Source organism: Aquaticitalea lipolytica (assembly GCF_014641635.1).
GTDB classification, from domain to species: domain Bacteria; phylum Bacteroidota; class Bacteroidia; order Flavobacteriales; family Flavobacteriaceae; genus Aquaticitalea; species Aquaticitalea lipolytica.
Genome location: NZ_BMIC01000001.1, coordinates 1429265 through 1485960, shown reverse-complemented (window position 1 = coordinate 1485960; position 56696 = coordinate 1429265). Strand labels below are relative to the sequence as shown.

The following is a 56696-nucleotide window of genomic DNA, read 5'->3' as shown; positions in this document are numbered from 1 at the left end:
AACATCTTTTTTAGCTTTATGTTTAGTATTTTAAATACTCTTATCTTTAAAAAAAGGTTAAATGTAAGGGGTAGAAAATTATGTTAAATATTAAAACCGTAGATTTGTAAAAACTTAATAATCAAACTTCTCCTTATATTAAGTTTATGATAATTCAATTTTCTCCCATTTCTCTGGGATTAGAAAATCAATATGATTAAAAATTTTAAATGACAAGAAAGAAAAAAAAGAAATCCAATAAAGGAATTTCTAACCTTACAAATACAATTCTAAGTATTTTAAAAAAAGATAGAAACCAATCATTCAACTATAAACAAATTGCTGCTAAACTCGGAGTAAATGATGCTAGTAGTAGAAATCAAATTATAAAAAAGCTACATCAACTACTTGCTAATAAAGAAATAGAAGAAGTTGAACGTGGTAAGTTTAAAGCTGTAATTAATACTGAATATCATTCAGGTATTTTAGACTTATCTTCTAAAGGAACAGGATATATTATTTGTGAAGATTTTAATGAAGATGTATTTATTGCTTCAAATAATATTAATAAAGCATTAGATGGTGATGAAGTAGAATTTTACGTTTATAAACGTCGTAAAAAAGGAAAATTTGAAGGTGAAATAACCAATATAATTAAACGTGCTAAAAGTGATTATGTAGGTACAATTCAAATACATAAAAACTATGCTTTTGTAGTTACTGATAGTACAAAGATGTATAAGGATATTTTTGTACCAATTAACAAAATTAATAAAGCAGAAGATGGTGATAAAGTATTAGTATTACTTGAAGATTGGCCAGATAATGCAGACTCACCTTATGGTAAAGTATTAAAAGTTTTAGGTAAACCTGGAGAACATAATACTGAAATACATTCTATACTTGCTGAGTATGGTTTACCTTATGAGTTTCCACACGAAGTTGAAGAGTTTGCTAATAAATTAGATACATCTATTACTAAAGCTGAAATAGCAAAACGACGTGATATGCGAGATGTTTTAACCTTTACCATCGATCCTAAAGATGCTAAAGATTTTGATGATGCATTATCATTTGAAGTGTTAAATAATGGATTATATGAAATAGGAATTCATATAGCAGATGTTTCTCATTATCTTCAAGAAGGAACTATTTTAGATGATGAAGCTTATGAAAGAGCAACATCAGTATATCTTGTAGATAGAGTAGTACCAATGTTACCAGAAGTATTATCAAATAATGCATGTTCATTACGTCCACATGAAGAGAAATATACCTTCTCTGCTGTATTTCAAATAAACGATAAAGCTGAAGTAAAAAATCAATGGTTTGGGCGCACAGTAACTTATAGTGATGCTCGATTTGCTTACGAAGAAGCTCAAGCGATAATTGAATCTAAAACTAATTCAATTCCAGAAGATGTTTCGCTTACAGGAAAAGCATATCAAACAGACCAAAAAATTGCAGATGCTGTTTTAAAAATGGATGATTTAGCTAAAATTATGCGTCGTAAACGTATGAAAGAAGGTGCTATTTCTTTTGATAAAGTAGAAGTAAAATTCGATTTAGACGAAAAAGCAAATCCAGTTGGAGTATATTTTAAAACCAGTAAAGATGCTAATAAACTTATTGAAGAGTTTATGTTACTTGCTAACAGAAAAGTAGCAGAGTTTATAGGTAAACAGTCTCCTAAAAAAACATTTGTGTATCGTGTTCATGATGAACCAGACTCAAGTAAACTAGCCGCTTTACAAGGTATTGTTTCAAAATTTGGATATAAATTAAACTTTAAAGACAGAAACAGTATTTCTTCATCATTAAATGGTTTATTAAGAGATGTACAAGGAAAAAAAGAACAAAATTTAGTTGATACTTTAGCAATACGAAGCATGAGTAAAGCTGAATACACCACACATAATATTGGTCATTACGGACTTGCTTTCGATTACTATAGTCATTTTACATCACCTATTCGTCGCTATCCAGATGTTATGGCTCATCGTTTATTACAACATTATTTAGATGGAGGTAAATCTGCTAATGAAGATGTTTATGAAGATAAATGTGCTCATTCAAGTAATATGGAAAATTTAGCCACTAAAGCAGAAAGAGACTCTATCAAATACATGCAAATTCGTTTTATGGAAGATCATAAAGATGAAGAATTTGTTGGAGTAATTTCTGGTGTTACCGATTGGGGAATTTACGTAGAGATTATTTCTAATAAGTGCGAAGGTATGGTAAGTGTAAGAGATATGAATGATGACCATTATCAGTTTGATGAATCACAATACGCAATGATTGGTAAAAAAACAGGAATGACTTATCAATTAGGTGATGAAGTTGTGGTAAAAGTTAAAAACACCGATTTAGTTAAAAAACATTTAGATTTTAACTTAATAGGTAAACCAGAATAACAATTCGTTTTGTAACAAACAAATCTTTAAAAGGACTTATTTATAAACTAAATAATTATGATTCTTACAACAACAAATACAATAGAAGGTTTTAAAGTAATTGAATATAAAGGCATAGTTTCTGGAACGTCTTCAGAATTAAAAACTAAGTTTTCTTTTAAAACTGAGAAAAATATGGAGATGATTGCAAATGTTATGACTGAGGCAAAAGAGCAGGCGTTTCAAAAGTTAAAAGACAATGCTACTAAATTAAATGCTAATGCTGTTTTAGGAATTAGTGTAGATGTAGAAACTGTAAATGGTTCATATTTTTTTGTATCAGTAACAGGAACAGCAGTAAATGTTGCTTAAACTGTAACAAAACATTAATAGTGTTATCTATACTAATGGAACATTTTTTGTGTTACATTATCTATAAAACAATTTACATATGAAATTTTTAGTATCAGTTATTATCGTATTAGTATCGTTGAATCTGTCAGCACAAAACCCCTTAGAAAAAGAAGTTGGTGAGTTTAATGAAGTAAAAGTGTATGATTTAATAGAGGTTAATCTAATAAAATCTAATGAAAACAAAGTTATTGTAAAAGGTGAAGATGTAAGTGACGTTGAAGTTATCAATAAAGACGGAAAGCTTAAAATAAGAATGAAGTTTGATAAAATCTTTAACGGAACTAAAACGTTTGTTGCTGTCCACTACACAAAATTAACTATAATAGATGGTAATGAAGGTTCATTTATATCTTCTAATGAACTTATTGAGCAAGATTATATAGAGCTTAAGGCACAAGAAGGAGCGCGTTTAAAAATAGGTTTAGATGTCAATAAAGTTGATATTAAAGCAGTCAGTGGAGGTGTTGTTGAAACTAGAGGTAAAGCAAGCTCTCAAGATATTTCCTTATCAACAGGAGGTGTTTATGAAGGTAAAGCTTTCGAGACAAAAACCACAAGCGTAAGTATAAAAGCAGCAGGTGAAGCCGATGTAAATGCTTCAGAAACTGTTAATGCTAAAATTAGAGCTGGAGGCGATGTAAATATCTATGGTAATCCACAAACAATAAATGAAGATACTGCATTAGGAGGAAGAGTAAGACGAATGTAAGAATAGTCAGTTCTTTTTTCTAAATTTGTTGAAATCACAAATTGCATGTTCAACGATATTTTATCAGCCATCCCTTTTGGTTTTATACTAGCTTTTACTATTGGGCCAGTTTTTTTTGTACTTCTAGAAACTAGTGCTACTAAAGGATTTAAAAGCGCCTTAATATTCGATTTAGGCGTTATGCTTGCTGATGCTTTTTTTATTATAGTTGCTTTTTTTAGTACCAATAAACTTCTTGAAAAAATTAAAGACGACCCTAATTTTCTAATTTTTGGAGGCGTAATTTTATTGATTTATGGTATTATTTCATTTATTAAAACATCAAAATCTTTCCGCTCTATAGTTAGAGAATACCATAAAATTGAAATTCAAAAAAACTATGGAAAGTTATTTTTAAAAGGGTTTTTACTCAACTTTATTAATATTGGTGTGTTAGTTGGTTGGCTTGGGTTTATAGTTATTGGTAACTCATTAACACAATCTAAAGAAGGTCTTATTGTGTTTTTAAGTACTATTTTAATAGTTTATTTTGTTGTTGACCTTTTTAAAATAGCAGTAGCTAAAAAACTAAGAAACAAGCTAACTCCAAGACGTATTTTTAAAACTAAAAAAATCATAGCATTGGTAATTTTAGGTTTTGGAGTATTACTATTGGCTCAAGGATTTTTCCCAAAAGAAAAAGAAAAGCTACAAGAAAGAATAGAAAAAATAAGTCCTTTAAAAGCTTAAATAATAAATTCTCAACATAAGCTAAAGGTTTTTAATTGTTAAGATTTCTGTGGCTTCGATAGAATTGCTGTAGCAGCTTTTGTTATATTTTAATTAATTTTTCTTAAAAATTTTACAATAAAAAAACCCTCAACATAAATTGAAGGTTTTTGAGGTGTCGAGCGGATTCGAACCGCTGTAGCAGCTTTTGCAGAGCTGAGCCTAGCCACTCGGCCACGACACCATAATTGAAGGGCAAATGTAAAAAAAATAAAGTTTTTACACTATTTACTTCTGTTTTTTTCGCTTTTCGGTCATTTTTATCGTTACCATCTCAACATCACCACCAATAGGAGGGTTTAATTTACTAATGGCAACAGTTACTTTATTAACCATTTCAGATTCATTCAATATACGAACTAATATACGTTTCGCAACAGTTTCAAGCAAATGTGTAGGCTTTTTCATTTCCTCTCGCACAATTCTGTTTAAAAACACATAATCTACAGTATCACTCAATAAATCAGATTTTGCCGATGGTTGCAAATTTGCTTTTACCTCTAAATCTACACGATAATCACTACCAATTTTAGTTTCTTCGGTTAAACAACCATGATTAGCAAATACGCGAATATTTTCAACTTTAATGATTCCCAAAACAATTCATTTTCCACAAAAATAGTATACTATATTTTAATAACTTTGCTTTTTATTTTTAAATATGTCTGAAGAAACAAAATCACTCAATTTTATTGAGCATATCATAGAAGAAGATTTAGCTAACGGAATGCCTAAAAACGATTTGCGTTTTCGTTTTCCACCAGAACCAAATGGATATTTACACATAGGTCACACTAAAGCTATAGGAATTAGTTTTGGGTTGGGTGAAAAATACAACGCTCCTGTTAACCTTCGTTTTGATGATACTAATCCAGCAAAAGAAGAGCAAGAATATGTTGATGCTATAAAAGAAGACATCACTTGGTTAGGTTACAAGTGGGCAAATGAGTTGTATTCGTCTGATTATTTTCAGCAATTGTATGATTGGGCTGTTAAATTTATAAAAGAAGGAAAAGCCTATGTCGACTCTCAATCTTCAGAAGCAATGGCAGAACAAAAAGGCACTCCAACACAACCAGGTGTTGATGGACCTTATCGCAATAGAACAGTAGAAGAAAATCTTGAACTATTCGAGAAAATGAAAAATGGTGAGTTTGATGAAGGCTCACATGTGTTACGTGCAAAAATTGATATGCAACACCCAAATATGCTTATGCGCGACCCAATTATGTATCGTGTGTTAAAGAAGCATCATCACAGAACAGGAAACGATTGGTGTATTTATCCAATGTACGACTGGACTCATGGTGAAAGTGATTATATCGAAAGTATTTCTCACAGTTTATGTTCGCTTGAATTTAAGCCTCATAGAGAGCTTTATGATTGGTTTTTAGACCAAGTAGTGGTAGAAGACAAATTACGCCCAAAACAGCGTGAATTTGCACGTTTAAATTTAAGCTATACTATTATGAGCAAGCGTAAACTACTTAAGCTTGTTGAAGATGGTGTGGTTACTGGTTGGGACGACCCTCGTATGCCAACTATATCTGGTTTGCGTCGTCGAGGTTATACACCAAATGCTATTAGAAAGTTTGTTGAAACTGTAGGAGTTGCCAAACGCGATAATGTTATTGATGTTGCTTTATTAGAGTTTTGTATTCGAGAAGATTTAAACAAAACAGCACCTCGTGTTATGGCTGTTTTAGATCCTGTTAAATTGGTTATTACTAATTATCCTGAAGATAAAGAAGAATGGCTGGAAGCCGAAAATAATCAGGAAGACGAAAGTGCAGGATTTAGAAAAGTACCTTTTTCTCGTGAGTTATATATTGAAAAGGATGACTTTAAAGAACAAGCAGGCAACAAGTTTTTTAGACTAAAATTAGGAGGAGAAGTACGACTTAAAAACGCTTATATAATCAAAGCCGAAAGTGTTGTAAAAGACGCTAATGGAAATGTTAAAGAAATTCACTGTACCTATACTGAAGACACTTCTAAAAAAGTAAAAGGAACACTGCATTGGGTATCTATAAAACATGCTATAAAAGCTGAGGTTAGAGAATACGACAGGTTGTTTATGGATGAAGCTCCAGATGCGCATCCTAACAAAGACTTTATGGAGTTTATTAACCCAGAATCTTTAAAATTAGTAACAGCTTATTTAGAACCTAGTTTAAAAGAAGCAAAAATTGGAGATAGGTTCCAGTTTCAACGCATTGGGTATTTTAATGTTGATAGCGATTCAACTTCTGACAGATTGGTTTTTAATAAAACCGTTGGTTTGCGTGACTCTTGGGAAAAACAAAAGCCAGTTGAAAACAAGAATCAAAACCAATCAAAGCCACAAAACAATCAACCACAACGCAAGGCTATTGATGTTATTCAACAATTAGGTAAAAAGTACACTAACTTACCTGAAGGGAAACAACAAAAGGCTAAAGCAGAAATTAAAGAATTAGCTAAAAAAGTAAGCTATGATGAACTTAAACCTTGGTTTAATACTGCTGCCAAGAAAGTAGGCACTCGTATTGCGACAATGATAACGCTTGGTGTGCTTTTAAAAAACGGTCAAGATCACAATCCTGAAATAGATGCTTTTATTAAAAGTGGAATTGAAGACAAGGATGATTTACTAGTTTCTGAAGCAAAATCTATAATGTAATAAAAGATCAGTTTTATGATTTTATAAACCTCGAAGATGTTCAACTTCGAGGTTTTTTTGTACATTTAATCAACTAACTAATACATTTTATAATATGGAAATGAATTTTCTTGCAATCGCAGCAGCAGCTGTATCAACACTTGTTGTTGGTTTTGTTTGGTACCATCCTAAAGTTTTCGGAACAGTTTGGATGCGTGAAGCTGGTCTTACAGAAGAACAGCTTAAAAAAGGGAATATGCTTAAAATCTTCGGATTAACACTTATTCTTTCGGTTTTAATTTCAATGGTAGTAATGATGCTGACCGTTCATCAAATTGGAGCGATGGGCATGGTAGGAGGTGACCCAACAACAGCTTTACCTTCTTATCAAGTATTTATGGACGATTATGGCATGGCATACAGAACTTTTAAACATGGCGCGTTTCACGGGTTTTTAGCAGGATTGTTTTTTGCTTTACCTCTAATTGCTATTAATGGGTTATTTGAACATAAAAGCGCTAAATATATTTTTATTAACTCAGGGTATTGGATTGTTTCTTTAATGATAATGGGAGCAATTATTTGTGGTTGGGTTTAATAATATTGATTACTTTTACACTAAAGGCTGAATAATTACATTCAGTCTTTTCTTTTTAAATTTGATACACTTTAATATTTATAAATATAGCAATGAACTTCCCTTAGGTTGGGATGATTTTGTGCGTCATGACATTTTTTTACAATCTAGCTATTTTAAAGCACTAGAAACCGTTTCGCCAAATAATATCTCGTGGTTTTATTTAGGAATCTTTAATGACGAGAGGTTGGTTGGCGTGGCAATAATTCAGCGTGTAGAGCTTTACCTTGAAGATATTTTTAGAAACTATAAAGACTCTTGTTTTAAACAAAAGTTTAAACATTTTATTTCTAAATTTTTAAAAGGGAATATGCTTGTTGTTGGAAATTTAATGCATACAGGTCAGCATGGAATTTATTTTGATACTAATAAAATCACACAAAAAGATTTTTTAGAAACCGTTTACAAAGCTATTTACGAGCTTAAAAACACTATCAAAAAAGAGCACAAAAAGCGCATAAGAATAATAATGTTAAAGGACTACTTTAAAGAAGACACTATTCATCTTGAAAAACCTTTTTTCCATACTTTAACACTCCATAAGGTAACTGTTCAACCAAACATGATTATGAATGTTGAACCCAATTGGAATGATTTTGAAGCCTATCTTTTAGATTTAAATAAAAAGTATAAACAACGATATAAAGTTGCTAGAAAAAAGGCAGGAAACATCATTAAAAAGGAACTGACTTTAGAAGATGTACAAAAGCACTCAAAACAACTTTATCATTTATATAAAAACGTCTCTGATAATGCTAAAATAAATACGTTTATACTACCAGAAGGACACTTTTACGCTTTAAAAAACAATCTAAAAGAGAACTTTAAGGTAATCGGTTATTATCTTGATAATACTTTAATCGGTTTTTATACACTTATACTTAACGGAACAGCTTTAGAAACTTATTTTTTAGGCTATGATGAAGCACATCAATATCCTAACCAGATGTATTTAAATATGCTTTATGACATGGCTGATTTTGCTATTAAAAACAAATTTAATTCAATTGTTTATGCACGCACTGCAATGGAAATTAAAAGCTCTGTTGGTGCTAAACCACAAAAAATGTTTGTGTATTTAAAACACACAAACCTGTATATGAATATTGTTTTAAAGCGCATTTTTAAGTTAATGAATCCAACTCAAGAATGGGAAGAAAGACATCCTTTTAAGGGTTGATTTTAAGACTGTAAATTTTGAATTGGCAAGATGTTTTAGTAAATTATATGGGCAATTCTAAAACCCATAGCGATGAAAATATCACAAAAAATACTTACTGAAATATCACAGATAACAAGAGCGATAGAAGATAAATATCCTGAGCTTCAAAAGTATCTAGATGAGTTGCCAATAACTTTGTCAGATGATGATAATAAAGTAGAAAAAATGGACGAAAAGATGTTAAAAGAGTACTTAGAGAATCTTAAATCTATTGTAAAAAAATACAAGAAAGAATATTAAACAAAAACCCTAGATTAGATATCCAGGGTTTTTTAGTTTAACAAAAAAATATGCCTATTCGTTATTCTTTTTTCTGTTTTTAGCTTCTTTCATTGCTTCGCCAATTTGATTACTTGCTGTAAAGCTAGCCACCATATTATTAAGCATATCACTACCAGCTTGAGGTGAGTTAGGAAGTAATATTAAATTACTATTTACATGTTCTCCAATAGACTGTAAAGTATCATAATGTTGTGTAACAACAATTAAAGCCGAAGCTTCTTGTGAGTTAATACCAACTTTATTTAAAACCTCTACAGATTCTTCAAGACCACGAGCAATTTCGCGACGCTGGTCTGCAATACCTTGTCCTTGTAAGCGCTTGCTTTCTGCTTCTGCTTTAGCCTTTTCAACAATTAAAATACGTTGAGCATCACCTTCATACTGCGCAGCAACTTTTTCACGCTCTGAAGCATTAATTCTATTCATGGCAGCTTTTACTTGTGCATCAGGATCAATATCTGTTACAAGTGTTTTAATAATGTCATAACCATAGTCTAACATAGCATCATTAAGTTCTGTTTTCACTGCAATTGCTATATCATCTTTTTTTACGAAAACATCATCTAATTTCATTTTTGGAACTTCTGCACGAACAACATCAAATACATAACTTGTTATTTGCTCATGAGGATAATCTAGCCTGTAAAATGCATCATATACCTTGTCTCTAATAACCATATATTGAACCGAAATTTTCAACCTCACAAATACATCGTCTAAAGTTTTAGTTTCTACAATTACATCTAATTGTTGAATTTTTAAACTTAAGCGTCCAGAAACCTTATCTATTAAAGGAATTTTCATCTGTAAACCAGAATGGCGTATGCTAAGAAACTTTCCAAAACGCTCTATAATTGCAGCCGATTGCTGTTTTACAGTAAAGAATGAAGAGAGTAAAATTAAAACTCCCAAGAAAATAAAAGGAATGTAATAAATTGACATAACAGTTTTTTTAAAGGTTAGAAAATATAAAGTACTAATTTAAGTTATATTTGTTGAATAGCATCAAATCATGAATTTTAAACAACTTATTTTATTAGTAGCATTTAGTATAGGTTTTGTTACACAATTATTTTCGCAACACGGAAGATATAATATTTACAACGGTTTTGGGATAGGAGGAGGAGTTACACAGTTTAATGTTTTAACCGATAATTTTGAAACCCAACAAGGTAATGGTTGGGTTGGTACAATGTCTGCAACTGTTGATATACCTCACAAATGGCATACAGTGAGTTATCTTTTACAATTATCTGAAAATAGTTTCGGAGTTTCTTCAAGAGCATTGCCATCAGCTACCACTTCTGAAATGGTTGAGTATAAATTAATGACTGCTCAAGTTGCTTTTTTAATACACGCTAAAATAGTTAAAAACAATTTTACTATTGATGTAGGACCTATGTTACAGTATAATGGTAAACTTGATTTAAAGGACAAAAGCAAAGAAAATTACTTTATAGATGGTTATAGTGCGCTACAAGCCAAAGAGATTGTTGATATTTCAAAGTTTAACGTAAATGGAGCAATAGGAGCAACTGCAGGTTTTGATCACTTTAAGCTACGTGTTCAATATATTTATGGCGTTACTAATATGCTTAAAAAACTTAATGACCAAGACTTAAACACAGACCCTTCAAATAAATCATTTAAAGGAAACCAATCTATGCTTACTTTTTCAGCTATTGCTTATTTTTAAACGGTTTCAATTAAGTTTTTTATACGCTCAACAGACTGTGTTTTTCCAATCATAAATATAATTTCAAACACATCAGGACCTTGCATAGCACCAACTAACGCTAGTCGCAATGGCTGCATTACTTTACCAAATCCCACTTCTTTTTTTCCAATCCAAGATTTAACTTCGGTTTGAATATTCTCAGTAGTAAAATCTGAAATATTGTTTAACATCTGAGTTAATTCGCTCATTAATTCACGAGAATCATTATTAACTATTTTAGCGAAGGATTTTTCATCGTATTGTTTTGGAGATTGAAAAAAGAACGAACTTAAGTCCCATAAATCGTTCACAAATGTTGCTCTCTCTTTTACTAAACCAACTACAAGGACTACATAATTTACATCTATGTCTTTTAATTCTAATCTTGAAGCTTTAAACAACTCTGCTAATTCATCATTGTTTTGTTCTTGCATATAATGATGATTAAACCATTTTATTTTATCTGGATCAAAGCGAGCTCCAGATTTATTTACGCGCTCCAATTCAAAAGCCTGAGTGAGCTCTTCTAAAGTAAAAATCTCTTGTTCTGTACCTGGATTCCAACCTAAAAAAGCTAAAAAATTAACCATAGCTTCAGGGAAATATCCATCTTCTTTGTAACCTCTAGAAACCTCTTGTGTTTCTGGGTCTGTCCATAATAAAGGAAATACAGGAAAGCCTAATTTATCGCCATCACGCTTACTTAATTTTCCTTTTCCAGTTGGTTTAAGAATAAGAGGTAAGTGAGCAAACTCTGGCTTTTCCCAACCAAAAGCATCGTATAATTGATAATGTAAAGCCAACGAAGGCAACCATTCTTCACCACGAATAACATGTGTAATTTCCATTAAATGGTCATCTACAATATTTGCTAGATGATAGGTTGGCATACCATCACTTTTAAATAACACCTTGTCATCTAAAACGTTTGTATCTATAGTCATTTCACCACGAATAATATCTGTAAGATGTAAAGTTTGATCTTGTGGGGATTTAAAACGAATTACATAATCATCACCAGATTGTAACTTTGCTTTTAATTCATCAGCCGACATCGATAATGAGTTACTTAGTTTTAAACGATTATGCCAATTATAGATAAAAGTTTTTCCTTCTGCCTCATGATTTTTTCTATGAGCATCTAAATCTTCTGAGGTATCAAATGCATAATATGCATTACCAGAAGCAACCAATTTGTCAGCATATTGTTTATATAAATGCTTACGTTCGCTTTGTCTGTATGGACCAAATTTTTCATTCTTTCCAGGGCCTTCATCAAATGGAATATTGCACCAGTTTAATGCCTTTACAATATAATCTTCAGCGCCTTCAACATACCTGTTTTGATCTGTATCTTCAACACGCAGGATAAAAGTTCCATTATGTTTTTTAGCAAATAAATAATTAAATAATGCAGTACGAACACCTCCTATATGTAATGGTCCTGTTGGACTTGGTGCAAAACGCACACGAACAGTTTTGGTCATGATTTTTAATTTATGACTGCAAAGATAAAACGATATTTATGAATAGAAATAGTTAAGCCAAAATCATTTCACGCGGAATGCGTTTATTCATCACTTTAAACCATAAAGGAGGAATCATTGCTAAAACCATCGATGTTGGATAACCATAAGGCATTTGTGGACTTTGGTCATGACAATCTAAGACTTGGTATTTTTTAGAAGTTTTGTAATGATGATCGCTATGTCGTGTAAGTTCATATAAAACAATTCTGCCAATCACATGATTTGAGTTCCAAGAATGTATCTCTTTTACGCGTTCATAACGACCAGAAGCGGTTTTAAGCCTTAATAAACCATAATGCTCAATATAATTTACAGTTTCTAATAGAACAAAACCTACAACGCCTGCAAAAAGGGCAAAAAGAAACCCTGAAAATCCAAAAAACACAAAAACGACAGATAAATAAGCCGCTTGTAAAACTACATACCAAAGCATATCGTTTTTTAATGAAATGAAGCTGTTATTATTATTTTTTAAAAGTTTATTCTGAATACTCCATGCGTTTATATATTGTCTAAAAATAGAAGTGAACCAAAATGAATAAACCGATTGATTATATCTTGCCGTTGCTGGATCTTCTTTTGTGGCTGCATGCAAATGATGACCATAGTTGTGCTCAATATAAAAATGCATATATAAAGCAGGCAGTAATAAAGCCTTGCCTATAAAACGCTCATTTGTGGCTTGTCTGTGACCAAGTTCGTGTGCCACATTAATACCATTAACACCTAAAACAATTCCAACAGTAAATACCAAACCAATAAACTCATAGGCTTGTAGGGTTGTTGTTGAAATAGTTATTAATGACAATATTACCAAAATGTATACTACAGGAAGATTTAAGTATAAAAGCCAGTCAAAAACTCTTTTTTTTAATCGATTATCTGATTCTTCTTCTGAAATATTAGTGTTGTCTATTGGGAAAACCAATTCTAAAATTGGTATAAAAACAAACCCATAAACTATTGTTAAATAAGAAAATGAGCCTTTTAAATACAACCCAATAAAAGCCACTAATGGAATTGAAAACGCAGCCAAATATTTTAAATCTTTCATTGAAAAACTTTTATCATTACTTCTAAGAAGAGAATCTTGTCTAAAATTAGCGTTAATTCCTCGAAATTAACACAACCTTATCAAATTTAGTCAATTATACATAAAAATAAAATTGTAGTTTAGTGAGTTAAATAAAGAGATGTTGAATAATTTTACTAACATACAAAACAAACTGGAGCAGTTTATTAGACGCTATTATTCTAATGAATTACTTAAAGGCGCTATTTTGTTTTTTGCTATTGGGTTGCTTTATTTTTTATTTACTCTTTTTATTGAATATGTGCTTTGGCTTAACCCAACAGCAAGAACAGTTTTGTTTTGGCTATTTATTGCAGTAGAGATTGCTTTATTCACAAAGTTTATAGCTATTCCCTTAGCTAAATTATTTAAGCTTCAAAAAGGAATTAATTATAAAGATGCATCAAAAATAATTGGACAACATTTCCCTGAAGTAAATGACAAACTGCTTAATGTGCTTCAACTTAAGGAAGATTCAAACGAATCTGAACTTTTGCTTGCGAGTATTAACCAGAAATCTGCAGAATTACAGCCAATCCCTTTTAAATTAGCAGTAAATTTTAAGAATAGTCTAAAGTATTTAAAATACGCAGCAGTTCCTGTTTTACTTTTATTGTTTACTTATTTAACTGGTCATTTTAATTTGTTTAGCGATAGTTATGAGCGAGTTGTTAATTATAAAACAGCTTATGAGCCTCCAGCACCTTTTCAATTTTTTGTGGTTAATGAAAACCTACAGGCTATAGAGAACAAAGATTTTAAACTTGTTATAAAAACCGTAGGAGATGTTATTCCAGAGAGCGCTCAGATTCATTATAACAACGAATCGTATTTTTTACAGCAAATTTTGCCAGGACAGTTTGAGTATGTATTTACTCAACCTAAAGATGAGTTGAGTTTTAACCTTTCTGCTAATTCGGTAACCTCAAAAGACTATTCGCTAGATGTTATTCATGTGCCAACACTTGTTAATTTTGAAATGGTTTTAGATTATCCATCCTACACAAATAGAGTAGATGAGGTTTTAAAAAGTACTGGAAGCACCACTATTCCAGAAGGAACAAATGTAATTTGGAGAATTAATACACGCTCAACAAACAACGTGTCTCTTTATGCTAAAGACACTATTAAATTTAAAAATATTTCTGATGGTAGTTTTGAAGCTTCAAAACGTATTTATCAAAATTTAGATTATAACATATCTACAAGTAATGAAAAGCTTAAAGATTACGAGAATCTTGCATTTTCAATTAACGTTATTAGAGACGATTATCCTGAGTTAACTATTCAGGTTAAAAAAGACTCAATAGACAATCAAACGCTTTATTTTCATGGACAGGCAAGTGATGATTACGGATTAAGTAAGCTACGGTTAGTTTATTATCCTTCTGATGATGAAGAGCGTAAATCTATTCAAAAAATGAATGTTTCAGGTTCTAATTTTGATGAATTTGTAACCGCTTTTCCTAATAATTTACAACTAGAAGAAGGTGTTAATTATGAGCTGTATTTTCAAGTGTTTGATAACGATGCGATTCATAATTTTAAGAGCACTAAAAGCAATGTGTTTACTTACAGAAAGCTAACAAAAGATGAAGAAGAGGAGAAACAGCTTAAGGAGCAAAATGAAACCATTAAAGATTTAAGTAAATCGTTTGATAAGTTAAAAACTCAAGAAAAGCAATTAGAAGAGCTGTCAAAAATTCAGAAAGAGAAAAACGAACTTAATTTTAATGACAAAAAGAAATTAGAAAACTTTATCCAGCGTCAAAAACAACAAGAAGAAATGATGCAGAATTTCAACAAAAAGTTGAAAGAGAATTTAGAAGATTTCCAAAAGGAAAATAACGAAAGAGATGAGTTTAAGGAGCAATTAAAAGAACGCTTAAAAGACAATGAAGAACAGCTAAAAAGGGATGAAAAACTATTAGAGGAATTAGAAAAGCTTCAAGAGAAAATTCAAAAAGAAGAATTAAGTGATAAACTTGAAAAGTTAGCAAAGCAAAATAAAAACAAACAAAAAAGTCTTGAGCAGCTATTAGAATTAACAAAGCGTTATTATGTTGCAAAAAAGGCAGAAAAACTTCAAAAAGAGCTTGAAAAGTTAGCTGAAGAGCAAGATAAGCTTTCTAAAGAGTCTCAAGAGAATAATACAAAGGAAAAACAAGAAGAGCTTAATAAAGCGTTTGAAGACTTTCAGAAACAAATGGAAGACTTGAAAAAGGAAAATGAAGAGCTTAAAAAGCCACTTCCTGTTGAGCAAGACAAAGAAGCCGAAAAAGAAATCAAGAAAGATCAAGAAGATGCTACTGACGACTTAGAGCAGAAAGAAAAAAATGAAGAGCAGAAAGATCAAAAAGGAGCTCTACAAAAGAAGGAAAGCGCACAAAAAAAGCAAAAGGAGGCTTCAAAAAAAATGAAGCAAATGAGTGCTAAAATGGGCAAGGCAATGCAGTCAGGTGGACAAGAGCAGCTTCAAGAAGACGCAGCAATGTTGCGTCAAATTTTAGATAATTTAGTTTTGTTTTCATTCGATCAAGAAAGTTTAATGAATCAGTTTAAAAGCATTCAAATTAATCATAACAACTATGGTAAATTTTTGCGTAAACAGAATAATTTACGTGAACATTTTGAGCACATTGACGATAGCCTATTTGCACTTTCATTAAGACAACCAACAATATCTGAAGTTGTTAATACTAAAATTACTGATGTGTTTTTTAATATAGATAAGTCTTTAGCTCAACTTTCTGAAAATCAACTATATCAAGGTGTTGCCGCTCAACAATATTCAATAACTGCTGCTAACGATTTAGCCAGCTTTTTAAGCGATGTTTTAGATAACATGGAAGCGCAAATGAATCCTGGCGAAGGTGAAGGAGACGGGAAAGGACAAGGCGTGGGGCAAGGTAGTGGTGGCGGAATGCAGTTACCAGATATCATTATGAGTCAGGAAGAATTAAACAAGCAAATGCAAGATGGAATGAATAAGAGCGACAAAGGTAAATCTGGTGAAGGTGAAAAAGAAGGAGGAGAAGGCGAAGGTGAATCGGGAAATGAAAAAGGAAACAAAGAAGGGAAGAACGGTAAAGATGGAAAAGGAGGAGAACAACAAGGTAATGGAGAAGGTACAAACGAAGAGTTAAACGGAGAGATTTATAGAATTTATCAGCAACAACAACAATTAAGACAAGCCTTAGAAAACAAATTAGGTGAAGCTGGTAAAAGTGGACAAGGAAAGCAACTGCTTAATAAAATGGAAGATATAGAGTTAGATTTGATAAATAAAGGATTTACCAATCAAACGCTTCAAAAAATGATGGATTTGCAACATCAATTATTGAAATTAGAAAATGCTACTTTTTTACAAGGAGAAGACAATAAGCGACAATCAGAGACTAACACAAAACAATATAATAACAATAGTAATTCTCAAATTCCAACAGCTAAAGAATATTTTAATACTACTGAAATTTTAAATAGACAAGCACTACCTTTGCAGCAAGTTTATAAAAAGAAAGTTCAAGAGTATTTCAAAAAAGAGTAATGATTAGTTTTAACTACGAAACAGAATTTAGTTTAGAAAATGAGCAACAAATTTCTAATTGGATTTCTTTGGTAATCTCTGAGGAAGAGTTTAGAGAAGGAGAAATTAATTATATTTTTTGTGACGATGACTATTTATTAAAACTTAATCTAGAGTTTTTAAACCACGATACTCTGACAGATATTATTAGTTTTGATTACACTTTAGGTAAAGAGATTAACGGAGATGTATATATTTCTATTGAGAGAGTAAGAGATAATGCCAATGATTTTAATGTCGAATTTATTGATGAATTAAATCGAGTTATGGTTCATGGCGTACTTCATTATTGTGGATATAAAGACAAATCAGAAGACGAAGAAAGGACAATGCGCTTGAAAGAAAATTACTACATAAGCAAGATTCTTTAATATTCGGTAAATCAGCGTATATTTGCAAATTCAAAAATAACAAACCTAATAACGTTCCACGTGGAACACTTATATAAAATGTTTAACGAAGTTTATGATGTAATAGTTGTTGGAGCTGGTCATGCAGGAAGCGAGGCTGCGGCTGCGGCTGCTAATATGGGAAGCAAAACATTGCTTATCACAATGAATCTACAAAATATTGCTCAAATGTCTTGTAATCCTGCAATGGGAGGAATAGCAAAAGGGCAAATTGTAAGAGAAATTGATGCACTTGGCGGATACAGCGGAATTGTTAGTGATACTTCTGCCATACAGTTTAAAATGCTTAACAAATCTAAAGGCCCAGCAATGTGGAGTCCGAGAGTTCAGAGTGATAGAATGCGCTTTGCGGAAGATTGGCGTTTAATGTTGGAAAACACTCCCAATCTCGACTTTTACCAGGAAATGGTTTCTGGGTTAATTATTGAAAACCATAAGGTGGTTGGTGTTAAAACGTCGCTCGGAATTGAGGTAAGAGGAAAGTCAGTAGTGCTTACAAACGGAACTTTTTTAAACGGATTAATTCATATAGGTGATAAGAATTTTGGCGGAGGAAGAGCGGGAGAAAGGGCTGCAACAGGAATTACTGAAGAGCTAGTTCAACTAGGGTTTGAATCTGGCAGAATGAAAACAGGAACGCCTCCAAGAGTTGATGGTAGATCACTAGATTATTCTAAGATGATTGTACAACCAGGAGATGAAGTGCCTGAAAAATTCTCGTACTCTGATATTACAAAACCACTAACCGTTCAACGTGATTGTCATATGACTCACACAAGTCCTTTGGTTCATGATTTGCTTCGTGATGGTTTTGAAAGGTCTCCAATGTTTAATGGTAGAATACAAAGCACAGGTCCGCGTTATTGCCCTTCAATTGAAGATAAAATAAATAGGTTTGCCGATAAGGATAGACATCAATTATTTGTTGAACCAGAAGGCTGGAATACAGTTGAGGTTTATGTAAATGGGTTTTCAACATCGCTACCAGAAGATGTACAATTTAAAGCATTACGTTCTGTTGCTGGGTTTGAAAACGTGAAGTTTTTCCGTCCAGGATATGCAATTGAATATGATTATTTCCCGCCTACCCAATTAAAGCATACATTAGAAACAAAGCTTGTTGATGGTTTGTATTTTGCTGGACAAATTAATGGAACAACTGGATATGAAGAAGCCGCTTCTCAAGGTTTTATGGCTGGTATAAATGCGGCATTAAAAGTTCAAGAGCGAGAAGAGTTTATATTAAAAAGAAGCGAAGCTTATATAGGAGTTTTAATTGATGATTTAATTACAAAAGGCACTGAGGAGCCATACAGAATGTTTACATCTCGTGCAGAATACAGAACACTATTAAGGCAAGATAATGCCGATTTTAGATTAACACCAAAGGGTTATGAGCTTGGTTTAGCAAGTGAAAAGCGTTTAAGAAGAATGGAAGAGAAGCATTCAAAATCTGAAGCTTTTGTTGATTTTTTTAGAGAGACAAGTGTATCGCCAGAAGATATTAATCCAATATTAGAAAGTAATGATTCTGCAGAAGTAAATCAGTCAGGAAAGTTATTTAAAATTTTCTCACGTCCAAATATTTCAATGGATGATGTACGTAAAATCGAAGCTGTTGAAAATTACATTCAGGATCATAATTTAGATAAAGAGATTATTGAGCAAACCGAAATTCAAGTTAAGTATTCAGGTTATATAGATAAGGAAAAAAACAATGCCGATAAACTTAATAGATTAGAGAACGTTAAAATACCATCTAACTTTGATTACTCAAAATTGAAGTCTATGAGTATTGAAGCGAGACAAAAATTAGAAAAAATAAGACCTGTAACAATATCACAAGCCTCTAGAATAAGTGGAGTGTCTCCAAGCGATGTTTCAGTATTGTTAGTTCATATGGGTAGATAATTATTTATTACTATTTAGAATTTGTTCCACGTGGAACGCTTATAAACTCTTTTATTTTTTTATTCATTTTTCTAAAGAAACCAATTGTAAATTCGTGACAAGTAAAACATCAAGTCAAGCCTATTTAGAAGTTAAAGATTATTCTGTTTCAGGAGAAACTTTTCAATTGTTATATAATAATGAACTTGGAATGCTTGAAACTTTTCCTCAACCTTCATCACAAAAATTACCAGACTATTATAAAAGCGAAGATTATATTTCTCATACGGATGCTAAAAGGAATCTGTTTGAAAGAGCATATCATTTAGTTAAATCTATATCTCTTAAAAGAAAATTAAAGCTAATTAATTCTGTTGTAAAAGGCGAAAAGCATCTTCTAGATGTAGGTTGTGGTACAGGTGATTTTTTACAAATTGCAATAAAAAATAGTTGGACAGTTTCGGGAACAGAGCCAAATGATGAAGCTAGAGAAGTTGCAAATAAAAAAACTAACAACTCTGTTTTTAAAGAAGATCAAATATTAAAATTTAAACAAAACAGTTTTGATGTTATTACGTTATGGCATGTGTTGGAACATTTGCCAGAATTAGAAAATCATATTTCAGTTTTTAAAACATTATTAAAGCCTAATGGAACACTAATAATTGCTGTGCCTAATTATAAAAGTTATGATGCAGTTCATTACAAGCATTTTTGGGCAGCTTTTGATGTTCCTAGACATCTTTGGCATTTTTCTAGAATCTCAATTTCTAAATTGGTTGAAAAAGAAAACATGAAAGTTGAAAAAACACTCCCAATGAAATTTGATGCCTTTTATGTTAGTTTGCTTTCTGAAAAATATAAATCAGGTTTTATGAATCCATTTAAGGCTTTTTGGATCGGTTTTTATTCAAATTTAAAAGCAAAGCGCTCAGGAGAGTATTCTTCGTTAATTTATGTTGTAAAAAACAAGTAAAAACGATTTTAAAACTCAAATTTAAATGAGTTGAGAGCAAAACAGCAGATTACATTAGGTTTTTTTAAAACGCGCTTAAATCGCTTATATGAAGGTGGTTTTTAATAGAAAAAGCTTATCAACGTTTTTAAAACAATAAATTATGACTATGTTAATTATTTTCTATAAAATAGTCATCTACTTTCATACATTTGCAAAAAAATAATACACTCAAAAAAATGAAAAAAATTTTATTTGTCGTTTTCGCATTGTTGATGTTAGCATCATGTAAAAATGAAATGAAAACAGGATTTATTGACAACAGTAAATTAATTAACGATTACCAAAAGAAAAAAGATATTGAAAGCGACTTCGACAAAAAAACTACAGCTTTTAATAAAAAAGTAGATAGTATAAGAACTCTTTTTCAACAAGAGGCAGCTTTGATTCAATCTACAGATCCAAATGTTGCTAAAAAAGCATCGCAAGAAAAAATGCAAATGCTTGGTCAACAATTTCAGGTTTACCAACAACAATGGCAATCAGAAGAGCAGCAATTAGCTAAAGAAGGACAAACTAAAATAGATACATTAATTAAAGAAGTAAGAACTTTTGTTAAAGATTACGGAAAGAAAAATGGATATTCTTTTATTTTAGGAAGCAATGAAGCTGGAAGTGTTCTTTATGGCGAAGAAGGAAAAGATTTAACTAACGTAATCTTAGAAGAACTAAATAAAGCTTACAAAAAAGACTAGTGTCTTTTTGAATATTATAAATAAAAGCGTCTTAAGAAATTATGACGCTTTTTTATTTAATAATAATATGAAAATGCTTTTGGAATAATTTTAACCTCAATATCTCCTTTACCAATTAATTCTCCATCTGCTTGAATATAAGGTTTATGATTATCAGTTATTTCTATGTTAATCATATCATTTTTGTATGTACTCACTTTTTTGTGATTAACGATCGAGCCATTAAATAACCTTAAAACATTCTTTATAATATCTAATTTTCCTATGTTTTTTGCTATAGAAATATCAAACAAACCATCAGACGTGTTAGGCGTTTTGGTTAACTGCATTCCACCACCTGAGTATTGACAAAGTCCAACAAGTATCATTAACGTTTTGGCTTCAATAACCTCAGAACCAATTGTGGTTTTTGATAAGAAATTCTTAAATGAGAAAAGTCCTAAAAGAGTTCCATAAAGATACGCCAATGCACCTAAATGTTTATATTTATAAACCTTACTAACTACATAGCCATCAAATCCTATTCCTGCAAGATTTATAAAATATACTGGTTTTTTATTGCTTTTTACTAGCTTAATTTCACCAACATCTTGTAAAGAAGTTTGTCCCTTTTTAATAATATTAATTGCTTTTTCAATATTATTAGGAATTTTATGAGTTTTTATCCAATCATTTCCTGTCCCAACAGGAATTACACCAACATTAATTAAATTTGTTGCTATAATATTTTGAGACATAATTCCATTAACCACATTGTGTAAAGTTCCGTCTCCACCAACACTAATAAAATTTTTAAAACCTTGATTTACAGCAAATTGTATTATTTTTTTACAATCATTTTCATCTTTAGTAAAGTAATGATCAAAGTTAAATTGATGTTGTTTAAGTAAAGCCTCTATTTTTGGCCATTTGCGTTTACCTAAACCATTACCAGATGTTGGGTTTATCACTACAAACCAAGTATTAATAATGGCCATTTAGCTAGCTTTTTTATGAAGTAAACGTGTTAATTTTATAGATAAATCGGTTAGTATAATTTTAGAATTTCCGTTGCGCTCAATATGATAAATGGCATCCTGAAGTTCATTACTTATATCTAAAATATTTGCCTCATTAACAAAAGGAGCAAAATTTTCTAGTTTAAAGTTTTTCGTTTTTGTTTCTATATAAACCAATTCGGTAGCATTATAATTAAACAGCATAGCCTGTCTAAAAAAATCGATACAAAACAACAAAAACTGCTTTTGTGTTTCTCTACCTGTTTTTGCAATTTGCTCACTCCAGCTTATTAAATCGTGAATTGCGCTTTTGTTTCCTTTTGCTTTAAAAGCCGAGCGAATCCAAAACACAAACCATTCTTCAAACTGTAAATCTTCAGAATCTTGATATACTAGATCACAAGCCTTATTATAATTTCCATTAGATTGATGAGCAATTTTTATTGCCACAGCTTCTTCAAGCTGATAGTTTTTAATTAAAGCATCTTTAATAACATTTTCAGCTAAAGGAGGAAAATGTAATACTTGACAACGTGAGCGAATAGTGCTTATAATTTGTTCCTCATCTTCAGCAATTAATATAAATACTGTTTTATTTGGTGGTTCTTCAATTAATTTTAAAAGCTTATTTGCTGCTGAAGTATTCATTTTTTCAGCCATCCAAATCAACATAATTTTATAACCGCCTTCATAAGATTTTAGAGACAAAGACTTTACAATATCTAAAGCCTCATCAACACCAATTTGTCCTTGTTTATTATCAACACCTAAAATTTTGTACCAATCAAACAGGTTTCCGTAAGGTTGTTCAGTTAAAAGCTGCCTCCATTCTTCCATAAAATGGCTGGAAACAGGATGACTTTTAATTTTATCGTTTGTAGCAACAGGAAATGCAAAGTGTAAATCTGGATGAGAAAATCCTTTAAATTTTAAGTTACAAGCATCATTACCTTGAGTGTTTTCAGCATTCTTGTTTTGGCATAATATATACTGAGCATAAGCAATTGCTATTGGTAGTGTTCCAGAGCCTTCAGGTCCAACAAATAATTGAGCATGTGATATGCGACCATTATCAACGCTTTGTGTTAAATGACTTTTAAGATGTTCTTGACCTAAAATTTCTGAAAATAGCATAAGGCAAAACTATATATATTTTTGATATAAGTAAACATTTGCTTCTTATAGTTTCTTTCAAACTATTTATAATAAAAAATATAATTCTTTATTTGTGGTATTGTTTTCACGAAAAACACATTTTTTATCGCTTTATAATTAGTTACATTTGCCTATAAATTTGAAAAAACTAAAGAAATGAAAACCCTAAATGACTTCAATTTTAAAAATAAAAAAGCTTTAATAAGAGTAGATTTTAACGTGCCTTTAAATGATAAATTTGAAGTAACAGATGCGACTAGAATTGAAGCTGCAAAACCAACTATTATTAAAATTTTAGAAGATGGTGGAAGCTGTGTGTTAATGTCTCATTTAGGAAGACCAAAAGGAGTACAAGATGAGTTTTCGCTTCGTCATATTGCTAATAAAATTGAGGATGTTATAGGTGTTGAAACAATATTTGTGTCAGATTGTATTGGTCAAGTAGCAGAAAATGCAGCAAAAAACTTAAAACCAGGCGAGATTTTATTGCTAGAAAACTTACGCTTTCACAAGGAAGAAGAAGCTGGTGATAAACATTTTGCCAAACAACTTTCTAAACTTGGCGATATTTATGTTAACGATGCTTTTGGTACTGCACACAGAGCACACGCTTCTACTACAATTGTTGCAGAATTTTTCCCAAAGGCCAAATGTTTTGGAACATTATTAGCCCAAGAAATTGAAAGTATTGATAAAGTAATGAAAACAGGTGAAAAGCCTGTTTTAGCTATTCTGGGTGGAGCAAAAGTATCTTCAAAAATTACAATTATTGAAAACATTTTAGATAAAGTTGACCATTTAATAATTGGAGGTGGAATGACTTTTACTTTTATAAAAGCTCAAGGCGGTAAAATAGGTAACTCATTAGTTGAAGACGATAAAATGGAGTTAGCATTAGAGATATTAAAACAAGCTAAGGCAAAAAACGTTAAAGTTCATTTACCTGTCGATGCCATAATTGCTGATGGATTTAGTAATGATGCAAATAAAAAAACTGTTGAAATCAACTTTATTCCTGATGGATGGATGGGATTAGACGCTGGATCAGAAACTATTAAATTGTTCCACGATATTGTGTTGCAGTGCAAAACTATTCTTTGGAACGGACCTTTAGGAGTTTTTGAAATGGAAAACTTTGCAAAAGGAACCATTGAGTTAGGAAACTCTATAGCCGAAGCTACCAAAAATGGTGCTTTTTCTTTAGTAGGCGGAGGAGACTCAGTTGCTGCAGTAAAACAATTTGGTTTTGAAGACAAAGTAAGCTATGTAAGTACAGGAGGAGGAGCAATGTTAGAAAGTCTTGAAGGCCAAGCTCTTCCTGGAATTACTGCAATTATAGAAGAATAAATCATCGATTTAATGCATTTATTTATCGACGAAACGCATATTTTTATGTTAAAATGTTGTTTTTAGCCTACATTTTGAATATAATTGTACGATTTTAGTTGTATTATCGTTCACAGATAAATAATTTTTATATAAAATGAATCATAGGTTTATAACACTAACGTTTGGATTTCTGCTTTGCAGCACTTTGGGCTTTTCACAAGTCCAACCCAATCCCAACAAAACTAAAAAAGTAAATCAAGCTAAAATTGATTCTATTTTAGATGGCAATACAGTACCAAATAAATCTATCAATCCAATTGGTGATACTATAAGTGCTAAAACTCTTGAAGACAATAAATTAGCTTCAGAATATGACGAGAAATGGCTTGAAGAATTGTACAGCAACACATTGTTTGATACAATTTATGAGTCAATAGCCGATATAAGGTTTGAAGCTGTAGATCTTCCTGAGTTACCGACTGACACCTTAAAGATGCGCTTACAAAGGCTTAGCGCAAAAACCCCTTTTAATATTGAATATAATCCAGGGTTAGAAAGTGTTATAAAATCATATCTTAAAAACAGAAGGTCATCAATGCAACGCTTAATGGCATTGAGCGAATATTATTTCCCATTATTTGAAAAAGAATTGGATAATATGGATGTGCCTTTAGAAATAAAATATTTAGCAATTGTAGAGTCCGCCTTAAAACCTAGAGCAAAATCTAGAGTTGGTGCTACAGGTCTTTGGCAATTTATGTATCCAACAGGAAAAATGTATGGATTAAATGTTACAAGTTATGTCGATGAACGAAGCGACCCAATAAAATCTACTGTTGCCGCAAGTAAATATTTAGCAAAGTTATATGAGATTTTTGGTGATTGGGATTTAGCTTTAGCGGCTTACAATTCTGGTCCAGGAAACGTAAGTAAAGCAATACGTCGTTCAGGAGGTTACCAAAACTATTGGAATTTAAGACCTCATTTGCCACGTGAAACAGCAGGATATTTACCAGCTTTCTTAGCAACAATGTATATTTTTGAATATGCTGAAGAGCATGGATTTAAAAAAGCGGTATCTGGCTATAGATATATGGAAACTGACACTATTCACGTGAAACAAACTATAAGTTTAGATCAAGTTTCTGAGCTTTTAGAATTACCAATTGAAGAGTTACAGTTTTTAAACCCAGCATACAAACTAGATATAATTCCATTTGTAGAAGGAGAAAATCATACGCTTAGACTGCCAAGACATTCTATTGGTAAATTTGTTACTAATGAAAAAGATATTTATGCTTATGTACAGGCTGAGTTTGATAAACGAGAAAAACCAATGCCTCAACTTTTTGAGCAAGAAAATAAAACCACTTATAAAGTCAGGTCTGGAGATTATTTAGGTAAAGTAGCTCGAAAATATGGTGTAAGAGTAAGTGATATAAAAAAATGGAATGGACTTAGAAGTAACAACTTAAGGGTCGGTCAACGCCTTACAATATACCAAAGAGGACGTTCAACCAGCTCAAGTACAAAATCATCAAGCTCATCAAATAACACATCAATAACAACCAATACAAAAACATATAAAGTGCAAAAAGGAGATTCGTTATGGAGTATTTCTAAAAAATTTCCTGGAGTTTCTGTTCAAAATATTAAAGATTGGAATGATATTAGTGGTACAAATCTAAAAGTAGGAACAACTCTTAAAATCTCTAAATGAAAACGATCTTAAAACTCACATTTATTTTTATAGTCTTAGCAGGATGTAAAGAAGGCTCTAAAAACGAAAGAATCATCTCAAACTCATCAGGAAACTTAAATAATCTTACAATTGTAGTAGACAATTTACTATGGGAAGATAATGTTGGTGAACAAATAAGAACTGTATTTGCAGCACCTCTAGAAGGACTTCCACAAGACGAACCAATTTTTTCATTAAGTCAAATACCTCCTTCAGTATTTAGTGGGTTTGCAACTAAAAGCAGAATTATTTTAAAAATTGAAAAAGGAAAACCTGCCGGAACAGCTATAAGTGAAGATTTATTTGCTAAACCTCAAACATTAGTTTTAGTTACAGGGAAGACGAACCAAGAAATTATTGATCAAATCGAATCAAATTCTAAACAAATAATTTCTGTTTTTAAAAAGGAGGAAATTAAAGAGAAACTACGCAGAATAAGTTTGTCGTTACATGACGATTCTGATCTTAAAAAGGCTTTTGGTATATCAATTAAGTTTCCAACTGCTTACCGTATTGCTAAAAAAGAAGACAAATTTTTTTGGATCCGAAAAGATATCCCAACAGGAACAATGGATTTAATGATTTATGAAGTGCCTCTAAGCACAATTAAAGAAGGAGATAGCACTATAACAGATATAGTTCGAATGAGAGATTCAATTGGAAAAACACACATACCAGGACCTGTAGAAGGCTCGTATATGATTACTGAAGAATCTTATGCTCCTTACCTTTTTGAAATAAATTTAGACAACAAACCAACCTATGAAACAAAAGGAATTTGGGATGTTAAAAATGCGTTTATGGCTGGGCCTTTTATAAACTATGCAATTAAAGATTTACAAAACAATAGGTACTTAGTAGTTGAAGGGTATGTTTTTTCACCTTCAATTGAAAAACGAGACCATATTTTTGAAATGGAATCGATTATAAAGTCTATAAAATTTGAATAAAAAAAAGCCAACTAATTTTAGTTGGCTTTTTGCTTTTATAGGATAAAATATGTTTTATTCTTTTTTATCAGAAGGCTTTTTATCACTATCATCTTTACTGGCATCTTTAAATTCTTTAATACCACTTCCTAAACCTCTCATAAGTTCAGGGATTTTTTTCCCACCAAACAATAAAAGAATTAGAACGACAATTATTACAATTTGCCATGGACCAACTACGCCTAAAAATATACTTAATGATATCATAATGTTTTAATTTGAACTGCAAATTTAATAATTAAACTTCAATTCGTGCGTTAAAAAACAAACTTTAGATTGATACCGTTAAAAATTGATCTATTTTTATTTAATTTTGTTTTACAATGGCCAAAAAGAAGAAAGAAAAAAAGTTTACTAAAAAGCTACTTCATAAGTATCGCTTAGTAATTTTAAACGAAGATACGTTTGAAGAGCGATTTGCTATAAAACTCACCCGACTAAACGTTTTTGTTATAATATCACTTTCAAGCATTTTGCTTATAGCTGGAACAACATTTTTAATTGCTTTTACATCGTTAAGAGAATTTATTCCTGGATACTCGTCTGCAAAACTAAAAAAACAAGCTACAGAACTCAATTATAAAACCGACTCCTTACAGCAGGTAATTGCACTTAATGAGCAATATTATGCATCTATAAAAAGAGTTCTTACAGGAGATGTAAAAACGGTTCAATTTAATCGCGACTCTATAATAGAGGCCGCAGGTAGAGATGTAGCTCAAATTAAGCTATCGGCTTCAAAAGAAGACTCTCTGCTTCGAAATAAAGTAGATAAAGAAGATAAATACAATTTGTTTGAGTCGGCAATTTCGGCATCAAACTTTGTGTTGTTTCCACCAGTTAATGGCACTATTTCTGAAGCTTATAACGTTAAAGAAAAACACTATGCTGTCGATATTATAGTGGCAAAAAACACTCCAGTTAAAGCCACTGCAGATGGAACTGTAATTTTTGCTGAATGGACTGCCGAAACAGGATATGTAGTTATTATAGAACACAGTTATGAGCTTATTTCAGTTTATAAGCATAATGCGTCATTAACTAAGCAGCAAGGCGATTTGGTAAAAGCAGGTGAAGTTATAGCTATGGCAGGAAATACTGGTGAATATACAACTGGTCCGCATCTACATTTCGAACTTTGGAGCAAAGGTTATCCTGTAAACCCAACTAATTTTATCGATTTTAAATAATGATATCTCTAAAATCGGCACTAGCCAAACCATTTGCAGCAAGAGTAAAAAGATCAGTTTTAAAATGGGCAAATAACCCAATTGAAACTCAAGAAAAAGTATTTCAACATTTAATAAGTGAAGCAACTTCTACGGTGTTTGGTAAAGACCACGACTTTATAAGTATTAATTCTCATGCCGATTTTGTGAAGCGAGTACCTGTTAGAGATTATGAAGATTTAAAACCTTATGTAGAGCGTGTTGTAGAAGGTGAAAAAAATGTACTTTGGAAAGGAAAGCCACTGTATTTCGCAAAAACTTCAGGAACAACTTCAGGAGCTAAATACATTCCAATAACAAAAGAGAGTATGCCTACTCATGTTGAAGCTGCTCGTAATGCTATACTGCTATATATAGCTGAAACAGGAAACGCTAAGTTTGTTGACGGAAAGATGATTTTCTTACAAGGGAGTCCTATTCTAGAGGAAAAAAACGGAGTTCAACTTGGGCGATTATCAGGAATTGTAGCTCATTATGTTCCAAAATATCTTCAAAAAAACAGAATGCCTTCTTGGGAAACCAATTGTATTGATGATTGGGAAACAAAAGTAGAAGCCATTGTAGAAGAGACTTTACCAGAAAACATGAGTGTAATCTCTGGAATTCCTTCTTGGGTGCAAATGTATTTTGAAAGAATTAATCAGAAAACAGGCAAGAAAGTAGGAGACGTATTTAAAAACTTTAATTTGTTCATATTTGGAGGTGTTAATTATGAACCTTATAGAGCAAAGTTTGAAAGTTTAATAGGGAGAAAAGTAGATAGTATTGAGTTATATCCAGCCAGTGAAGGCTTTTTTGCTTATCAAGATAAACAGAAAGAAAAGGGAATGTTACTTCAGTTAAACTCGGGTATTTTTTACGAGTTTATAAAAGCTGATGAATTTTTCAACAGCAGCCCTAAACGATTGACACTAAAGGATGTTGAGGTTGGAGTTAATTATGTTATGATTATATCAACTAGTGCAGGGCTTTGGGCATATAATATTGGAGACACGGTTGAGTTTACATCTGTTAAACCATATAGAGTTATAGTTTCAGGTAGAATTAAACATTTTATTTCTGCTTTTGGTGAACACGTAATTGGTAAGGAAGTAGAGCAAGCATTAAAAGAAGCACTAGCTAATACGAATATTCAAGTATCAGAATTTACTGTTGCTCCTCAAATAAACCCTTCAGAAGGACTCCCTTATCACGAGTGGTTTATTGAGTTTGAAAATGAGCCGAATAATATTCCTCAAATAATTGAAAACATTGACAAATCACTTCAAAAACAGAATAGCTATTATTTAGATTTAATTAAAGGTAAAGTATTACAACCACTTGTAATTACTTCAGTGAAAAAAAACGGATTTCAAGATTATATGAAATCTATAGGAAAACTTGGAGGACAGAATAAAATACCGCGTTTATCTAACGATAGAAACATTGCTGATGCACTAACTAAACTAAAATTAACTAAATAGTACTATATTTGCAGGTTAAAATAACAAAATATGAGTAACAAAAAACATCATGCTAGAACGAGGGCTCAAGAGAGTTCAAATGCAATTGAAAGAATGTATATTACAATGAGGCATTTGTTTAATCGAGGATTTTACAAGCCCATGGGAGTTTCTGGTGAAACACTACGAGAAGCTTTATTGCTTTTAAGACCAGAAATTTATGGCTCAATTGGAGAAGAAAAAGCCGAATTAGAAGGCTTGCTTTATGTAATTGAGCGTTTACCTCAAGGTATTGAAGAGTGTACATTTATAAATCTTACCAGTGATGAAGGCTATATTAATTCGCATTTTAAAGCCATAATACCACCAAAACGAAGACGTAATTGTTTTAGAATTGACGACGAGCAAATGAATATTGAGATTACTCGTGGTAGATCTGAAATTTATGATATTCTAACACACTTAACATTTATGTTTGTTGAATCTCATAAAATAAGTAAACGCGTATTAATTGATGAACAAGGCACCACAACTCGCGATTGGATAAAGCTAGAGAAAGCTGTTCTTTCAAAAGGAGAGTTATCTCAAACTGACAAAGAGATTGCTATTACTCATACAGCAAATATTTTAGGAAGAACTTTTAATGAGTTAACTGAGGTTTATAAAGCATTTGCTTTACCAAATCAGCCAGACAGATTATTACACCTGGTTTATTGGTTAGGAAAATTAGCAATAGAGGAAGTTGTAAACAACAACAAAAGAACAGTGACTTTTAGCCCTGTATTAAGAGAGCGTTTAGGCCATCATATTCATGGAGAAATTTGGGCAGACACCATTAAGGAGGCATTGCTTAAAAACAACTTATTAGAACGACCAATTCACGTTATAAGTGCTAATATGCATGGTGTTATGAATTCTTTATTTGCTCCACAGGCATTAAAAGCCTTTGCGGTAAAAAAGAATATTTTTGAAGTTTATGAAGCATTAAGCCAAAAAGATAACGAAGCACTACGCAATAAAGTTACTAAAGAAGCGTTGCAAAGAGGAATGATATATATTCCAGATGCATCAGGCACTAATATTGATGTTCAGATTTTTGATACAGCTAAAATAGACTTTTCAAAGACTGATATTGAGGTTGGGAAGAAAGTTAACGAATCTGAAATGCCAGTTTTATTTGTGATGGATTATGCCTTTGGAGAACAAGCTTATGAAACTATTGATGAGTTACTAAAACCAGTTAAAGTAAATGGAAAAAAAATACACCTTAATGTTGATTCAATTTCAATAATGGGTAAAGCAGGAATTCTTGAAGGAGGAAAAGGAGATATAATGATTCCGTCGGCACATATATTTGAAGGAACAGCAGATAACTATCCTTTTGATAACGAATTATCAAAATCAGATTTCGAAAATCAAGGAATTCATGTTTGTGAAGGATCGATGATAACGGTTTTAGGAACATCGCTTCAAAACAAAGAGATTTTAAAATTCTTCTTTAATTCAACATGGAATGTGATAGGTTTAGAAATGGAAGGAGCGCACTATCAAAAGGCAATACAAGCAGCTTCTAAAGTAAGAGGAAGTATTAATCCCAATGTAAAAGTGAGATATGCTTACTACGCAAGTGATAATCCATTAGAAACAGGTAGTACTTTAGCATCAGGCGGATTAGGAACATCTGGTGTAAAACCAACATATTTAATTACACGAAAAATTTTGCAACAAATATTTAATTAACCATTTATATTATGAGTAAAGAATTACCACAGAACAACAATTCTGAAGAAATTGATTTAGGTCTTTTGTTTAACGCTATTGGTAAGCTGTTTAATAGGTTTATTAATTTTATTGGAGGTATTTTTAAAGGTATTCTTACTTTTATTGTATTTCTTTTAAGAGCAATAATAAAAAACTTCAAGATCATTGCCATAGTAATGATTTTAGCAGCAGGAGCAGGGCTTGCTTTAGAAAAAACCCAGCCAGAAGTTTACACCTCACAAATGTTAGTAAGGCCATATTTTGATTCAAAATACCAATTAGTAACAAATGTGAACTATTATAATGCACTGATTAGAGAGAAAGATTTTAATCAACTAAAAGAACTTTTCAGCATTCAGCTTGAAGAAGCAAAAGAGATAATAGAGTTTGAAATCAACCCAGGTCCAGAAACAGAAAATGATCGTATTATTCAGTATGATGAGTTTATGAGTTCAATAGATAGTATTAGAGCTCAAGAAGTTGACTATGATGAGTTTATTGAAAACAGAAGTATTTATTCAGGTGATGTTTTTGAAATTAATGTAAAATCTACCCAAAAGGATATTTTTAGATCTCTTGAAGGAGGATTAAACGGAACATTCACTAATACTTATTCTAAAAAGAGAATGCAAAAAAGAGACTCGCTAATAGCTATAGACAAACAACGAATATTAAACTCGTTAAAAGAAGTAGATTCTTTAAAAAAGGTTTATATCAATGTATTAGAAGAAGAGTCTAAATCAGAACCAGGAAGCAGAATAACTGTTCCTACTAAAGATGGTTTACTTATACAAGAGCGCACTAATACTAGAGAGTTTGAGTTGTTAGACAAACAAATTCTATTAAGAAAAGAGTTAAGTGCGCTTGAGGCACAAAAGGTTGAACAAGATGAATTTTTTGATACGGTTTCTAGCTTTCAAGATGTAGGAGCTAAGTACACAAGTATATGGGAAAAGTACTCAATTATATTTCCTATACTTTCATTTCTTCTTTTGTGTTTAATCTTTATGGTTATAAACACTATAAAATTTGTTAACAACTATGAAGCATAATGAAACAGTTTTAATAACTGGTGGCGCAGGTTTTATAGGCTCAAATTTTATAGTTTATCTTTTAGAGCAAAATAAAAATATTCATATTATTAATTTAGACAAGCTCACTTATGCAGGTGAGCTTTCTAATTTAAACGAAATAAGTAGTGATAGATACACTTTTGTAAAAGGAGATATATGTGATAGACCGTTAGTTGAAAAGCTCTTTAAAACATATAATTTTAAAGGTGTTATACATTTTGCTGCAGAGTCGCATGTTGATAATTCTATAAAGCATCCAGATGAATTCATAAAAACTAATGTTTTTGGAACATTTAATTTACTTGATGTTGCTAAAAATAATTGGATGGATGGACCACATCAACCAAAAAAAGGATTTGAAGATAATCGTTTTCACCACATTTCGACAGACGAAGTGTATGGCACTTTAGGTGACACTGGCTTTTTTACAGAAACCACAGCTTATGCTCCCAACAGTCCTTATAGCGCATCTAAAGCTTCTTCAGATTTTATAGTGAGAAGCTATTTTCATACTTACGGACTTAATGTTGTAACAACAAACTGTTCTAATAATTATGGACCAAAGCAGCACGATGAAAAATTAATTCCAACAATAATTAGAAAAGCAATTTCTGATGAGAAAATACCTATTTATGGCGATGGAAAAAACATTAGAGACTGGTTGTTTGTTTTAGATCATTGTAAAGGAATTTATTTGGCTTATAATCAAGGCGCTAAAGGGGAAACTTATAATATTGGTGGAAAAAACGAACGCAATAATTTATATATTGCAAATGCCATTTGTGAAATTCTTGATGAGATTTTACCAAAACAGCAATCTTACAAAAGCCAAATAACTTTTGTTAAAGATAGACCAGGTCACGATTTTAGGTATGCTATTGACGCAACTAAAATTGAAACCGAATTAGGATGGAAGGCAGATGAAAATTTTGAAACAGGAATAATAAAAACCGTAAATTGGTATATCAATAAATACAAACAATAAATGAAAGGTATCATTCTTGCAGGAGGTTCAGGCACGCGGTTACATCCATTAACCTTGTCAATAAGTAAGCAGCTAATGCCTATTTATGATAAGCCAATGATATATTATCCGTTGTCTACTTTAATGTATTCAGGTATAAGGGAAATACTAATTATATCTACACCGAAAGACCTTCCTCTTTTTAAAGATTTGCTGGGTGATGGCGCTAAGTATGGTTGTAAATTTTATTATGCTGTTCAAGAAGAACCAAAAGGATTAGCTGAAGCATTTATAATTGGCGAGAAATTTATTGGGAACGATAAGGTAGCACTCATTTTGGGCGATAACATATTTTATGGCTCAGGATTATCACAACTTTTGCAAAGTAATAACAATCCAGATGGAGGTATTATTTATGCCTATAGAGTTCATGATCCAGAGCGTTATGGCGTTGTAGAGTTTGACAACAATGGGCACGCTATCTCTATTGAAGAAAAACCAAAAACACCTAAATCAAATTATGCAGTTCCAGGAATATACTTTTATGATAATTCAGTTGTGAAAATAGCAAAAAGTATAAAACCCAGCCAAAGAGGAGAGTTAGAAATAACAGATGTTAATAAAGAATACCTAAAACAAGGCAAATTAAGTGTCAGCATTTTAGATAGAGGTACAGCCTGGTTGGATACAGGAACTTTTCAATCATTAATGCAAGCATCACAATTTGTTGAGGTTATTGAAGAACGTCAAGGGTTAAAACTTGGCTCTATTGAAGCAGCAGCTTTTGAAATGGGCTATATTGATGAAAAAGCATTTATCAAGTTAGCAGAACCATTACTAAAAAGCGGTTATGGTAAAAACCTTTTAGGATTAATTAATAAAAGATAATGACTGTTAAAGAAACCAATTTAAAAGAGTGTTATATAATTGAGCCTAAAATTTTTAACGATCAAAGAGGCTATTTTTTTGAATCATTTAACCTCAATAAATTTAATGAGTTAACAAATAGTAATATAGCATTTGTGCAAGATAATGAGTCATGTTCATCAAAAGGGGTTTTAAGAGGGCTTCATTATCAAGAAGATGAATTTGCACAAGCTAAATTAGTTAGAGTCATTAAAGGCAGCGTTTTAGATGTGGTCGTTGATATTAGAGAGAACTCGCCAACGTTTGGTGAGCATTTCTCAATTGAATTATCTGCTGAAAACAAAACACAATTATTTATTCCGAGAGGTTTTGCGCATGGATTTTTAGTTTTGGAAGACCAAACAATTTTTTCTTACAAATGTGACAACTATTACAACAAAGCAGCAGAAAGAGGCATCATTTTTAATGATATAACACTAAAAATAGATTGGCAATTCAACATATCAGAACTCATCCTTTCTGAAAAAGACAAAGAACTTCCAACATTTGAAACCTTATTCAAATGAAAACAAAAGTTTTAGTTACTGGAGCTAACAGTCAATTAGCCAAAACAATTAAAGAATTATATAATAAAAATACTGATAATGTAATATTTGATTTTGTATCAAAAAACGAGTTAGATATCAGCGACAAGGATAGCTTAACGTTATATTTTAGCACACATAATTTTGATTATTGTATTAATTGTGCCGCATACACTAATGTCGAAGAGGCCGAAACCAACATGGATTTAGCATTTAAAATTAATTCTGAAGGTGTTAAAAATTTAGCAGAAGTATGTAAATTAAATAGCGCCATATTAATTCATATTTCAACAGATTTTGTTTTTGACGGTAAGAAGCAAGAACCATATAATGAAGAAGACTTTACGAATCCATTAAATGTTTACGGAGCGTCAAAATTAGCTGGAGAAAAGCATGTTGAAGCGATTTTGCCTTCACATTTTATTATAAGGACATCATGGCTATATTCTGTTTATGGTAAAAATTTTGTGAAAACAATAATCAGTAAAATTAAAGAAAAAAAGAAGCTACAAATAGTAACAACCCAAGTAGGAACACCTACTAGTTGTATTGACTTATCAGGGTTTATCTATTTCTTAATAAAAAGTAAAACCCTAAAATTTGGTCTTTATAATTTTAGTGCTTTAGGTCAAGCCTCTTGGTATGAATTTGCTAAGCAAATAGAATTACAGTTTATTAATACTGAAAGTAATATTGAAGCAGTAGAAAATTTTCCATCAAAAGCAATTAGGCCAATTTATAGTGTTTTAAATAACGACAGAGCTAAGCAACTTATTAAAGTAATTCCTAATTGGGAAAAAAGTCTACTCAAAGTTGTTAACCAATTAAAAAGCAATAAGTAAATCTGTTTTAAGTGATAAAATTTAAAACATATTGATATAAAACTTAAAACAATTAACTTTACAATATAAAACAGTGAAAATGCAGAAAAAGGTAGCATTAATTACAGGAGTTACTGGTCAAGATGGAGCTTATTTAAGCGAATTTCTTTTAAAAAAGAATTATGAAGTCCATGGCATTAAAAGACGTTCTTCATTGTTTAATACAGACAGAATAGATCATCTATACCAAGACCCACATGTAGAAAACCAAAACTTCTTTCTTCATTATGGCGATTTAACCGATAGTACCAATCTTACAAGAATCATACAAGAAGTACAACCAGATGAGATTTATAACCTAGCGGCAATGAGTCATGTTCACGTTTCTTTTGAAATGCCCGAATACACAGCTAATGTAGATGGCTTAGGAACCTTAAGAATATTAGAAGCTATTAGGCTATTAGGATTAGAAAAGAAAACAAAAATATACCAAGCTTCAACATCAGAACTATTTGGGAAAGCACAAGAAGTGCCTCAATCTGAAACAACCCCATTCTATCCAAGAAGCCCTTATGCTGTTGCTAAAATGTACGCGTATTGGATTACTGTAAATTACAGAGAAGCTTACGGGTTATTTGCTTGTAATGGAATTTTATTTAACCACGAATCTCCTATTAGAGGTGAAACTTTTGTAACAAGAAAAATTACTAGAGCGGCAACTAAAATAGCACTAGGGTTACAGGGAAAATTATATATAGGGAATCTTGATGCAAAAAGAGATTGGGGACATGCAAAAGATTATATAAAGTTAATGTGGATGATTTTACAAGCAAATGAAGCAGAGGACTGGGTAATTGCAACAGGAAAAACTACTACAGTAAGAGATTTAGTAAAATTATGTTTTTCATATCTAGGAATAGATTTAGAGTTTAGAGGAAAGGGTTCTAATGAAAAAGGCTATATAAAATCCTGTAATAATAAAAAATATCAAGTCGAAATTGGAAAAGAAGTAGTTTCAGTAGATAAAAAATATTATCGTCCAACAGAAGTCGATTTATTAATAGGAGACGCATCAAAAGCAAAGAAAAAACTAGGTTGGATCCCAGAATATGATTTAGAAGGATTAGTAGAAGACATGATGAAAAGTGATTTGGAGCTAATGAAAAGAGAGCAATTTCTAAAAGATTCAGGATATAACATTAGAAACTATTTCGAATAGCCCATGAATAAAACTGCTAAAATATATATTGCAGGTCACAGAGGTCTTGTTGGTAGTGCTATTTTAAAAAGCCTAAAATCTAAAGGATATACAAATATTATTACCAAAACACATTCAGAATTAGACTTAACTAATCAAGAAAAAGTGGCTAATTTTTTTTCAAAAGAAAAACCAGAATATGTTTTTTTAGCTGCAGCAAAAGTCGGAGGTATTGTTTCTAATAACACCTACAGAGCAGAATTTATTTATAAAAACTTGATGATTCAAAGCAATGTCATTCATCACAGTTATTTAAATGAGGTAAAAAAGCTTTTATTTTTAGGAAGTACATGTATTTACCCAAAAAATGCGCCTCAACCTATAAAGGAAGAACACTTGCTAACTAATATTTTAGAGTATACCAATGAGCCTTACTCAATTGCTAAAATAGCAGGTATTAAAATGTGTGAAAGCTACAACCTTCAATATGGTACCAATTTCATTTCAGTAATGCCAACTAATTTATATGGCCAAAATGACAATTTCGATTTAGAGACTTCGCATGTAATACCAGCATTAATTCGAAAAATGCATTTAGCAAAGCTCCTTTATGAAGAAAAATTAGAAGAAGTTTTAAAAAACACCAGTCACAAAACAATTGAAGAAGCATTGGCATATTTGTCTTTATTTGGGATATCAAAAAAAAGTGTTGAAATATGGGGAACTGGTTTACCAAAAAGAGATTTTTTGTGGTCTGAAGATATGGCAGACGCATGTGTTTTTATAATGCAAAACAGAGATTTTAAAGACATGTATAGTTTAGACACAGTAGAAATTAGAAACACACATATTAATATTGGCACAGGAAAAGACATCTCTATAAAAGAATTGGCAGAAACCATTAAAGAAATTATAGGGTTTAAAGGCGAATTAATTTTTAATTCAAACAAACCAGACGGAACAATGAAAAAACTTATTGACGTTTCTAAAATCAATAAGTTAGGCTGGAAACACAATGTTGAATTAGAAGAAGGATTAAAGCAATTAAATGATTGGTACGTTATTCAAAAACTAAATAAAACTTGTTAAACACGATAACTATTGTACTTTTGCCACGAGACCCCAATATGCGAGATTTAAAACCCATAAAAACTTAATTTCGAATACGATTACAGTTCATAATATGACAGAAAAAAAGAGAATACTTATTGTTTTTGGCACTAGACCAGAAGCCATTAAAATGGCTCCTCTAGTAAAAGAATTTGAATCACAAGATGAGTATTTTAATGTTAGAGTTTGTATAACAGCTCAACATAGAGAAATGTTAGACCAAGTATTATCATTTTTTGAAATTACTCCTCATTATGATTTGGATATTATGAAACCAAATCAAAATCTATACTCTTTAACAGCTGATATTATTACCAATTTAAAATTAGTTTTAGAAGATTTTAAACCAGACTATGTATTTGTACATGGAGATACAACTACAACAATGGCATCAAGTTTAGCAGGATTCTATTCAGGTGCTCAAATTTGTCATGTGGAAGCTGGTTTGCGCACATTTAATATGCAATCTCCTTTTCCTGAAGAAATGAATAGATCTGTTACAGGCGTAGTAGCAAACATACATTTTGCACCCACAACAACATCAAAGCAAAACTTACTAAACGAAAACAAAAAAGAAGAGCATGTAATAATTACTGGAAACACAGTTATAGACGCATTACTTTACAGTGTAAAAAAAGTAAATTCTACCGAATTTAAAGATATTGAAACAAATGAGCTTAAAACCATCATAGATTCAAACAAAAAAATAATTTTAGTAACAGGACACAGAAGAGAAAACCACGGTCAGGGTTTTATAGATATCTGTAAAGCACTAAAGCAAATTGCATCAGAGAATCCAAACTGTCAAATTATTTACCCAGTTCATTTAAATCCTAATGTACAGAAACCAGTATATAAATTATTAGGAGATATTAGCAACATTAAATTAATAGCGCCTTTATCATATCCTGCATTTGTTTGGTTGATGGAAAAATCATATTTAATTATTACAGATAGTGGTGGTGTGCAAGAAGAGGCACCAAGTTTAGGAAAACCAGTTTTGGTAATGAGAGATACAACCGAACGCCCTGAAGCCGTAGAGGCAGGTACAGTATTACTTGTGGGCACAAGCGTAACTAAAATTGTTGACGCAACAAAAAGATTGTTGCAAGACACTGATGCTTATAATAATATGAGTAGATTGCATAATCCTTATGGAGATGGAAAAGCATGTAGTAAAATTGTAAACCATATAAAAAGCATTACAGGTTAGTGTAATACTAATTATTAAATAATTATTAAAAAAATGAATCAACCCAAAGTTGTTATGATAGGATTAGGGTACATTGGGCTGCCAACGGCAGCTTTAATTGCTCAAAATAAAACCTATGTACATGGAGTAGATATAAACCCAAACGTCGTTGACACTATTAATGCTGGGAAAATACATATAGTAGAGCCAGAACTTGATAATGCAGTTGCTAACGCCGTTAAAGAAGGTTATTTAAAAGCTTCAACAACACCTGTTGAAGCAAATACATATTTAATAGTTGTTCCTACTCCATTTAAAGCTAAAAACGAGCCAGACATTTCATTTGTTGAAGCAGCAACAAAAGCAATCATTCCGCTCCTTAAACCAAACGATTTATATATAATTGAGTCTACATCACCAGTAGGAACTACTGAAAAGATGATGGAGTTAATTTATTCTGAAAGACCAGAATTACAAAATCAGCTTAGTATAGCTTATTGTCCAGAACGGGTTTTACCTGGTAATGTGATGTACGAATTAGTACACAATGATAGGGTTATTGGAGGAATAAACGAATCATCTACTGAAAAAGCAGTTGATTTTTATAGTCAGTTTATAAAAGGCGATCTTCATAAAACCAATGCACGAACAGCAGAAATGTGTAAATTAGTTGAAAACTCATCGCGAGATGTACAAATTGCATTTGCTAACGAGCTATCACTTATATGTGATAAAGCTAACATTAATGTTTGGGAGTTAATAAAACTCGCAAACAAACACCCAAGAGTTAATATTTTGCAGCCTGGTTGTGGGGTTGGCGGACATTGTATTGCAGTAGACCCATACTTTATTGTATCAGATTACCCAATGGAGTCTCAAATTATTGGTAAAGCACGTGAAATAAATAATTATAAATCGTTTTGGTGCGCTGAAAAAATTCAAACAGCAAAATTACAATTTGAAATAAAACATGGTCGTAAACCAAGTATTGCAATAATGGGATTAGCGTTTAAACCAAATATTGACGATTTAAGAGAGTCTCCAGCGAAGTACATTGCTCAAAAAGTATTACAAAACGCTAATAACGAAGAGTATTTTATTGTAGAACCTAATATAGAATCTCACAAAGTATTTAAACTAACAGGCTATAAAGAAGCTATTGAAAAAGCTGACATTATTGCATTTTTAGTTGCTCATAACGAATTTAAAAACACAAACATTGGTAGCGATAAAGTTGTATTGGATTTTTGTGGAATATTAAGTAATAAATAAGTAAAGAGATGGAAGACTATTTTAGTGGCAAAAAACTTTATGGTGATGATTTTTCGCTCAACAAAATAACCGAATGGTATAAACAAGAAGAAGAAGGGTATTCTAAACTAGAATCAAGAGAGCTTGAATTGTTAGACAAAGGTATTTACTTGTATGAGCATATTAATAAAGTGCATGGCTATAAGTATTTAGATAAAAGCAAAACGTATAAAAACGTTTTAGGTATTGGCTCTGCAACAGGGCATGAGTTTCTACCAATTTTAGATAGAATAGAAAACCTATATATTTTAGAACCCTCAGATAAGCTTCAAGGACAAAAGATAAAGGACAAAAAGATAAACTATGTTAAGCCCGAAGTTAATGGAGATTTGATTTTTGAGGACAATTTTTTTGATTTAGTTACTAGTTTTGGGGTATTACATCATATTCCTAATGTATCACATGTAATGAAAGAAATACATAGAGCCATGAACAACGATGGTGTTTTTATGCTTAGAGAACCAATTGTGTCCATGGGAGACTGGAGATACCCTAGGTATGGTTTGACAAAAAACGAAAGAGGATTGCCAATAAAATATCTTAAAAAAAATATCAAAGTGTTAAATTTTAAAACAATTAGCGAAAACTATTGTTTTACACTATCATCATTTTTTTCAAGGTTTACTCAGAAATTTTTATCTAAACCTATTTATGCCTATAAAGCCTATGTTTTATTTGATAAATACTTATCTTATTGTTTAAAATGGAATATAAAATATCATACAGAAAACAAATTTAAAAGAGTATATCCTCAATCTGTTTTTTTAATTTTAAAAAAGAGTTAAAGTATAAACGCTTTCTGAGTAAGTCAGTCGATTAATTATATGTTTGTAGAACAATAGTGATGATAAAAAAATTTTTCATTGTAGCTTTTTTAACGGGTTTTTCTCAAATAATATCATTGGTTTCGGTTGGGTTTCTAAAAACATTAGATCAATCTTTAGTATATGATATTGGTAATTTTGAGTCTTTAATAGTTGTGTTTACTGCTATAATTTCGCTAGGACTTCAATTAGTTACGGTTAGAGACATTGCCTTATCTGATAAATGGAAACAAATTTTACTAGATAGCCAGAGGGATAGACTAACATTTTCTTTTTTAGTATTAATAAGTGTTTTGGCTGTTGATCTTTTTTTTAAAAGGTTAGAGTTTGATAGTTTATTGTTTTATGTAGTAATTCCTTTAATTGCTTTAAATGCAGATTATTCTTTTTATGGTAAAGGCGAACCAGAACGAGGAGCTTTTTTGTCATTTTTAAGAGTAGGAATTTTATCAATATTTATCATTTTTAGTGTTATATTCGAAAATAATTACATTAAAATAACCTATATAATAACTACTCTAATTATTTATTTAGCTGTAGGTTTACTTTCATCATATTTTAATAATCAACAATACTTTGTAAAACCAAAACTAGATTTTTATAAGTCATATATTAAATCTTTAAATGTTGGTTTAGCCTCATTTGCTTTAGTGTTTTTTGGCTTAGGAGTAATTTCGTTTGCGAGTTATTTCTACAATGAAAAAGCTGTTGCAAACGCTTATTTACTGTTAAAAATTTATGTTTTTTATGTTGGTATAAAACGACTTTTAGTACAAATTTTATTTAAAGAATTAAAAGACGATTCATTAGTAAAAATAGTTGATAAAATAGGCATTATTACCGCTGTAACAGTAATAATTGCACTGGTGTATTATCCTGAGTATTCTATTAAGTTTTTTGCCAAAGATTATGAAGAATCTGTAAAGAATTTAATTTACCTTTTACCCGCTATATTTTTTACTTCAATTTCATTTGCTGGGCCATTACAACTTCTTTTAAAGAACAAGGATAAAACATATTCTTTTGGGTTTATTTTAGGAGCGATTATAGTTTTGTGTTTGGTATTAATATTTAGTTTTGTAGACAGTAATGATGAATCGTATATATATTTAGCAATCTCTATTGGCGAATGTATAGCTATTTTTATACATGGTTGGGGTTTAAATAAATTTAGATTTTTTGCATCAAGAGGTATTTATGCAATTGGAGCAATCACCTTACTTTTTGTGATTAATTACCTTTATTTATTGATAGGGATTAAAACTATTTCATTGTTATTACTTATTTTAACGGTTCTATTCTATATTTTATATATTTTCAAAATCAAAATAAACTCAAAAGATTTTTCTTAAGAATATTTCTAAAAATGGTTATCAAAATTAATAAGTCAAAATTTAACCCACTTTATATCTATATATTAATGTTGATATTCTTTGGACTGACTTTCACGAAAACTCAAATATTTGGACCACTTTACCTTCATGATTTGGTTTTAATTATTTTTTTAGTTTACTCAATTACAGTTAGACCTTTAAAAACTCTGAAATTCCCAACTATTCTTGTATTTATTTTTATTTCAATTATTTACCTATTATACTCATTGTTTTTTTTACAGCTATCTACTGAACTTAAGACAATGTCACTGCGTCAATATATGATGTATTTTTATTTAATTGCCGCATACATATACTACAATCAATATATTAAAAACTCAGATTTAACGCCATTAATTATTTTTCTTTATAGAATAGGAGTAGTGTCTATTATATTAGAGGTTTTGTTTTTGTTTTATTTAATTATATATGATTTCAATAATTTTAGTTTTTTTGAAGGGTATAATTATTACTCACATGCAGTTATGTTTGGTTTAATAAATTTTGGAGCCTATGCCTTAGTTTTTAAGCAAGGAGTTTATAAGTGGCTATTGTTTTCAACAGCATTATTATTATCGACTTTTTTAGGGCATGCATCACTTTTTTTGGCCGTGTTCTCACTACTACTTTTATATATTCTCATTAGAGTGAATCTAAAAGCAAAAATTACGGCAATTTCATTAGGCGTGTTAAGTATATGGTTCTTGACATTTTTACCGCAATTTCAAGACGCCAATGCTTCATGGAGGTTATTGTTTTGGTCAGAGATCAATAAAATTATTTTTTTAAACAACTACGGTTTATTAGGAGAAGGGTTTGGTGTGCCATATGTGAGCATTGATTTTGCTTTTGAATTACTTAATAAAATTGGTGCTCACGGATTCTTAGACCAATCTAGACATTTAGAAAGATGGGTTTCACCACCACATAATTCATTTTTTACAATATGTTTTCATACAGGTTTTATTTCGTTAGTATTATTATTGACCCCTATTAAGAATATAGTAAAGTATTTTTTTATTGACTCATCTAAGACTCAACCTGATAAAAATAAAGTTTTTTTACTTTTATTACTATTCAGTTATATGGTTTGGGTTTCATTTAATGTTGTATTGGAACTTCCCCATTCTGCAATGTTATTTTGGCTAGTGTTTTTTGTGTCAATTGAATATTTTAATAGTAACAGATATTTAATAAAATGAGTTATATAGAAAAGCGACAAATGTATTTTTTGTTTTTTTCAATTAGAAGCAACTTTTCAAATGAGTAAATATATTTTAATTTTTCACAAAAAGCGTTATGCTCGATAATAAAGTAAAAATTCTTTTTTTAATGCAATTGCCACCACCTGTTCATGGTGCTTCAATGATGAATAAATACATAAAGGATAGCAAAAAAGTAAACGCTTCTTTTGATGCTTTTTTTCTTCCTTTAAGCTTTGCTGAAAAAGTTGATGATATAGGTAAAATTTCGCTAAAAAAAATATTTAAGATGATTGCTTTTTGTTTTAAACTGACAAACAATCTCTTTAAAATAAAACCTAAAATTGTTTATTTTACAATAGCGCCATTTGGAGGTGCATTTTATAGAGATGTATTGTTTGTAATTATTATTAAGTTATTCAGAAAAAAAATTGTTTTTCATCTTCATGGAAAAGGAATTGCCGAAGAAAGTAAAAGCTTTATAAAGAAGAAAATTTATCAATTTGTCTTTAAAAACACCTATGTAATTACCTTATCTAAAACGCTAGATTACGATATCAGAAAAGTTTTTAATGGAAAAATTTACCACCTTGCTAATGGTATTGAAATCAATAATAGTTATATAAAGACTGTTAAAAATGACAGAATAAAAATTCTTTACTTGTCCAACTTAGTTAAAACAAAAGGTGTTTTAGATCTTGTTGACGCATTAGTGATTTTAAAAGACTTAAAATCCAATTATGAAGTTAATATAGTTGGTAATTCAGCAGATATTTCAATTGAAGAATTAAAAGAAATAGTGATTAATAAAAACACAGCATCAAAAATTAATATACTTGGCCCAAGATATGGCGATGAAAAATGGCATGCTCTATATGATTCCGATATTTTTGTTTTTCCAACATATTTTAAAAACGAGTGTTTTCCATTAGTACTTTTAGAAGCTATGCAATCAGGAAACGCAGTTATTTCTACAAATAATGGAGCTATTGAGGAAATTATCAATAATTGTGGATTAATTGTCCCTCAAAATTCACCAATAGATTTAGCAGAAGCGATAAAGAGCCTCCTTTTAGATAAGGACAAAGTACAAGCATTAAAAGCTAAATCTAAAAAGGAGTTTAATAAAAAATATACACTTCAAATATTCGAAGAAAACTTCATTAAAACAATAAATTCAATACTAAATGAAACCTTACAGAGCTAATTTTCATACGCATACTACAGCTAGTTTTGATGGTTATAATTCATATAAAGCTATTTATTCAAAATGTAAACAAGCAGGTATAAATATTATTGCTATTACAGATCATGACACAATTGATGGGGCTATTGGACTTTTAAAATGGTTAAAGAACAACAATAAAAAAGATTTAGAGGTTATTATAGGTGAAGAAGTAACGTGTACAGATGGCACACATATAATTGGGCTATTTATAAACAAATTTATACCATCAGACGCTCCATTAAATGTTATTCAACAAATAAAATTACAAAACGGATTAGTGTATTTCCCGCATCCTGCAAGAAAAGATGGCATTATGCAGTCAGCGTTTTATAACGAAGCCATAAAACTAGGTGACGCTTTTGAGGTCTTTAATGCTAAAATCAACAACGATTTTAATGAGGCGGCACAAAACGAGATTGTTAAACACCCACATTTAATTCCTCTGGGAGGTAGTGACGCTCATTACAATTCAGACATCCTTAAATGTGTTTGTGAAATTAATTTAGACACTAAAAATTTAAAAGGAAGCTTATTGAGTTGCAATAAAGAGAACATACAAATTTTTGGGCTCAAAAAACAAAGTGGAGATAATAACTATTTTTCAACCTATTATAAGGTTAAAAATAAGTTGAATTTACCACAAATTGTTAGAAATTTAGGTAAATTTGTATTTCCGTTATATAAAAATTTTAAGGAAAGAAATACAAGTTATAAGCTTGAAAACGTTTTTAATAAATGAAACTAAGCCATGTCGTAAATAAGTTTACAAACATAGTATACACTTATTTAAAATATTCTGAATATTTAAAATTTCAATCCAAATCTGCAAGCGACATCAAACTATACCAAGAACGTAAACTAAAACGCATCTTAACAATAGCAGTTAATAAAGTACCTTACTATAAGCCATATAAATCTGAGATAGACTTCGATAATTTTAGCTTGCAAGAATTAAAAAAACTGCCTTTAATAAATAAAGACATTATTAGGCAAAACCCTTTAGATTTTATAAGAGAAGATAAAAACATTAATAATTTGCAATGGAAATCTACCTCCGGGTCATCAGGGAAGCCATTTAAGGTTCCAAAGCACTATTTTAGTGATGCTATCGAGGTGATTCTGGGATATAGAGCTTGGTCTTTCGGAAAGTTTAGTTACCGATTAAGAGAGCCTGCTATTGTTATAAGAAGCTTTTCCCCAAAAGAAAACGAACCAATTCATAAAAGAGATATAATTAGAAACTTTTGGTATTTATCACCATATCACATTAACGATGGACACTTGCCAATTTTTTTAAAAACATTTAAAAAATCTCAAGCAAAGGTGTTAAAAGGTTATCCTTCATCAGTTTATATATTAACTTTGCTTTTAAAAAAGCACAATATTAAATTACCTCAAATCCAAACCATAATAACTTCGTCAGAGACCATGTTGCCCAAATATAGAAATGAAATTGAAAGTTATTGGCAATGCGATGTTTTAGATTGGTATGGTCAAAATGAAAGAACAGTTACAGTACAACAATGTTCTTATGGTAATTATCACAATAATGACGATTACGGAATTTGTGAGATAGATACAGACAACACTATCATTGCTACATCGTTAAATAATGACATAATGCCTTTGTTGCGATATCATACCAATGATAAGGCAATACCTTTGCATGAAAAAAATATAACTTGTGAATGTGGAAGAGCAATGCACATTCCATTTAAAGGAATTGAAGGAAGGCAAGATGATATTTTATACAAAGAAGGAAAAGAAGCGATACCTACTATAAATTTTTATAATTTAATGGAGAAGTTTCAAAACATCAAACAGTTTTATATTCTTCAAGAAGAAGATTTATCTGTAAATATGGAAATAAGTGAAAACCAACCATTAAATGATAATGAACTTCTTCAATTGAAAGAAGGAATTATACAACGCTTAGGCAATGTTCCTCTTCAAATTAATGTGGTAAAAGAAATACAAAGAAATAAACAAACAGACAAAGTGAAAATTATTGAATCTAAGGTAAAATTATAATGCAAACAAAAGAAGAACTAATCAGACAGCTGCGCCTTTTAAAAGAAGAAGCTGGATCGCACTCACCAAGTATTTTTACTATAAAAGAAGCTATTCCAGAACTTAAAGTTAAAGTTGATGCTTGTTTTTTATCAAACCCGTATGCAACTGACTTATTTTTGGAATACTTTAAAAGAGAGTTATTAGATACTGGAGGGTTAAGAGATTTGTTAGAATTTTACCCATCGCAAAATAGAGTCATTGCAGAATCTTTATCTAGTGCTATAGGCATCCACCCTGATAATATTTTTATTGGGAATGGAGCAATAGAAATTATTCAAACTGTAATTCAACGTTACACAAAATCTAAAATTGTTATAAATATTCCAACCTTTTCATCGTATTATGAATTTATAAATGATGATGTTGAGGTTGTTTATAATAAACTATTAAAAGAAAATAATTACGAATTAGATATAGATGCTTATATAAAGCTTGTAAAAAAAGAACGACCTGATACAGTTGTACTTATCAATCCGAACAATCCAAATGGAGGTTACATGGATTCAGAAAAAGTGCATCATTTACTTAGGGAATTACGAGACGTTAAAAATTTTATATTAGACGAAAGCTTTATACACTTTGCTTATGAAAACGAATATTACGATTTAAAAACAGCTTCCAATTTAGTGTATAAATTCCCTAATTTGATACTTGTAAAAAGTATGTCTAAAGATTTCGGTATTGCGGGTATTAGAGCAGGGTATGCTGTTATGAATTCAAGACGTGTACAAGAACTACTTTTAAATGGTTTTTTATGGAATTCTAATGGGCTATCTGAATATTTCTTTAGGCTATATACAAGAGATGAATTTTTAAAAGAATATGAACAGGTTAGAGTTAAATATATCAAAGAAACACAAGAGTTTATAAAGCAGCTTAAACAAATACCAAAAATAAAAGTGTACCCAAGCATGGCTAATTTTGCATTAATAGAAATATTAAATGGCGAAAGCAGTGACGATTTCGTATTTAATATGCTTATTAATCATGGTATTTATTTAAGAACTTGCTCTGACAAAATAGGGTTAAATGGTGAGTTTGTTAGATTGGCTTCAAGAACAAAAGATGAAAACCAATATATTATTGAGTGTTTCAAAAAAATTTAAATAAAAAATGAAAAAACTAATATTTATATTGAGTTGCGTTTTGGTCTTTTCATGTAAAAACGACTCAAAACAGACAAATAGCAATGATAATAAAGCAGAGCAATCAACGAAAATGCTTAAGGATAATGAGATTGAAAACGCATTGTATAATGGGACCTTTATTAAAAACAGTAATGGTTATGATGTAGTTGCCTACAACAATAGCTTATACCTTTTAAAGCCTAATCCCAATATTGAGGATAAAACAAATCATTTCTTTTTAGAATTAAAAAGTACCCAAGATAATCCACCAACTATAGATATAAATCCTACAGATTTTATATTTAACGATAGCTTAAGTGAAAATTTTAATAATGTAGCTGTTTATAAATATCCGTTGTTAAATAAAAACGACACATATGATATTTTAATTGGACAGTTTAATGACGAAGGAAGGGTTTGGAGCTCATATATGTCAAATCAAAGCTTCAAAAATGGAGTTAAAAATTACAAGAATGAATATTTAAATAATTTAAAAACCAATCGTTTTCTATTAGAGTTTGAATCCGCGCTTAATCAAGGTTATTTTATAAAGCATGATGATAATTTTGATTTATTGATTGACGATAATATAATTTATTATATTAAACCCAATGGCGATCAATCAGATTTAGAAACTCAATTTTATTTGCATATCACATATTTAAATAATCCTGAGAAACTAATTACAGACTTTAACGCAAAAGATTATCAAATAAATCAAGTTTTAGGAGTGAAGTATAAAAACTTTATAGTTGTTAAAAAAGAAATACCAAATACAGAAAAAATTATTGAAGTAGGGACAGGGCAATTTAATTCCTCTGGGAGAACATGGGGAGTCTTATATAACATAGAGAAGATGTATGACAATATCTCATACATTTATGATAACCACTACAAAGATTATATTAAAGATTAGTTCCTTAAAGATAGAGAATACATGAAACAAGTTATACAAAATTTTAAATCAGGAGAGTTATATGTAGATGAGGTGCCATTACCATCAATTTCAGAAGGTATGGTATTAGTGGAAAATGAATTTTCATTGATTAGCGCAGGTACCGAAAGAGGAACAGTTAAAGTAGGTAAAGCAAGCTTAATTGGAAAAGCAAAGCAACGACCAGATTTAGTAGCTCAAGTACTTCAGAACATCAAAAAAGAAGGGTTAAAAGCTACATTAGACAAAGTAAGAACAAAACTAGATAGTTTAAAAGCTTTGGGCTATAGTACTTCAGGTGTAGTTATAGCTTCTATGGATACTAATAATCGGTTTCAAGTAGGTGATAGGGTTGCTTGTGCTGGGCAAGATTATGCATCACATTCTGAAATTGTTGCTATTCCACAAAACTTAGTAGCTAAAATACCTGATAATGTATCTTTTGAAGACGCTAGTTATACAACTCTTGGAGCTATTGCCCTACAGGGTGTAAGGCAAAGTGAGCCAACTTTAGGTGATAATGTATGTGTTATTGGCTTAGGTTTGTTAGGGCAAATTACATGTCAACTATTAAAAGCTAATGGCTGTAATGTGTTTGGAATTGATTTATCCTCAAGATTAGTTGATTTGGCTAAAGAAACAGCAGCAGATAATGCGATGTTACGAAACGATTCAAACTTATTGGCAAGCGTAGATGAGTTTACTAACGGACACGGCTTTGATAGCATTATAATAACAGCAGCAGCTCCTTCAAACGATCCTATTGAATTATCTGCAGTTATTGCTCGTAAAAAAGGAAAGATAGTTGTTGTAGGAGCTGTAAAAATGGATATTCCTCGCGATCCTCATTTCTTCAGAAAAGAATTGGATTTAAGAATGTCTTGCTCATATGGTCCAGGGAGATACGATGTTAATTATGAAGAGAACGGGAATGATTATCCTTATGCTTATGTTCGTTGGACAGAGCAACGAAATATGGAAGCGTTTTTAAAACTGATTTCTAATGGAAGTGTAAATCTTAAACCCTTAACTACACATGTTTTTGATATTATTGATGCCGAAAAGGCCTATGATATTGTTTTAGGGAAAGTTGAAGAATCATCAATAGGTATTTTATTAAAATACCCAGAAGGTAATTCAGAAAAAATTACATCTAAATTCAAAATTAACACTAATAAAACTGAAAATATCAATGTGGGCTTTATTGGAGCTGGAAGTTTCGCCCAAAGTTATTTAATACCTAATGTAAAATCTGGAGGCGTTTCACTTGATACTGTTGTAACAACAAAAGGAATAACATCAAAAAACGTTGCACAAAAATTTGGCTTCAACAATACATCATCTAATTCAGAAGATGTTATGTGTAACAAAGACATCAATACAGTTTTTATTGCAACTCCACATAATTCTCATGCTCAATACACAATTGAAGCTTTAAAAGCAAATAAAAATGTATTTGTAGAAAAGCCATTGGCAATGACACCAGATGAACTAGATGCTGTCGAAACTGCTTACAAGACCTCAGATAGTAAACTCATGGTGGGTTTTAATCGACGATTTGCGGATGTTTCTAAAACCATAAAAAAAGCATTTGAAAATCTAACAGAACCTGTGTTTGTTAACATTAGAGTTAATGCAGGATTTATACCTAAAGAGCATTGGACACAAAACCCACAGCTTGGAGGAGGTCGTATTATTGGCGAAATGTGTCATTTTATTGATTTGATGCAGTATTTTACAGATTCGGAGCCAGTCCGAGTTTATGCAGAATGTATTAACATTTCTAACGACAAAATGAAAGCAGATGATAATATTTCTATTATTGTCAAGTTTAAAAACGGCTCCGTTGGCAACCTTAATTATTTAGCTAATGGCGATAAGTCATTACCTAAAGAATTAATTGAAGTGTTTGGAGGAGGTAAAATAGGCCGTATTCATGATTTTAGATCGGGTGAAATACACGAACGAAATAAAACCACAAAATTAAAATCGACTTCTAAAGGACATAAACAAGAAGTAGAGGCATTTTTATCAGCTTTAAAAGAAGGAAAAGAGAATCCAATTTCATTTGAGTCTATCTGTTTAACGACTAAAGCAACATTTAAAATAATAGATAGTTTAAAGACAGGCTTACCACAAAACATTAGCTAAATATGTTGTCACAACCAAAGTTGAATAATCTATATATATATTTATTATATGGGTTGGCTTTTTTGATACCATCAGGAGTTTATAACCTTGAAGGTGTTGTCATAGTTTTGCTTTTAGTGGTTTGGTTGTTAACAAAGCAATATAAAGGTATTACAAAACAGTCAACAATGCTTCCGTTTTTGTTACCCTTATTTTTCTTACTATATATTGTAAGTTTAGTATATACTAGTAATATTCCTAAGGGGATAAATCAATTAACAATGCACGTGTCGTATCTATTTATTCCTTTGATTTTCATAACCAATTTGATTGATAAAAGCATAAAGAGAAATATGTTATTGGTGTTTATGTATTCGACTGTTTTATTTTTATGCATTGCAGACGTGTATGCTCTTATGGATATTCTTAAAACAGATAGTTATATTGTAAGAGTTGGTCAAGGTGACTATTACAAGTTTCTTTCCTTTGGACTTACAAGAATTTTTTCAGATTGGCATCCAACACTCGTTTCTTTGTTTTTGATTATGAGTTTAGCAATAATTGTAAAACACTTTCTTGAAACAAAAAAGAAATACGCCCTATTTATAATTTTATTTATCATTTTAAATGTATTTTTAATAAAATCATTAATTGGTATTTTGTGCTTGGTTCTAGTTATTTCGCTTTTTTTAGTTATGTTGATTAAAAAGAATAGTTATAAATTTTTTTTAGTAGTTTTTGTAGTGTCTTTAGCAAGTGTTTTTTATTTTTTTAATCCTTTTAAAATAGATAAGATCCAACAATTAAAAAAAACGAAAATAGAAATTACTGATAATGAAGATAGAAGGAATGTACTATCTATTAGATTGGTAAAATGGAGTTCTGCTTTAAGTTTATTTAAAGAAAATCCGATTATTGGTGTTGCGCCAGGTGATTTAAAGCAAGAACTAGTTGATGAGTACACAGAAAACAGCTATGAATATGCAGCAGCTAATAGGTTTGGTCCTCACAATCAATTTCTTCAATTTCTAGTAGCTTTTGGTGTTATTGGATTATTCTTGTTTTTTGCTGTTATATTCCTGCCCTATTGTAAACACATAGAAATCAATAGTCTTTACAGCTGGTTTTTGTTAATCGTACTTTTGTTTTTTTTAACCGAAGATGTTTTAGAAGGACAACAAGGTATTGTGTTTTTTAGTTTCTTTTATTCGTTATTGTTAATAAAGACAAAAAGCGATGAAAAATAAAACAGGTATAATTATCACTATAATTTTTTTACTAGATATATCTTGTCTTATTATTTTTGGCAAATCTTATACAAAATTAACTCTGTTTCCTCCTTTTTTTTATATACATGATCTTGCACTATTGTTATTGTCAATTTTTGGGATATGGTACGCAAAAAAAGAAAATAGAGTAAAGAGCGTTGAAGTCTTATTTTTTCTTGCAATTTTATATCTTATAATTTCTTTTTTCAGAATAGATTTTAATTTCCATAAAAGCATTTTAACGATTAGACAATTTATGCTTTTTGGATATGGTATATACCTTTATATAATTATGAATGTACTTTTTAGTATAGAGGTTATTGAAAAAAATATAATTAAGTGGATAATATATTTCAGTATGACTTCTATTGTCGTTCAGATGATTTATATATTTTATCTCTTTACTTTTTATTCATCTACAGTTTTTTTTGATAGGAATTATTTTTCTCCAATCATTGTTATGGGTTTTTTTGTGACAGCAAGCTATATTTTATCACAAACAAGTAATATAAGGATTAAACACCTATTTTTTTTAATGTTATTTTTGGTTTCATTCTCTATTGGGCACGACTCTGTATATTTAAGCTTGGGGTTAATTTATTTTACATATTTATTTATTATAAGTAAAAAAAAACATAGAATAAGACTAGCTCTCACTTTGTTTGTTATTATAATTATAATTTTTATTTTTTTACCTTCATTTACTGATGTTAATGCTCAATGGCGCTTTGTTTTTTGGAAAGATTCTTTAATAAAAATCGCTAATAATTATTTCATATTTGGCGAGGGATTTGGAATACCTTATGCTTCGACAGAAACAGTTGAAAAATTAAACGGGCTTTTCCCAGACACAAAGTATAGCCCATTAATAAGAGGAGAGGATATATACTTGACTGCACCACACAACTCTTTTTTATCTATGGTAATTCATATTGGGATACCATCACTAATTCTTTTAATTTACCCAATAAAAAGTCTTTTCCATAATAAAACCTTAATAATGGACAAAGAAATTTTATTTTTGTCATTAAGTTTATTAGGAATAGTAGTTTTTTCATGCTTTAATGTCATTTTAGAACTACCACATTCTTCATCAATATTCTGGATTATATTTTTCAGCTTAATATTTAAATTATCAGAAAAAAGTGAGTCATCATCAAGTAAGAGAAAGTTTTAACAAACTAAAAGCATATTGCGAAAAAGAAGATTTTAAAGGGTGGGACCCTTACGATGGCTTAAACAGTTGGATAATACAAAAAACCGTTTTAGGAAAATCGCGTTTTTTTAGATTAGCATGGATTCAGCTTTTTAAAAGAAACCCTATAAACTTAAGGCGGTTATTTGGTGTAAAAAAGGCCTATAATCCAAAAGGGTTAGGTTTGTTTTTAATAGGGTATTGTAATCTTTATAAAATTGAAAAGAGGGAAGAATATTTAAAGCAAATTAATCTACTTGCAACTCAAATAATTGAGCTTAAAACAGAAGGTTACTCTGGCGCATGTTGGGGCTATAATTTCGATTGGCAAGCTAGAGCGTTTTTCCAACCCAAGTATACACCCACGGTTGTTGCTACCACATTTATTGCAGACGCATTGTTAGAAGCTTACGAAATAACCAAAAATAAGCTATACTTAGACACAGTTATTAGCGCTTCAAAATTTGTTTTAAATGATCTTAATAAGTCTTATGACAATGATGGCAATTATACATTTTCATACTCACCATTAGACCATACTCAAGTATACAACGCAGGGCTTCTAGGGGCAAAATTATTAAGTCTTACTTATAAGTATACTAAAGATGAGACTTTACTGAAAATCGCAAAAAAAGTGGTTGCATATGTGTGCAAAAAGCAGAATGAAGATGGCTCATGGAGTTATGGGACACTACCCTTTCATCAATGGATTGATAATTTCCATACAGGTTATAATTTAGAATGTATCCATATTTACAAGCAGGTTTCCAATGATAGCTCTTACGACAGACATTTAAAAAAAGGGATGGATTATTATTTAAAAACCTTTTTTACATCAGAAGGCATATCTAAATATTATAATAATCAAACATTTCCAATAGATATACATGCACCAGCCCAATTAGTGGTAACTCTCTCTAAATTTGGAAACTTTAACGAAAATAAAGATCTCATAGATAAAGTTTTGATATGGACAATTAACAATATGCAATCTCCCCAAGGGTATTTTTATTATCAAAAAAAGAAATTAGTAACTTCAAGAATTTCATATATTCGTTGGGCGCAATCTTGGATGTTTTATGCATTCAGTTTTTACCTTTTAGAAACCAGCGAGAATGAGTAGAGTCAATATTTTAAACACCACCATAGACAACCTTTCGATACAAGAAACACTTCAGACTATTGAAAAAGCAATTGCAAATAAAACACAATTACACCATGTAGTTGTAAATGCTGGTAAGATTGTAGCGATGCAAACAGATTTACAATTAAGAAAAAGCGTTAACGAAAGCGATTTAATAAATGCCGATGGTCAAGCAGTTGTATGGGCCTCAAAGCTATTAAAACAACCTTTAAAAGAGCGTGTTGCAGGTATTGACTTAATGCAAAACCTAGTTGAATTAGCGCATAAAAAAAACCACAAAGTCTATTTTTTTGGGGCTAAAGAAGAAATAGTTCAAGAGGTTGTTAAAAAATATTCAGAAAAATATTCCCCCAATATAATAGCAGGCTATAGAAATGGTTATTTCAAAAAAGAAGAAGAAAAGGATATTGCAAAGCAGATATCAGAAAGTGGTGCCAATATTCTATTTGTAGCAATTAGCTCTCCTACCAAAGAAAATTTCCTCTATCAAAATAAAGCATTATTAAGTAATGTAAACTTTATAATGGGAGTTGGAGGTAGTTTTGACGTTGTTTCTGGAAAAGTTAAACGAGCACCATTATGGATGCAAAAAAACGGACTTGAGTGGTTTTACCGTTTTATACAAGAACCTAAACGAATGTGGAGGAGATATTTAGTTGGAAACACTAAATTTATTATTCTTGTATTAAAAGAAAGATTTAAGAAAAGCTAATGTTAACTATAATAATGGAATGATATATTTGTAAATATAAAATTATATTATTTAGAAAAATTTAATATGTCAATAAAAAATATTTGTTGTATCGGAGCAGGATATGTTGGAGGCCCTACAATGGCTGTTATAGCTCAAAAATGCCCTCACATTAATGTGACAGTAGTTGATATTAATAAAGAACGAATAGCAGCTTGGAATAATGATGATTTAAGTAGTTTACCTGTTTTTGAACCTGGTTTAGATTTAATTATTAAAGAAGCAAGAGGAAGAAATTTATTTTTTTCTAGTAATGTAGAAGAATCAATCGATAAAGCCGATATGATATTTATTTCTGTAAATACACCTACTAAAACATATGGCAAAGGCAAAGGTATGGCTGCTGATTTAAAGTATATTGAATTATGTGCTAGACAAATAGCAAGTGTATCAAAAAACAATAAAATAGTTGTTGAAAAATCTACACTACCAGTTAGAACGGCATCAGCCATTAAAAATATATTAGACAATACAGGTAATGGCGTACAGTTTCAAATATTATCTAACCCAGAATTTCTAGCTGAAGGAACTGCAGTTAATGATTTATTAATGCCAGATAGAGTATTAATTGGTGGAGATAATACTAAAGAAGGGCAAAAAGCAGTAAACCAACTTGTAGAGATTTATTCAAATTGGGTTCCAAAAAATAAAATATTAACAACCAATGTATGGTCTTCTGAACTTTCAAAACTAACAGCAAATGCCTTTTTAGCTCAACGCG

Annotated in this window: 50 protein-coding genes and 1 tRNA gene (1 of these 51 cut by a window edge); 43 read left to right on the top strand and 8 right to left on the bottom strand. The window is 30.8% G+C overall.

What is annotated here, in order from left to right; translation table 11 throughout:
* The first annotated feature begins 209 nt into the window (after positions 1–209).
* From rnr to IEW41_RS06900, 4 genes are all read left to right on the top strand, one after another.
* Entirely contained in the window at positions 210–2396 is a 2187-nt protein-coding gene (gene rnr / locus IEW41_RS06915; RefSeq protein ID WP_188605561.1) for a ribonuclease R, read from the top strand.
* A gap of 57 nt (positions 2397–2453) precedes the next feature.
* Complete coding sequence (locus IEW41_RS06910) at positions 2454–2747, top strand: YbjQ family protein (protein ID WP_188605560.1); 294 nt, start codon at positions 2454–2456, stop codon at positions 2745–2747.
* Between the two features lie 79 nt (positions 2748–2826).
* Positions 2827–3498: a head GIN domain-containing protein gene (locus tag IEW41_RS06905; RefSeq protein ID WP_188605559.1), complete on the top strand. Its 672-nt coding sequence runs from the start codon at positions 2827–2829 to the stop codon at positions 3496–3498.
* Between the two features lie 45 nt (positions 3499–3543).
* A complete protein-coding gene (locus tag IEW41_RS06900) occupies positions 3544–4227 on the top strand; it encodes a LysE family translocator (RefSeq protein ID WP_188605558.1) in 684 nt (227 codons plus the stop codon).
* Positions 4228–4379: 152 nt separating this feature from the next.
* Here the strand turns inward: IEW41_RS06900 and IEW41_RS06895 are convergent.
* Positions 4380–4450: transfer RNA gene (locus tag IEW41_RS06895), tRNA-Cys, on the bottom strand.
* A 44-nt stretch (positions 4451–4494) separates the two neighbouring features.
* Positions 4495–4863, bottom strand: a complete 369-nt coding sequence (gene folB, locus IEW41_RS06890; protein WP_188605557.1) for a dihydroneopterin aldolase — start codon at positions 4861–4863, stop codon at positions 4495–4497.
* Positions 4864–4927: 64 nt separating this feature from the next.
* Between folB and IEW41_RS06885 the strand changes: the two genes are divergently transcribed.
* The 4 genes from IEW41_RS06885 (at position 4928) to IEW41_RS06870 (ending at position 9006) form a co-directional block, all read left to right on the top strand.
* On the top strand, positions 4928–6928 hold the full coding sequence (locus tag IEW41_RS06885; protein ID WP_188605556.1) for a glutamine--tRNA ligase/YqeY domain fusion protein: 2001 nt from the start codon (positions 4928–4930) through the stop codon (positions 6926–6928).
* Positions 6929–7022: 94 nt separating this feature from the next.
* On the top strand, positions 7023–7505 hold the full coding sequence (locus IEW41_RS06880; protein WP_188605555.1) for a DUF1761 domain-containing protein: 483 nt from the start codon (positions 7023–7025) through the stop codon (positions 7503–7505).
* 61 nt (positions 7506–7566) lie between these two features.
* Positions 7567–8724 carry a GNAT family N-acetyltransferase gene (locus IEW41_RS06875; protein WP_188605554.1) on the top strand — a complete coding sequence of 386 codons (1158 nt, stop codon included), beginning with the start codon at positions 7567–7569 and terminating at the stop codon, positions 8722–8724.
* A 72-nt stretch (positions 8725–8796) separates the two neighbouring features.
* On the top strand, positions 8797–9006 hold the full coding sequence (locus IEW41_RS06870; protein WP_188605553.1) for a hypothetical protein: 210 nt from the start codon (positions 8797–8799) through the stop codon (positions 9004–9006).
* Between the two features lie 54 nt (positions 9007–9060).
* On the opposite strand, the gene IEW41_RS06865 is transcribed toward IEW41_RS06870, so the two are convergent.
* Positions 9061–9990: an SPFH domain-containing protein gene (locus IEW41_RS06865; protein WP_188605552.1), complete on the bottom strand. Its 930-nt coding sequence runs from the start codon at positions 9988–9990 to the stop codon at positions 9061–9063.
* 70 nt (positions 9991–10060) lie between these two features.
* Between IEW41_RS06865 and IEW41_RS06860 the strand changes: the two genes are divergently transcribed.
* The gene (locus IEW41_RS06860; protein WP_188605551.1) at positions 10061–10744 is read left to right on the top strand and encodes a hypothetical protein; all 684 of its coding nucleotides are present in this window, start codon (positions 10061–10063) and stop codon (positions 10742–10744) included.
* On the opposite strand, the gene gltX is transcribed toward IEW41_RS06860, so the two are convergent.
* Together gltX and IEW41_RS06850 are read right to left on the bottom strand one after the other, a co-directional pair.
* On the bottom strand, positions 10741–12252 hold the full coding sequence (gene gltX, locus IEW41_RS06855; RefSeq protein ID WP_188605550.1) for a glutamate--tRNA ligase: 1512 nt from the start codon (positions 12250–12252) through the stop codon (positions 10741–10743). The genes IEW41_RS06860 and gltX overlap by 4 nt on opposite strands.
* 52 nt (positions 12253–12304) lie before the next feature.
* Entirely contained in the window at positions 12305–13348 is a 1044-nt protein-coding gene (locus IEW41_RS06850) for an alkane 1-monooxygenase (RefSeq protein WP_188605549.1), read from the bottom strand.
* Between the two features lie 139 nt (positions 13349–13487).
* Here IEW41_RS06850 and IEW41_RS06845 point away from each other — a divergent pair, with 139 nt between their 5' ends.
* The 5 genes from IEW41_RS06845 to IEW41_RS06825 all read left to right on the top strand — a co-directional run bounded on the left by IEW41_RS06845 (position 13488) and on the right by IEW41_RS06825 (position 20962).
* A complete protein-coding gene (locus IEW41_RS06845) occupies positions 13488–16913 on the top strand; it encodes a coiled-coil domain-containing protein (RefSeq protein ID WP_229660186.1) in 3426 nt (1141 codons plus the stop codon).
* Positions 16913–17323 carry an rRNA maturation RNase YbeY gene (gene ybeY / locus IEW41_RS06840; RefSeq protein ID WP_188605548.1) on the top strand — a complete coding sequence of 137 codons (411 nt, stop codon included), beginning with the start codon at positions 16913–16915 and terminating at the stop codon, positions 17321–17323. The genes IEW41_RS06845 and ybeY overlap by 1 nt, the downstream gene beginning before the upstream one ends.
* Before the next feature lie 78 nt (positions 17324–17401).
* On the top strand, positions 17402–19273 hold the full coding sequence (gene mnmG, locus IEW41_RS06835; protein WP_188605547.1) for a tRNA uridine-5-carboxymethylaminomethyl(34) synthesis enzyme MnmG: 1872 nt from the start codon (positions 17402–17404) through the stop codon (positions 19271–19273).
* 94 nt (positions 19274–19367) lie between these two features.
* Complete coding sequence (locus tag IEW41_RS06830) at positions 19368–20228, top strand: class I SAM-dependent methyltransferase (RefSeq protein ID WP_229660185.1); 861 nt, start codon at positions 19368–19370, stop codon at positions 20226–20228.
* A gap of 218 nt (positions 20229–20446) precedes the next feature.
* Positions 20447–20962 carry an OmpH/Skp family outer membrane protein gene (locus IEW41_RS06825; RefSeq protein WP_188605546.1) on the top strand — a complete coding sequence of 172 codons (516 nt, stop codon included), beginning with the start codon at positions 20447–20449 and terminating at the stop codon, positions 20960–20962.
* A gap of 56 nt (positions 20963–21018) precedes the next feature.
* On the opposite strand, the gene IEW41_RS06820 is transcribed toward IEW41_RS06825, so the two are convergent.
* Both IEW41_RS06820 and IEW41_RS06815 read right to left on the bottom strand, forming a co-directional pair.
* Positions 21019–21939, bottom strand: coding sequence for a diacylglycerol/lipid kinase family protein (locus IEW41_RS06820; protein ID WP_188605545.1), 921 nt, complete (start codon positions 21937–21939; stop codon positions 21019–21021).
* Positions 21940–23094, bottom strand: coding sequence for a DNA polymerase III subunit (locus IEW41_RS06815; protein ID WP_188605544.1), 1155 nt, complete (start codon positions 23092–23094; stop codon positions 21940–21942).
* A gap of 177 nt (positions 23095–23271) precedes the next feature.
* On the opposite strand from IEW41_RS06815, the gene IEW41_RS06810 reads away from it, so the two are divergent.
* From IEW41_RS06810 to IEW41_RS06800, 3 genes are all read left to right on the top strand, one after another.
* On the top strand, positions 23272–24462 hold the full coding sequence (locus IEW41_RS06810; RefSeq protein WP_188605543.1) for a phosphoglycerate kinase: 1191 nt from the start codon (positions 23272–23274) through the stop codon (positions 24460–24462).
* Positions 24463–24598: 136 nt separating this feature from the next.
* Positions 24599–26164 (top strand): lytic transglycosylase domain-containing protein, encoded by a 1566-nt coding sequence (locus tag IEW41_RS06805; RefSeq protein ID WP_188605542.1) that lies wholly within the window; start codon positions 24599–24601, stop codon positions 26162–26164.
* Complete coding sequence (locus tag IEW41_RS06800; RefSeq protein ID WP_188605541.1) at positions 26161–27135, top strand: DUF4837 family protein; 975 nt, start codon at positions 26161–26163, stop codon at positions 27133–27135. Before IEW41_RS06805 ends, IEW41_RS06800 begins: the two co-directional genes overlap by 4 nt.
* Before the next feature lie 54 nt (positions 27136–27189).
* Here the strand turns inward: IEW41_RS06800 and tatA are convergent, their stop codons facing one another.
* Entirely contained in the window at positions 27190–27381 is a 192-nt protein-coding gene (tatA, locus tag IEW41_RS06795) for a twin-arginine translocase TatA/TatE family subunit (RefSeq protein ID WP_188605540.1), read from the bottom strand.
* Positions 27382–27497: 116 nt separating this feature from the next.
* Here tatA and IEW41_RS06790 point away from each other — a divergent pair, with 116 nt between their 5' ends.
* The 26 genes from IEW41_RS06790 to IEW41_RS06665 all read left to right on the top strand — a co-directional run.
* Entirely contained in the window at positions 27498–28364 is an 867-nt protein-coding gene (locus IEW41_RS06790) for a M23 family metallopeptidase (protein ID WP_188605539.1), read from the top strand.
* Positions 28364–29866 carry a GH3 auxin-responsive promoter family protein gene (locus IEW41_RS06785; RefSeq protein ID WP_188605538.1) on the top strand — a complete coding sequence of 501 codons (1503 nt, stop codon included), beginning with the start codon at positions 28364–28366 and terminating at the stop codon, positions 29864–29866. Before IEW41_RS06790 ends, IEW41_RS06785 begins: the two co-directional genes overlap by 1 nt.
* A 30-nt stretch (positions 29867–29896) precedes the next feature.
* Complete coding sequence (locus tag IEW41_RS06780; protein ID WP_188605537.1) at positions 29897–31585, top strand: DUF6909 family protein; 1689 nt, start codon at positions 29897–29899, stop codon at positions 31583–31585.
* 11 nt (positions 31586–31596) lie between these two features.
* Positions 31597–32658 (top strand): Wzz/FepE/Etk N-terminal domain-containing protein, encoded by a 1062-nt coding sequence (locus IEW41_RS06775; protein ID WP_188605536.1) that lies wholly within the window; start codon positions 31597–31599, stop codon positions 32656–32658.
* Positions 32648–33664 (top strand): dTDP-glucose 4,6-dehydratase, encoded by a 1017-nt coding sequence (rfbB, locus tag IEW41_RS06770; RefSeq protein WP_188605535.1) that lies wholly within the window; start codon positions 32648–32650, stop codon positions 33662–33664. The genes IEW41_RS06775 and rfbB overlap by 11 nt, the downstream gene beginning before the upstream one ends.
* Complete coding sequence (gene rfbA, locus IEW41_RS06765; protein WP_188605534.1) at positions 33665–34531, top strand: glucose-1-phosphate thymidylyltransferase RfbA; 867 nt, start codon at positions 33665–33667, stop codon at positions 34529–34531. It abuts the gene before it with no gap.
* Positions 34531–35076, top strand: coding sequence for a dTDP-4-dehydrorhamnose 3,5-epimerase (gene rfbC / locus IEW41_RS06760; protein WP_188605533.1), 546 nt, complete (start codon positions 34531–34533; stop codon positions 35074–35076). The genes rfbA and rfbC overlap by 1 nt, the downstream gene beginning before the upstream one ends.
* Positions 35073–35936, top strand: a complete 864-nt coding sequence (gene rfbD, locus IEW41_RS06755; RefSeq protein ID WP_188605532.1) for a dTDP-4-dehydrorhamnose reductase — start codon at positions 35073–35075, stop codon at positions 35934–35936. The genes rfbC and rfbD overlap by 4 nt, the downstream gene beginning before the upstream one ends.
* Positions 35937–36015: 79 nt before the next feature.
* Positions 36016–37134 (top strand): GDP-mannose 4,6-dehydratase, encoded by a 1119-nt coding sequence (gene gmd / locus IEW41_RS06750; protein ID WP_188605531.1) that lies wholly within the window; start codon positions 36016–36018, stop codon positions 37132–37134.
* Positions 37135–37137: 3 nt separating this feature from the next.
* Complete coding sequence (locus tag IEW41_RS06745) at positions 37138–38202, top strand: GDP-L-fucose synthase family protein (protein WP_188605530.1); 1065 nt, start codon at positions 37138–37140, stop codon at positions 38200–38202.
* A 94-nt stretch (positions 38203–38296) separates the two neighbouring features.
* A complete protein-coding gene (gene wecB / locus IEW41_RS06740; RefSeq protein WP_188605529.1) occupies positions 38297–39436 on the top strand; it encodes a non-hydrolyzing UDP-N-acetylglucosamine 2-epimerase in 1140 nt (379 codons plus the stop codon).
* 33 nt (positions 39437–39469) lie between these two features.
* The gene (gene wecC, locus IEW41_RS06735) at positions 39470–40687 is read left to right on the top strand and encodes a UDP-N-acetyl-D-mannosamine dehydrogenase (RefSeq protein ID WP_188605528.1); all 1218 of its coding nucleotides are present in this window, start codon (positions 39470–39472) and stop codon (positions 40685–40687) included.
* An 8-nt stretch (positions 40688–40695) separates the two neighbouring features.
* Complete coding sequence (locus tag IEW41_RS06730) at positions 40696–41511, top strand: class I SAM-dependent methyltransferase (RefSeq protein WP_188605527.1); 816 nt, start codon at positions 40696–40698, stop codon at positions 41509–41511.
* A 59-nt stretch (positions 41512–41570) separates the two neighbouring features.
* On the top strand, positions 41571–42902 hold the full coding sequence (locus tag IEW41_RS06725; RefSeq protein ID WP_188605526.1) for a hypothetical protein: 1332 nt from the start codon (positions 41571–41573) through the stop codon (positions 42900–42902).
* A 284-nt stretch (positions 42903–43186) separates the two neighbouring features.
* Positions 43187–44125, top strand: coding sequence for a hypothetical protein (locus tag IEW41_RS06720; RefSeq protein ID WP_188605525.1), 939 nt, complete (start codon positions 43187–43189; stop codon positions 44123–44125).
* 97 nt (positions 44126–44222) lie between these two features.
* Positions 44223–45332 carry a glycosyltransferase family 4 protein gene (locus IEW41_RS06715; RefSeq protein WP_188605524.1) on the top strand — a complete coding sequence of 370 codons (1110 nt, stop codon included), beginning with the start codon at positions 44223–44225 and terminating at the stop codon, positions 45330–45332.
* A complete protein-coding gene (locus IEW41_RS06710) occupies positions 45313–46092 on the top strand; it encodes a PHP domain-containing protein (RefSeq protein WP_188605523.1) in 780 nt (259 codons plus the stop codon). Before IEW41_RS06715 ends, IEW41_RS06710 begins: the two co-directional genes overlap by 20 nt.
* Positions 46089–47384 carry a phenylacetate--CoA ligase family protein gene (locus IEW41_RS06705; RefSeq protein ID WP_188605522.1) on the top strand — a complete coding sequence of 432 codons (1296 nt, stop codon included), beginning with the start codon at positions 46089–46091 and terminating at the stop codon, positions 47382–47384. Before IEW41_RS06710 ends, IEW41_RS06705 begins: the two co-directional genes overlap by 4 nt.
* Positions 47384–48532 carry a pyridoxal phosphate-dependent aminotransferase gene (locus IEW41_RS06700; RefSeq protein ID WP_229660184.1) on the top strand — a complete coding sequence of 383 codons (1149 nt, stop codon included), beginning with the start codon at positions 47384–47386 and terminating at the stop codon, positions 48530–48532. The genes IEW41_RS06705 and IEW41_RS06700 overlap by 1 nt, the downstream gene beginning before the upstream one ends.
* Positions 48533–48539: 7 nt before the next feature.
* Positions 48540–49469 (top strand): hypothetical protein, encoded by a 930-nt coding sequence (locus IEW41_RS06695; RefSeq protein ID WP_188605521.1) that lies wholly within the window; start codon positions 48540–48542, stop codon positions 49467–49469.
* Between the two features lie 21 nt (positions 49470–49490).
* On the top strand, positions 49491–51638 hold the full coding sequence (locus IEW41_RS06690) for a bi-domain-containing oxidoreductase (RefSeq protein WP_188605520.1): 2148 nt from the start codon (positions 49491–49493) through the stop codon (positions 51636–51638).
* 2 nt (positions 51639–51640) lie between these two features.
* Complete coding sequence (locus IEW41_RS06685) at positions 51641–52864, top strand: O-antigen ligase family protein (RefSeq protein ID WP_188605519.1); 1224 nt, start codon at positions 51641–51643, stop codon at positions 52862–52864.
* Positions 52854–54062, top strand: a complete 1209-nt coding sequence (locus tag IEW41_RS06680; RefSeq protein ID WP_188605518.1) for an O-antigen ligase family protein — start codon at positions 52854–52856, stop codon at positions 54060–54062. The genes IEW41_RS06685 and IEW41_RS06680 overlap by 11 nt, the downstream gene beginning before the upstream one ends.
* Positions 54031–55203 carry a glycoside hydrolase family protein gene (locus tag IEW41_RS06675; protein WP_188605517.1) on the top strand — a complete coding sequence of 391 codons (1173 nt, stop codon included), beginning with the start codon at positions 54031–54033 and terminating at the stop codon, positions 55201–55203. Before IEW41_RS06680 ends, IEW41_RS06675 begins: the two co-directional genes overlap by 32 nt.
* Entirely contained in the window at positions 55196–55936 is a 741-nt protein-coding gene (locus tag IEW41_RS06670) for a WecB/TagA/CpsF family glycosyltransferase (RefSeq protein WP_188605516.1), read from the top strand. Before IEW41_RS06675 ends, IEW41_RS06670 begins: the two co-directional genes overlap by 8 nt.
* A 66-nt stretch (positions 55937–56002) precedes the next feature.
* A protein-coding gene (locus tag IEW41_RS06665; RefSeq protein WP_188605515.1) for a nucleotide sugar dehydrogenase crosses the window boundary here: on the top strand, positions 56003–56696 show its start. 704 nt of this gene lie beyond the right edge of the window; only the first 694 of its 1398 coding nucleotides appear in the window; its start codon is at positions 56003–56005; its stop codon lies off the right edge, out of view.

Coding starts and splice junctions, on each gene's coding strand:
- rnr (WP_188605561.1), top strand. CDS start 210: ATGACAAGAAAGAAAAAAAAGAAATCCAATAAAGGAATTTCTAACCTT.
- IEW41_RS06910 (WP_188605560.1), top strand. CDS start 2,454: ATGATTCTTACAACAACAAATACAATAGAAGGTTTTAAAGTAATTGAA.
- IEW41_RS06905 (WP_188605559.1), top strand. CDS start 2,827: ATGAAATTTTTAGTATCAGTTATTATCGTATTAGTATCGTTGAATCTG.
- IEW41_RS06900 (WP_188605558.1), top strand. CDS start 3,544: ATGTTCAACGATATTTTATCAGCCATCCCTTTTGGTTTTATACTAGCT.
- IEW41_RS06885 (WP_188605556.1), top strand. CDS start 4,928: ATGTCTGAAGAAACAAAATCACTCAATTTTATTGAGCATATCATAGAA.
- IEW41_RS06880 (WP_188605555.1), top strand. CDS start 7,023: ATGGAAATGAATTTTCTTGCAATCGCAGCAGCAGCTGTATCAACACTT.
- IEW41_RS06870 (WP_188605553.1), top strand. CDS start 8,797: ATGAAAATATCACAAAAAATACTTACTGAAATATCACAGATAACAAGA.
- IEW41_RS06865 (WP_188605552.1), bottom strand. CDS start 9,990: ATGTCAATTTATTACATTCCTTTTATTTTCTTGGGAGTTTTAATTTTA.
- IEW41_RS06860 (WP_188605551.1), top strand. CDS start 10,061: ATGAATTTTAAACAACTTATTTTATTAGTAGCATTTAGTATAGGTTTT.
- gltX (WP_188605550.1), bottom strand. CDS start 12,252: ATGACCAAAACTGTTCGTGTGCGTTTTGCACCAAGTCCAACAGGACCA.
- IEW41_RS06850 (WP_188605549.1), bottom strand. CDS start 13,348: ATGAAAGATTTAAAATATTTGGCTGCGTTTTCAATTCCATTAGTGGCT.
- IEW41_RS06845 (WP_229660186.1), top strand. CDS start 13,488: ATGTTGAATAATTTTACTAACATACAAAACAAACTGGAGCAGTTTATT.
- ybeY (WP_188605548.1), top strand. CDS start 16,913: ATGATTAGTTTTAACTACGAAACAGAATTTAGTTTAGAAAATGAGCAA.
- mnmG (WP_188605547.1), top strand. CDS start 17,402: ATGTTTAACGAAGTTTATGATGTAATAGTTGTTGGAGCTGGTCATGCA.
- IEW41_RS06825 (WP_188605546.1), top strand. CDS start 20,447: ATGAAAAAAATTTTATTTGTCGTTTTCGCATTGTTGATGTTAGCATCA.
- IEW41_RS06820 (WP_188605545.1), bottom strand. CDS start 21,939: ATGGCCATTATTAATACTTGGTTTGTAGTGATAAACCCAACATCTGGT.
- IEW41_RS06815 (WP_188605544.1), bottom strand. CDS start 23,094: ATGCTATTTTCAGAAATTTTAGGTCAAGAACATCTTAAAAGTCATTTA.
- IEW41_RS06810 (WP_188605543.1), top strand. CDS start 23,272: ATGAAAACCCTAAATGACTTCAATTTTAAAAATAAAAAAGCTTTAATA.
- IEW41_RS06805 (WP_188605542.1), top strand. CDS start 24,599: ATGAATCATAGGTTTATAACACTAACGTTTGGATTTCTGCTTTGCAGC.
- IEW41_RS06800 (WP_188605541.1), top strand. CDS start 26,161: ATGAAAACGATCTTAAAACTCACATTTATTTTTATAGTCTTAGCAGGA.
- tatA (WP_188605540.1), bottom strand. CDS start 27,381: ATGATATCATTAAGTATATTTTTAGGCGTAGTTGGTCCATGGCAAATT.
- IEW41_RS06790 (WP_188605539.1), top strand. CDS start 27,498: ATGGCCAAAAAGAAGAAAGAAAAAAAGTTTACTAAAAAGCTACTTCAT.
- IEW41_RS06785 (WP_188605538.1), top strand. CDS start 28,364: ATGATATCTCTAAAATCGGCACTAGCCAAACCATTTGCAGCAAGAGTA.
- IEW41_RS06780 (WP_188605537.1), top strand. CDS start 29,897: ATGAGTAACAAAAAACATCATGCTAGAACGAGGGCTCAAGAGAGTTCA.
- IEW41_RS06775 (WP_188605536.1), top strand. CDS start 31,597: ATGAGTAAAGAATTACCACAGAACAACAATTCTGAAGAAATTGATTTA.
- rfbB (WP_188605535.1), top strand. CDS start 32,648: ATGAAGCATAATGAAACAGTTTTAATAACTGGTGGCGCAGGTTTTATA.
- rfbA (WP_188605534.1), top strand. CDS start 33,665: ATGAAAGGTATCATTCTTGCAGGAGGTTCAGGCACGCGGTTACATCCA.
- rfbC (WP_188605533.1), top strand. CDS start 34,531: ATGACTGTTAAAGAAACCAATTTAAAAGAGTGTTATATAATTGAGCCT.
- rfbD (WP_188605532.1), top strand. CDS start 35,073: ATGAAAACAAAAGTTTTAGTTACTGGAGCTAACAGTCAATTAGCCAAA.
- gmd (WP_188605531.1), top strand. CDS start 36,016: ATGCAGAAAAAGGTAGCATTAATTACAGGAGTTACTGGTCAAGATGGA.
- IEW41_RS06745 (WP_188605530.1), top strand. CDS start 37,138: ATGAATAAAACTGCTAAAATATATATTGCAGGTCACAGAGGTCTTGTT.
- wecB (WP_188605529.1), top strand. CDS start 38,297: ATGACAGAAAAAAAGAGAATACTTATTGTTTTTGGCACTAGACCAGAA.
- wecC (WP_188605528.1), top strand. CDS start 39,470: ATGAATCAACCCAAAGTTGTTATGATAGGATTAGGGTACATTGGGCTG.
- IEW41_RS06730 (WP_188605527.1), top strand. CDS start 40,696: ATGGAAGACTATTTTAGTGGCAAAAAACTTTATGGTGATGATTTTTCG.
- IEW41_RS06725 (WP_188605526.1), top strand. CDS start 41,571: ATGATAAAAAAATTTTTCATTGTAGCTTTTTTAACGGGTTTTTCTCAA.
- IEW41_RS06720 (WP_188605525.1), top strand. CDS start 43,187: ATGTCACTGCGTCAATATATGATGTATTTTTATTTAATTGCCGCATAC.
- IEW41_RS06715 (WP_188605524.1), top strand. CDS start 44,223: ATGCTCGATAATAAAGTAAAAATTCTTTTTTTAATGCAATTGCCACCA.
- IEW41_RS06710 (WP_188605523.1), top strand. CDS start 45,313: ATGAAACCTTACAGAGCTAATTTTCATACGCATACTACAGCTAGTTTT.
- IEW41_RS06705 (WP_188605522.1), top strand. CDS start 46,089: ATGAAACTAAGCCATGTCGTAAATAAGTTTACAAACATAGTATACACT.
- IEW41_RS06700 (WP_229660184.1), top strand. CDS start 47,384: ATGCAAACAAAAGAAGAACTAATCAGACAGCTGCGCCTTTTAAAAGAA.
- IEW41_RS06695 (WP_188605521.1), top strand. CDS start 48,540: ATGAAAAAACTAATATTTATATTGAGTTGCGTTTTGGTCTTTTCATGT.
- IEW41_RS06690 (WP_188605520.1), top strand. CDS start 49,491: ATGAAACAAGTTATACAAAATTTTAAATCAGGAGAGTTATATGTAGAT.
- IEW41_RS06685 (WP_188605519.1), top strand. CDS start 51,641: ATGTTGTCACAACCAAAGTTGAATAATCTATATATATATTTATTATAT.
- IEW41_RS06680 (WP_188605518.1), top strand. CDS start 52,854: ATGAAAAATAAAACAGGTATAATTATCACTATAATTTTTTTACTAGAT.
- IEW41_RS06670 (WP_188605516.1), top strand. CDS start 55,196: ATGAGTAGAGTCAATATTTTAAACACCACCATAGACAACCTTTCGATA.